The sequence below is a fragment of the Paenibacillus sp. Marseille-Q4541 genome, assembly GCF_018310695.1.
Classification (GTDB): Bacteria; Bacillota; Bacilli; order Paenibacillales; family Paenibacillaceae; genus Paenibacillus.
In genome coordinates this window covers 1-42,248 of sequence record NZ_JAGXCY010000038.1, presented here as the reverse complement: position 1 = coordinate 42,248, position 42,248 = coordinate 1, and the positions used below count along the sequence as shown (strand labels likewise).

36 protein-coding genes are annotated in these 42,248 nt (G+C 41.2%); 4 read left to right on the top strand and 32 right to left on the bottom strand.

Features of this window, described 5'->3' with window-relative positions; all coding sequences use genetic code 11:
- The first annotated feature begins 303 nt into the window (after positions 1 to 303).
- Genes KFT32_RS23395 through KFT32_RS23385 form a run of 3 tightly spaced genes read left to right on the top strand, consistent with a single transcriptional unit; the run spans position 304 to position 4,050 of the window.
- Positions 304 to 1,842, top strand: a complete 1,539-nt coding sequence (locus KFT32_RS23395; RefSeq protein WP_349304946.1) for a spore germination protein — start codon at positions 304 to 306, stop codon at positions 1,840 to 1,842.
- Positions 1,829 to 2,935, top strand: coding sequence for a GerAB/ArcD/ProY family transporter (locus tag KFT32_RS23390; RefSeq protein WP_211749848.1), 1,107 nt, complete (start codon positions 1,829 to 1,831; stop codon positions 2,933 to 2,935). The genes KFT32_RS23395 and KFT32_RS23390 overlap by 14 nt, the downstream gene beginning before the upstream one ends.
- Positions 2,932 to 4,050: a Ger(x)C family spore germination protein gene (locus tag KFT32_RS23385; protein WP_211749847.1), complete on the top strand. Its 1,119-nt coding sequence runs from the start codon at positions 2,932 to 2,934 to the stop codon at positions 4,048 to 4,050. Before KFT32_RS23390 ends, KFT32_RS23385 begins: the two co-directional genes overlap by 4 nt.
- Before the next feature lie 383 nt (positions 4,051 to 4,433).
- Here KFT32_RS23385 and deoB read toward each other — a convergent pair whose 3' ends face one another.
- The 11 genes from deoB to KFT32_RS23330 form a co-directional block, all read right to left on the bottom strand.
- Entirely contained in the window at positions 4,434 to 5,621 is a 1,188-nt protein-coding gene (deoB, locus tag KFT32_RS23380; RefSeq protein ID WP_211749846.1) for a phosphopentomutase, read from the bottom strand.
- A gap of 32 nt (positions 5,622 to 5,653) precedes the next feature.
- Positions 5,654 to 6,835, bottom strand: a complete 1,182-nt coding sequence (locus KFT32_RS23375; protein WP_211749845.1) for a NupC/NupG family nucleoside CNT transporter — start codon at positions 6,833 to 6,835, stop codon at positions 5,654 to 5,656.
- Positions 6,836 to 6,857: 22 nt separating this feature from the next.
- On the bottom strand, positions 6,858 to 8,153 hold the full coding sequence (locus tag KFT32_RS23370; protein WP_211749844.1) for a purine/pyrimidine permease: 1,296 nt from the start codon (positions 8,151 to 8,153) through the stop codon (positions 6,858 to 6,860).
- 33 nt (positions 8,154 to 8,186) lie between these two features.
- Positions 8,187 to 8,903, bottom strand: a complete 717-nt coding sequence (gene deoD, locus KFT32_RS23365) for a purine-nucleoside phosphorylase (protein WP_211749843.1) — start codon at positions 8,901 to 8,903, stop codon at positions 8,187 to 8,189.
- Between the two features lie 215 nt (positions 8,904 to 9,118).
- Positions 9,119 to 10,555: an AcpB/EbpR/MafR family transcriptional regulator gene (locus KFT32_RS23360; protein WP_211749842.1), complete on the bottom strand. Its 1,437-nt coding sequence runs from the start codon at positions 10,553 to 10,555 to the stop codon at positions 9,119 to 9,121.
- A 440-nt stretch (positions 10,556 to 10,995) separates the two neighbouring features.
- Positions 10,996 to 12,774, bottom strand: coding sequence for an aminopeptidase P family protein (locus KFT32_RS23355; protein WP_211749850.1), 1,779 nt, complete (start codon positions 12,772 to 12,774; stop codon positions 10,996 to 10,998).
- Complete coding sequence (gene eutH / locus KFT32_RS23350) at positions 12,758 to 13,891, bottom strand: ethanolamine utilization protein EutH (protein ID WP_211749841.1); 1,134 nt, start codon at positions 13,889 to 13,891, stop codon at positions 12,758 to 12,760. Before eutH ends, KFT32_RS23355 begins: the two co-directional genes overlap by 17 nt.
- 40 nt (positions 13,892 to 13,931) lie before the next feature.
- Positions 13,932 to 14,513: a helix-turn-helix domain-containing protein gene (locus tag KFT32_RS23345; protein ID WP_211749840.1), complete on the bottom strand. Its 582-nt coding sequence runs from the start codon at positions 14,511 to 14,513 to the stop codon at positions 13,932 to 13,934.
- Between the two features lie 271 nt (positions 14,514 to 14,784).
- Entirely contained in the window at positions 14,785 to 15,264 is a 480-nt protein-coding gene (rlmH, locus tag KFT32_RS23340) for a 23S rRNA (pseudouridine(1915)-N(3))-methyltransferase RlmH (protein WP_211749839.1), read from the bottom strand.
- A 171-nt stretch (positions 15,265 to 15,435) separates the two neighbouring features.
- Complete coding sequence (locus KFT32_RS23335) at positions 15,436 to 15,603, bottom strand: CxxH/CxxC protein (RefSeq protein WP_160035581.1); 168 nt, start codon at positions 15,601 to 15,603, stop codon at positions 15,436 to 15,438.
- 287 nt (positions 15,604 to 15,890) lie between these two features.
- Entirely contained in the window at positions 15,891 to 17,135 is a 1,245-nt protein-coding gene (locus KFT32_RS23330; RefSeq protein WP_211749838.1) for a S1C family serine protease, read from the bottom strand.
- A 477-nt stretch (positions 17,136 to 17,612) separates the two neighbouring features.
- Between KFT32_RS23330 and KFT32_RS23325 the strand changes: the two genes are divergently transcribed.
- Positions 17,613 to 17,819 (top strand): hypothetical protein, encoded by a 207-nt coding sequence (locus tag KFT32_RS23325; RefSeq protein ID WP_211749837.1) that lies wholly within the window; start codon positions 17,613 to 17,615, stop codon positions 17,817 to 17,819.
- Here KFT32_RS23325 and KFT32_RS23320 read toward each other — a convergent pair.
- From KFT32_RS23320 to KFT32_RS23220, 21 genes are all read right to left on the bottom strand, one after another.
- A complete protein-coding gene (locus tag KFT32_RS23320) occupies positions 17,788 to 18,594 on the bottom strand; it encodes an MBL fold metallo-hydrolase (protein ID WP_211749836.1) in 807 nt (268 codons plus the stop codon). The two genes, KFT32_RS23325 and KFT32_RS23320, sit on opposite strands and share 32 nt — an antisense overlap.
- Positions 18,595 to 18,600: 6 nt before the next feature.
- Positions 18,601 to 19,347, bottom strand: coding sequence for a two-component system regulatory protein YycI (yycI, locus tag KFT32_RS23315; RefSeq protein ID WP_211749835.1), 747 nt, complete (start codon positions 19,345 to 19,347; stop codon positions 18,601 to 18,603).
- 58 nt (positions 19,348 to 19,405) lie between these two features.
- Positions 19,406 to 20,689, bottom strand: a complete 1,284-nt coding sequence (locus KFT32_RS23310; protein ID WP_211749834.1) for a YycH family regulatory protein — start codon at positions 20,687 to 20,689, stop codon at positions 19,406 to 19,408.
- Positions 20,686 to 22,512, bottom strand: coding sequence for a cell wall metabolism sensor histidine kinase WalK (walK, locus tag KFT32_RS23305; RefSeq protein ID WP_211749833.1), 1,827 nt, complete (start codon positions 22,510 to 22,512; stop codon positions 20,686 to 20,688). The genes KFT32_RS23310 and walK overlap by 4 nt, the downstream gene beginning before the upstream one ends.
- A complete protein-coding gene (yycF, locus tag KFT32_RS23300; protein WP_211749832.1) occupies positions 22,513 to 23,238 on the bottom strand; it encodes a response regulator YycF in 726 nt (241 codons plus the stop codon). It abuts the gene before it with no gap.
- Between the two features lie 173 nt (positions 23,239 to 23,411).
- Positions 23,412 to 24,899: a M23 family metallopeptidase gene (locus KFT32_RS23295; RefSeq protein WP_211749831.1), complete on the bottom strand. Its 1,488-nt coding sequence runs from the start codon at positions 24,897 to 24,899 to the stop codon at positions 23,412 to 23,414.
- A 232-nt stretch (positions 24,900 to 25,131) separates the two neighbouring features.
- Positions 25,132 to 25,842, bottom strand: a complete 711-nt coding sequence (locus tag KFT32_RS23290) for a hypothetical protein (RefSeq protein WP_211749830.1) — start codon at positions 25,840 to 25,842, stop codon at positions 25,132 to 25,134.
- A 267-nt stretch (positions 25,843 to 26,109) separates the two neighbouring features.
- Positions 26,110 to 27,396 (bottom strand): adenylosuccinate synthase, encoded by a 1,287-nt coding sequence (locus KFT32_RS23285; protein ID WP_211749829.1) that lies wholly within the window; start codon positions 27,394 to 27,396, stop codon positions 26,110 to 26,112.
- A 408-nt stretch (positions 27,397 to 27,804) separates the two neighbouring features.
- Positions 27,805 to 29,166, bottom strand: coding sequence for a replicative DNA helicase (gene dnaB, locus KFT32_RS23280; protein WP_211749828.1), 1,362 nt, complete (start codon positions 29,164 to 29,166; stop codon positions 27,805 to 27,807).
- Position 29,167: 1 nt separating this feature from the next.
- A complete protein-coding gene (rplI, locus tag KFT32_RS23275) occupies positions 29,168 to 29,611 on the bottom strand; it encodes a 50S ribosomal protein L9 (RefSeq protein WP_211749827.1) in 444 nt (147 codons plus the stop codon).
- Positions 29,608 to 31,599, bottom strand: a complete 1,992-nt coding sequence (locus KFT32_RS23270; RefSeq protein ID WP_211749826.1) for a DHH family phosphoesterase — start codon at positions 31,597 to 31,599, stop codon at positions 29,608 to 29,610. Before KFT32_RS23270 ends, rplI begins: the two co-directional genes overlap by 4 nt.
- A gap of 11 nt (positions 31,600 to 31,610) precedes the next feature.
- A complete protein-coding gene (locus KFT32_RS23265; protein WP_349304945.1) occupies positions 31,611 to 32,540 on the bottom strand; it encodes a DUF2232 domain-containing protein in 930 nt (309 codons plus the stop codon).
- Positions 32,537 to 32,839 carry a MazG-like family protein gene (locus KFT32_RS23260; protein ID WP_211749849.1) on the bottom strand — a complete coding sequence of 101 codons (303 nt, stop codon included), beginning with the start codon at positions 32,837 to 32,839 and terminating at the stop codon, positions 32,537 to 32,539. The genes KFT32_RS23265 and KFT32_RS23260 overlap by 4 nt, the downstream gene beginning before the upstream one ends.
- Positions 32,840 to 32,954: 115 nt before the next feature.
- The gene (locus KFT32_RS23255; protein ID WP_211749824.1) at positions 32,955 to 33,386 is read right to left on the bottom strand and encodes a CBS domain-containing protein; all 432 of its coding nucleotides are present in this window, start codon (positions 33,384 to 33,386) and stop codon (positions 32,955 to 32,957) included.
- Between the two features lie 157 nt (positions 33,387 to 33,543).
- Positions 33,544 to 34,590: an LCP family protein gene (locus KFT32_RS23250; protein WP_211749823.1), complete on the bottom strand. Its 1,047-nt coding sequence runs from the start codon at positions 34,588 to 34,590 to the stop codon at positions 33,544 to 33,546.
- A gap of 346 nt (positions 34,591 to 34,936) precedes the next feature.
- Positions 34,937 to 35,872, bottom strand: coding sequence for a D-alanyl-D-alanine carboxypeptidase family protein (locus KFT32_RS23245; RefSeq protein ID WP_211749822.1), 936 nt, complete (start codon positions 35,870 to 35,872; stop codon positions 34,937 to 34,939).
- A 370-nt stretch (positions 35,873 to 36,242) separates the two neighbouring features.
- A complete protein-coding gene (locus KFT32_RS23240) occupies positions 36,243 to 37,208 on the bottom strand; it encodes an ABC transporter ATP-binding protein (protein WP_211749821.1) in 966 nt (321 codons plus the stop codon).
- Positions 37,205 to 38,182, bottom strand: coding sequence for an ABC transporter ATP-binding protein (locus KFT32_RS23235; protein WP_211749820.1), 978 nt, complete (start codon positions 38,180 to 38,182; stop codon positions 37,205 to 37,207). The genes KFT32_RS23240 and KFT32_RS23235 overlap by 4 nt, the downstream gene beginning before the upstream one ends.
- Before the next feature lie 11 nt (positions 38,183 to 38,193).
- On the bottom strand, positions 38,194 to 39,117 hold the full coding sequence (gene opp4C, locus KFT32_RS23230) for an oligopeptide ABC transporter permease (RefSeq protein WP_211749819.1): 924 nt from the start codon (positions 39,115 to 39,117) through the stop codon (positions 38,194 to 38,196).
- 12 nt (positions 39,118 to 39,129) lie between these two features.
- Positions 39,130 to 40,092 carry an ABC transporter permease gene (locus KFT32_RS23225; protein WP_211749818.1) on the bottom strand — a complete coding sequence of 321 codons (963 nt, stop codon included), beginning with the start codon at positions 40,090 to 40,092 and terminating at the stop codon, positions 39,130 to 39,132.
- A 75-nt stretch (positions 40,093 to 40,167) separates the two neighbouring features.
- A complete protein-coding gene (locus KFT32_RS23220; protein ID WP_211749817.1) occupies positions 40,168 to 41,925 on the bottom strand; it encodes an ABC transporter substrate-binding protein in 1,758 nt (585 codons plus the stop codon).
- Between the last annotated feature and the right edge of the window lie 323 nt (positions 41,926 to 42,248).

The following is a 42,248-nucleotide window of genomic DNA, read 5'->3' as shown; positions in this document are numbered from 1 at the left end:
GCTATAGTGTGATCCATAGCAATCATAGCCGCTTAATATAAAATTTTGAGTTGTAATGATTTACATACGATTTTTTCAATATTAATCATGGATATATATTTTGTCAATACCGTTCCATCCTTTCGAAGAATCAGATATAGGAATTTATAGATAAAACGATCCCATTAGGCACGGTAGTTGGTGACCGCTGCACAGCAAATTCCATACCTGGATCACAGGACAGCCATGGGTATAATTACCCTTAAATGTGTACATTTTAGTATAAGATAAATTCTACATACTAATGTTCTGGGATGTGTACATGTGAGATTCCATAAACTTAAATCTCTACGTATGAATAATCAAGATAATAAGAATAAAAGTATACAACAATCTAAATCCATCATTCCTCAAGTTTTCTCCTCTATTTCCGAGAATGTTACATATATCGAGCATTTTTTCCTTCAATCACAGGATTTAATAACTCACCGGTTTATGTTTAAGGAGAAAGAATGTATTCTTTTTTATTTCGAAACCCTTATTGATCAAGACAAACTTGAGCAAAAATTTTTCCGTCCCCTATCCAATAGCACAAACGAAAATAATATAGGCCTGTTCACCTTTGGGCACTTTCCTGATACAACCGACTTAGATCAGATTACCAGAAAATTAATGAACGGCTTTGCAGTGATCTATATCGAGGGAGAAAAGCACGCTTTTTTAATCGATTCAGCTGCAAGTTATGTAAGGAGCACGGATGAGCCTCAAAACGAAAAAATCGTGCGGGGGTCCCATCAGGGGTTTGTGGAAAGTTTAAACGTTAATTTAAACCTTATTCGGAACAAAATTGAGGATCAACACCTGTATATTCAATACATAACCATTGGACAAAAAACCAATACAAAAATTGCGATTGCATATATGAAAGGAATCGCCAATGAGGACGTGGTAAATGAAACGCTAAGAAGATTAGAAAGTATTTCTGTAGATATGCTCTTTAGTTCTGGAACTATAGAGGAATTCCTTGAAGACTCCCCTTCTTCTCCATTTCCTCAAATGTTGAATACGGAACGCCCTGATCGGGTTGGGGCCAATTTAATGGAGGGTAGGATAGCCATTCTTACAGAAGGAACTCCAACGGCACTCATTGTACCCGTTAACTTCTTCTCCTTCTATCAATCTCCTGATGATTATAGCCGATCTTATGCCGGGACTTTCATCCGAGCCATTCGACTATTCAGTTTCATAGTTGCCGTAACATTACCAGCTATCTATATTGCTGTGATCGGCTTTCATTTTGAAATATTACCGTATCAACTCGTCATTACCATTCAAGGATCCATTGAAAAGATTCCTTATCCTCCGTTAATTGAAGCCTTCATCATGGAATTAACCATTGAGTTGATCAGAGAAGCGGGGATCCGACTCCCTTCTGCAATCGGACCGACCATCAGCATTGTCGGAGGTCTGGTCATTGGAGATGCGATTGTAAAAGCAGGATTAGTATCAAATACGATGATTGTGGTCGTCGCAATGACTGCGATTGCCTCCTATGTCGTTCCATCGAACGAAATGAGTTCTTCTATTCGATTATTGAGGTTCCCGATGATGTTTGCAGCTGCAATCTTAGGCTTTGTAGGAATTGTACTGGGACTGATGACTTTATTAATCCATTTGTGTAAATTGGAATCCTTTGGGAGTCCCTATTTCGCACCTATTGCTCCTTTTCGTTGGAGCCATTTGAAGGATGCGATTGTAAGAGTACCCGTATGGCGGATGGCAAACAAATCTTCAGACTCTCGCCCTGAACACATGCAGCAACAATCTGCATCAAGGGAGTGGGAACAAAATGATAAAAAGTGAAAATAAGATTTCTCAATTCCAACTTTTCTTTATCATCATTCAATCTCAAATTGGCATTGGGGTCATATCTTTACCTTATGATGTGTTTAAGATCTCGAACATTGACGCTTGGATTTCAGTGCTTACTGCGGGTCTCTTTATACAGATTGGAATTTGTCTTATCTGGTTACTACATCGGCGATTTCCAGCTCAAACGATATTCGAGATGATGAGTGAAATTGTCGGTAAACCTGTGGCATTTTTATTAAAAATTGGTTATATTATTTATTTTTTCATAACTGCCCTTTTAATCATTTTGCAGTTTGGGCAGAAGGTCAATATTTGGATCCTCCCGCGCACACCGATCTGGTTAGTTCTTATTCTCCTGGTTGCCGTAAGTGTATATTGCGTAAAAGAAAATTTAAGAGTGATGGCTCGTTTTTTTGTTGTGGTGTCGGGCTTGTTGATTGTTTTATTAGCATTTACCCTGATCCTTTTAAAGGATCTTAACTATCTATTTGTTCTTCCGTTAGGAGAAAGCGGCCTACCTAAAATAATAGAAGGGGCGTCACATGCTTCATTTGCTTACCAAGGATTTGATCTATTGTTAGTCGTTCTCCCCTATTGCATGGGACAAAGTACAGGAAAATTGAAAGTTTCCTTAATGGCTAACGGATTCGTCACCCTCTTTTATACCTATATGACCTTTATCGTTCTCGCTTATTTCGGACCTTCGGCAATGAAGTACGTACCAGAACCTATATTGTACATTATGAAATTCAAGTACTTCAAAATTATTGATCGAGTGGATTTGATCTTTTTTTCAATTTGGGTTGTTTGCGTTGCAACTTCGTTTATGATGTACCTTTATTTGGCCTCCAATGGTTTAACCCAACTGTTTCGCAAAAAGAATCATTCCCATTTCGTTTTCTTCGCCGCAGCACTAATGTTTATTTGTGCAATAAGTCTGCCTACGAGCGAAAGAATCATTAGTCTATTTAATAAAGTCACTGGCCTAGCTGGTTATGTATTCATCTTCGTATTACCTTGTATCCTTTGGATTGTGTCCATTATACGGGGTAAAAAAAATATACCTGGAGATGCTCAGTCATGAAGATTTTGAAAATGCTCCTTCTAGCTTGTACGTGTCTCTTCCTTTTATGCGGATGCTGGGATCAAAACTTGCTGAAGGATATAAGAGTTGTGCTGGCAACAGGGGTCGATTTAACACCAGACGGTAAAGTAATAGGTACGAGTACCATTCCTCTCTTTGCATCAGGCGAGGCAGGATCGAGCGTAGAAGGCAGTCAAGTCATATCGGCGCAAGGTGACACTGTAAGGGATACCAGGAATGAACTTGATGATAAAATCTCAAGACGATTTGACAGCTCTAAATTAGTCGTTTTTTTGATGGGAGAAGCATACGCTAAGCAAGACATTTATGCGGGTCTTGACGTATTTTATAGAGATCCGAAGGGCTCGCTTGTAGAAAACATCGCAGTAGTTAAAGGAGAAGCTATTGACCTGCTCAATCTCCAACTAAAAGAGAAAATAAGTATGGGTGAATACCTGGACGGATTATTTGAGAGTGCTCAGGCAAGTACTTTCATCCCACGGCAAACAAGGCCCATGTTCTCTGATTTTTTTGATCCTGGGACCGATATCATATTACCCCTTATTGAACAAAAAGAAAAAGAGGCGCAAATTATTGGATTGGCTTTGTTTAATGGGCGCAAGTACACCGGTCAATATTTAAACCCTCAAGAATCAATGATCTATATGTTGATGGCTGACCGTAAGAGTAAAGAGGCGTGGATTAAAGTTAAAGTCCATGACAACCAAGCGGCTCAGATGGATAATTTCATTTATATCAATGTATTGAAATTAAAACGCGATTTAAAAATAAATGCAAAAAATTCCGATCATATTACCATTGACCTACTATTAAATTTAAAAGTTGAAGTCACGGAGTATGCGAAAGACCATTTAGATTCGACGAAAGTCCTTACTGGCCTGGAGGAGAAAATATCCGAGCAGCTTACCAAACAAGCAAATCATACGATAAAAAAAATGCAAGAAGCACACTCAGATAGCCTAAGTATCGGAAGACAGCTTATCGCCTTCCATCATGATACTTGGGAAAATATCGATTGGAAAGAAGAATACCCGAATGCTAACTTTAAGGCCAAGGTAAATGTTGAAGTCACCAAACATGGGGTTTTTAATTAAGGGTGATGAAAACCTTGAGTGGGACCGTTTCTATGCCATTTGGAATAAAGTATTCGGTCCCAACTCCTCCAATCACTACTACAATTACCCTACCCATTGTCCGCTTCTTCCCAAAAAATAAATAGTAGGGAAATACCCAAGAGCAAGGTTTGAGGTACACTGTGATTATCACGTATATCTATTTTTTTTGCTGTATACTCATTGCGATCACAAATAACTTTTAAAACCATTATTTTGCTGGGTAGCGAATTATAAAGTGAATCATTTGTAAAGGTATGCCTTCTACCCTATTAAAGTTTTCAAAGGTGTGGCAACACACAATAACCTCAACCTGTCCATAACGATATGGCGGGTTGAGGTTATCATGCTTATTCAAAGTAAGTTTATTTAAGTTCATGCAAGAGACTATGTCCAAATTTCGGCATTGTTACATTGAAGTTATCTGCAACCGTTGCTCCAATATCCGAAAATGTCTTACTTACGGGTAGCTCACTTTGCCCAGTGAAACTCTTGCTGTAGATGAGTAAAGGAACATATTCACGGGTATGATCTGTGCCCACATGAGTGGGATCATTACCATGGTCCGCTGTAATCATGAGAAGATCATCTTCACTTAGCTCCGCAAGAACTTCATTTAATCGATCATCAAATTGTTCTAGCGCTTTCCCATACCCGATTGGATCTCTACGATGTCCATAAAGTGCATCAAAGTCAACAAGATTCAAGAAACTAAGTCCTATAAAATCAGTATGAATGGTCTCCATGAGTTTATCCATGCCATCCATGTTAGACACTGTGCGCAAAGACGTAGTGACACCTTCGCCATCATAAATATCTGAGATCTTGCCAATCGCTAGTACATCCAGCCCAGCATCCTTGAGCTCATTCATCACGGTTCTTCCATACGGCTTCAAGGCATAATCATGACGATTCGATGTTCTCTTAAAATTTCCAGACTGTCCGAGGAATGGTCTGGCGATCACTCTTCCTAGCATATACTCCTCACTCAAAGTAATTTCTCTAGCAATTTCACAGATTTGATACAGCTCTTCTAAAGGAACAACCTCTTCATGAGCCGCAATCTGAATCACTGAATCTGCTGAAGTATAGACAATGAGCGCGCCAGTGTTCATATGCTCTTGTCCAAGTTCATCCAGAATAGCCGTACCACTAGCTGGCTTATTCCCAATAACCTTTCGTCCCGTTCTTTGTTCTAATTCGTTAATTAATTCAATTGGAAACCCTTCAGGGAACACCTTGAATGGAACATCGATCCGCAGGCCCATAATCTCCCAGTGTCCTGTCATTGTATCCTTCCCATTCGAAGCTTCTTGCATTTTGGTGAAATAAGCTAAAGGCTGCTCAACTTTGGGTACTCCGAGTATTTGATCAATATGACTTAACCCTAACTTTGATAAAACAGGAACATGTAACCCATTCATTCTTTCCGCAATATGCCGTAATGTATGTGATCCTGCATCACCAAACTTTTCAGCATCTGGAGCTTCACCAATGCCTACAGAATCCATAACGATGACGAAAATCCGCTTAAACCGAGGTGTTTGTTTCATGCTGATACTCCTTCTATAATAGTTGTACTCGACTAAAATACGATCCCGATAATGATGGCGGATAAAACGCTTACAAGTGTAGCGCCATATAGCAATTTCAATCCAAACCGAGCAACCACATTCCCTTGTTTTTCATTCAATCCTTTTACTGCACCCACAATTGTCCCAATGGACCCAAAGTTAGCAAATGAGATTAGAAACACCGAGACGATGGCTGTCGTACGCTCACTAAAACCGTCCTGGATCTTAATGAAGTCAAGCATAGCCACGAACTCATTCGCAACAAGTTTTGTCGCCATGATACTACCTGCATTAACAGCTTCACTCCACGGTACACCCATAACAAAGGCGATCGGTGCAAAGACATAACCTAATGCTTGTTGGAACGAGATACCGAATATTCCAGCGAAGACGCCGTTAATTAAAGCAATTAACCCGACGAAACCAACCAACATGACCCCAACGACGACGGCTACCTTAAAGCCATCCATAATATACTCGCCCAGCATTTCAAAAAACGTCTGTTTTTCTTGTTCCTGAACTTCAACAATATCCTCTTCTGGTTTAACCTCATATGGGTTAATAATGGATGCAATAATAAAGCCGCCAAACAGATTTAGTATTAATGCAGCCACAACATATCTAGGCTCCAGCATCGTCATATAGGAACCAACGATCGACATGGATACCGTCGACATTGCTGATGCACATAATGTATACAGACGCTGTTTAGACAATAATCCGAGTTGGTTTTTCACCGAAATAAACACTTCATTTTGTCCGACAATGGCAGCCGCAACCGCATTGTAGGATTCCAATTTCCCCATACCATTTACTTTACTTAGAACCAGACCAATGTACTTAATAATGAACGGCAAAATTTTGTAATACTGCAGAATCCCGATAAGCGCTGACATAAATACAATGGGCATCAATACATAGAGAAAGAATGTATGGGCCCCTTCATTTGCCATTCCACCAAAAATAAAGTCAATACCTTCATTTGCATATCCCAGCAATGTCGCGAAACTATTGGCAAAGCCCTTAATTAAGAATTCCCCTATACCCGTCTTTAGTAGAAGTAATCCTAAAACAATCTGGACCACAATCATGACAATGATTGGTCGGTATTTAATCTTTTTCTTATCGTTACTTGCAAGCCATGCCAGTATTAGAACAATAATCAGACCAGCAACAGAGATGAGATAATGCATCTTTACCCCTCCAAATTTTTGTTTATTGTTTTAGCTTACTCCGCTGTTTCTCTCTCCACATGAATCCCTGTTCCAGAATAATCGCGAGCAGACTTCCGCATATTAACCCATTATTTAAAATGGCGATCACGATCGGAGATAAATGGATTGTGGCTGATGAAGGGATAAACATTAAACCCACACCCACTAGCAGGGAAACTCCACTAACGATAAAAGTTCGCTCTTCATGAATGACCTTTCTCAATTCCCTCAAGGATATTCCGACCATCTTCACAAAAATAACGAATGTAACAGCATAGCCTATTGGAGCTGGAATGCCGGATATGACATTCATAATTGGCGGAAACAAGGATATAACGATCACTAAGCTGCACCCTATTAAAAACGATCTGCGCTCTCTCATACCTGTCTGTTCAACATATCCCGCTGCTCCCGAAATAGGTACCGAGCCAATCGCCCCTAAAGAGCCGCCAATAAAATGTGTAATCCCGGAAATAAATCCAGCACGCAAATAACGGCGATGATCCGTAGATTGCTTTTGTTTCATCACGGTCTCCATCAACCGGATAGATGCAATCGCATTGGTTATTAACAACAGTGTTAGTAACAACGCCGTAGTAATGGTCCCACCATCAAATCGCGGCCACCCGAATGGAAACATATCCGGTAGATTAACTAGGTTTTCTGCCTGTGAAAAAACCGGTGTATTACAAAAGATGATAAATAATAGCCAACCTAATACTATACTGATGATCACCGAGAATTGGCGAAGTAAAGCAAAGCGGCAGTTCCCTAACCAAAAGGTAATGCAAACCACAATCACGCTAAGCAAGAACACTTTAACATCTAACGTCGTATGGGTAGATGTAATTCCCATCATCCCTTTCATAAAGGAACCGCTTAATTGAAAGATCAATAACAGTAAATATATAAAAGTGATGGTTGGAGTAAATAAACGGGCGATTTTGTCCATTAGCTTAAAGACTGAAATTAGGATAAATAAGACACCGCTAATGATCATTCCTCCACCTAAAGCTTGCAGGGCATCAATGTTAGAAGAATATAATACACCCACTAAACTCGCATAAATGGTAAAAATGCTCCACCATAACCCTGCCGGACCTTCATGAATAGGAAGTTTATGACCCATCAGGCCTTGTAAAAATCCCGCGATTCCCAAAGTAATAATTGTACTCTGGATGAGCCCAGCAGTCTCAATGGGTGTTAAGTTATATAAATCTGCAATAGCAATTGGTGCAGCAATTGCGCCTGCGATCATAAAAATCATCCACTGCAATCCGGACAGAATTACTCTCATTTCTTTCTCACTCTCTTTTCCTAACCCTTTAACCTATAAACTAGTGTCATCAATAACTGTATTAAGAGCTATTTCTACCATTTCATAAAAGGACTGTTCACTCTCTTGATGAGTTAAGTGTTTCTGTGTTAATAATTGACTGCCCACCGTCAAAATAGACAATGCTTTTACACCATATTTTGCGGCTAAAGTATAGAGAGCTGTGCTTTCCATTTCTACCGCTAATACACCAAAGTCCATAAACTTGTGAAGTCGATCCAAGGTTTCACGGTAAAATTCATCAGAATTATAAATGTTGCCAACAAAGACTTTTGCTTGTTTACTTTGTGCTTGTTGATATGCTTTCATTAGCAATGAGAAATCCGCCGTAGGCGCATAGTTGCAGCCATGGAAAATCTTCTCTGTCATATTGCTGTCTGAAGACACAGCTTGGGCTAGTACAATATCGCGGATATTTACTTCTTCTTGCATCGCACCACATGTACCAATCCGAATCAATTTCTTCACTTCATAATCGGTTATAAGTTCCGTTGCATATATGCTCATCGATGGATTACCCATCCCTGTCCCCTGAACCGACACCGGTACACCTTTGTATAACCCAGTGTATCCATACATACCTCTTACTTCGTTATAACAATAGGCTTCATCTAAAAAATTCTCTGCTACAAATTTTGCACGCAAAGGATCTCCTGGAAGCAAAACACGATCTGCTATTTCTCCTTTTTTTGCGCCTAAATGCCTGCTCATATGTTTTCCTCCAATAATTATGAATAGTAAACTCCGATTTACCGAAATCGCTTTCATTTACCCACGGGAAGATAAATGCTCATAGCATTCTCCAAACGAATTTTCTTAAGGAAGATCAGCTTTACATCGTTCAGAAACTACCTTGAGCATAAGGTTTTTTATCATCACAAACTAGACCAAAATCTTACGTAGGGTACGGAAAATAATTGATCAAATTATAGGAGCAATTCTTTTCGGATATTATCTAAATCTCTTTGAGATGGGATCGTAGAAATAGTAACAACAGGCACTGTCTTTAATGAAACTGGGAAATTACTAATGACGAAATCGATATGATGCTCCTGCACCATTTCGTCGGTTAGCCCTTTCATAATGGAAGTATTAACGATCAACTGATCCCCGATTTCCTTTTTAATCAAATCCGCTATGTAATGGCGAATCGAAAATTCCTCACCAATCACTAGGAAGGCGGTTTTCCTTTTATAACGTAAGCTTGAACGAACAATTAAGGTTAGTTTTGTTAAATGAAAATCATTATATAGGACAGAAGGGTAAGCTTCATTCCACGTTTTCATACAGTCTTGCAATTCTTGATAAATCTGCTGGCACTCTTTTTGAACATATGTCGATAAATTGCTTTTTGAAATCATCAACCATTCAGGAATTGCATTATCCATTAAAAGCTTGTCAAAGAAATCATATACCTCCAATATGAATCGTTCTCCCATATCCAGGTTCGGATATACCTTTGCCAATAATGTAAAAAGCAGATTACCCATTGGATACTCTTCTTTATCCTTATGCAATTCGACTTCATTCATCGGAGTCATTTCCGATCCTTCGTAATAATGATACTGACTTAGACTCACACGTGATTGCATAAAAAATATTTCGCTTTTTGGAAAATCAATAGAGAGCTTTTCTTCTAGACTCTTCGCAAGAGTTTTCACCGGCAAATAAAACATCCCTTTTTCCCAGGGATATCTATTCTCGTCGACTTTTACGCATTTCCCTCTCGTAACTCTATCTACTACAATCGCCAACAAAAAGGCTAATTTCCTTTTGGAATTAATAAAATAAACAATATTTTTTTCATTCTCTATATTTGTGATTAACTGATCAACATAAGCAAAGTTGATATTTGCAAAGGGCCATCCTGTAAACTCATAGGCATCACAATATAACTTCCAATAAAAATATCGTATACTCATTTCGTTCCCCTTGATCTTAGGGGTGGAATAAGTAATACGTAGCTTATACGGTTTCAGATCATTATTATTTAAATGTACAATCAGCTTCTTCAAAGACGAGGTGCTCATAAACAGTTCTCCAGCAAGCTCCTCCACAGAGAACCGTCCGTCAGTAGTAAACAATAGATTCATTAGCCGATAAAAGCTGGTTTGTCTGAACATGGCTGAAATTAATTCACTAATCGTCTTGCCTCTTCCATCACGTCGAAGAAATACTCCCTTTCCTCTAGATACCTCAATGGTGATATCAGGTGGCAGCTGCTTGCTTATCTCTTCAACCATCTTACGTATTGTTTTATCTGAGATCCCTAGACTTTTCTCAACTTCAGCTAAGGTAAACCATCTTTGTTCCGTATCAAGCAGTGTTAATAGTTGACTAGCTAATGTATATCCCTTATCCATTTTCCCACCCTATTTCAATTAAATTTGAATGTTATAGGATAAAAAAGGACAATTCCTCTTTCCCTTTTTGACATTCTTTTTCCGTGATTCCAACAAGCCTATAACGAAAAATCGATTCCCCCAGAAGGAAGAATCGGCTTTTTGATCTGTATGAATACTATCTATGATAAGCCCCACCCAACCCGGTTGCACTTATTCTATATCAAATAAGGATTTTCACCAAAAAATTTCGCCCTATTTATAATACGGTTCACCGTATCATAAGTAGAGCGAAATTTTTTTATGGTATAAATTACCACAAAGCTTACCTTTACGTCAACGTTAATTTTAAGAACTGAGGGAAAAAACATGCGACAAGAAGATGCTCCAAGCTGAAGCCTTAACAGAAAAAGCAGCTGTCACAGAGGACACTCTGTAATGGCTGCTTTCTCAATATCTATTTATATTTTCCTAGTTTCTTCCCTTAGCCATCTACTCTCTTCTTCATTTAAATAAGGCGCTAGCTTCATATATACCTCTTGATGATAATTGTTTAACCATTGCTTCTCACTCTCTGTTAACATATCTTTATTGATACCGGCTAAATCAATTGGGCAATACGTAATTGTTTCAAACTTCATAAATTGACCAAACTCTGTTTTCTCATCTTCAACTACTAACATCATATTTTCAATTCTAATTCCATATTTACCTTCAAGGTATATTCCCGGTTCATTCGTAATAATCATACCTTTTTCTAATGTAACATTATTATTATTATTCCTTATGGTTTGTGGTCCTTCATGAACATTCAGGAAAAAACCTACCCCATGTCCTGTCCCGCATTTATAGTCTATACCATACTGCCATATGGGTTGCCTTGCCAAAACATCTAAGTTAGAGCCTGTAGCTCCGTATAAATATTTTACTGAGCTTAATGCAATAAATCCTTTTAACACCAAAGTAAAATCTCTTTTTTGTTCATCGGTAAGTTTTCCTAAAACAATCGTTCGTGTAATATCTGTTGTTCCATCATAATACTGTCCGCCTGAATCAATTAAAAAAAGACCTTCATTCTTAAGTGTAAATTGCGTTTCTTTATTGGCTTTATAATGCATCATCGCAGCATGTTCTCTATAACCTGCTATCGTATCAAAGCTAGGTCCAACATATCCTTCCTGGGCCCTTCTGAAATCTTCTAATCTTTCTTCTGCAGTAATCTCTGTAATTTCTTCTTTGTCTACAACGTTTTTTAGCCATTTTATAAATTTCACCATGGCTAAACCATCTTTTATTTCACACCATTTTACATTTTTTATCTCAACTTCATTTTTAATAGCTTTTAAATTAGTCGTGATGTCAGGACTTTCGATTTTCTTTGTATTACTGTTAATGGCATTATATAATCTGCTATTTGTTTTATTCGTATCTAAAATTATGGCATCTCCGCTTGAAAGATTTTCAAGGAATGTTTGTATTTCATGATTTGCTTTTAACTCGATTCCTTCAGCTTCGAGTTCTAATTTAACCAAAGGGGAAACCTTGCAAGAATCAATAAATAAATAACATTTATGTTCTGCTACAATTACATTAGCTATTACAACTGGATTGTTAGGCACATCGGCTCCTCTTATATTCAAAAGCCATGCAATGTCATCAAGGGAAGTTAAAATATAATAATTTGCTCCTATATTTTTCATTTCTTTTCTTACTTCATTTAATTTTTCTACTCGTGATTTGCCTGCATATTTTATGTCATGAGTAAAAATTGCTCCTTTAGGAATCTCCGGTCTATCTTCCCACAGATCACCAATTAAATCTTGATTCATTTTTAATACAATTCTCTTTGCTTTTAGATCTTTTTCCATCTTTTTAACCATATTAATTGAAAAAACATTTCCATCAAAGCCTAGGGCGCTTCCTTCATTAAGAACATCTGATAGCCATTCTGAATAAAATGGCACCCCTGGATCCATCATTCTAAATAATCTGATTCCTGAGCCCTCAAGCTGCTTTTCGGCTTGAATATAGTATCTACCATCTGTCCATAACCCAGCATCCTCTAATGTAATAACTACAGTACCTGCAGACCCTGTGAATCCTGATATCCATTGTCTACATTTCCAATGTTCTGCTACATATTCACTCTGATGTGCATCAAAACTGGGAATGATATATGCATCCATTTGGTTTTCTTTCATTAGCTGTCTTAACTTTTCGACCCTATCCCTGATATTCATAACTACATTCATTACTAATACCTCCATTTTCCTGAAGATTTAATTTTTTATTTTCACGATCATATAGCCATGCAGCTAGTACTATACTCATTATTCCGGCCGTAAGCTTTGATATGATAAACGCTCCTAACATTTCTGGGGCTACTCCTGACACAAATCCAAATTGACCTCCAAATACAAATGCACCACTTACTCCAAAGGCAGTACATACCACTTTTCCTTTAGGATTCATTCCCTTAAATGTTGCAAATATCAACAGATTGCTAGCCAAACCTCCTAGAATGCCTGCTACTGACACTGAATTTATTCCAAATTTCTGCCCTATTTCTTTAAAACTTTTTTTAAAAATTCGATTGATAAGTGCTAGCATAGGATATGCTCCGCCTAAAACAAATGCGATCTTGGCTACTATTACAGTAGATTCAGATAGTGGTGCTAACCCTGAGACGAGCCTTACACCAAATATCACATCTATACCTTGTAAAAGTAATCCAAGCGTGCTCAAAGTCATAATAAGCTTTCCAAATACATTAAAAACTTTAATAAAAACATGAGGAGCTTTTAATAAGCCTGCTCCTAAGATAATAGCAAAAACAAATATAGGGACGAGATTCCATACTAATACATTGATATTTATTTTTTGCCATAAGCCTGCTGCAAGGCATCCTATTGGTATAGTAATAATCCCAACCAACACACCCTTAGAAAAATATTTTTCATCCTCTTTAGAAAGCATCCCTAACGCGACAGGTATTGAAAAACTAATGGTGGCTCCTAATGTAGATGCGATGATAATTCCTGAGAATGCCCCCATTTCCTTTGTCAATGCTAGCTCATTAGCCATTTGATAGCCCCCCATATCTACAGCTAAAAATGCTGCAGGTACGATAGAAGGATCTAGATGAAAAACTTTAAAGATGGGAATAATCTCAGCGGATAAAAAATTTGTAAATATAGGGACTAAAGAAATTATTCCTATCATGCCAAGCCCTAAAGCTCCCATGGTCTTTATGCCTTCCTCAAATTTCTCCCCTAGTTTCAAAAGATTTCCGGTAATATAATCAATCGCTCCGATTACAAAAAAAGAACCGATTAGATATAATATAAATTTATCCATTGTTATGATCACTTTCTTTTTACTTTATATAATGTCTATACTAATCAGCATCTGTAGTATAAACCCCACTATTGTAGATATAATTAGGTGTATTAACAGCTATAAGCTTGACCTTTTTGTTCGTATAATTAGCCCAATTGTGATCAATATTTGAGTCCATATGAACACTGTCACCAGGATATACTTCATGCCTCTGACCATTTATGTAAACTGTTAATATACCCTCTATAACATAAATGAACTCTTCTCCCTTATGCTTATAGGGTAATATTTCTTCATCCTTCTTTTGAGGAAGAATTTCTATAAGCCTTGGAAAAAGTTGTTTATTTTCTAAATTTGTACTTAAACTATACTTAATAAAACCACCTTCTACTGAATCCATTAATTCTTGTTCATAACTTCTTAAAACCATATCTTCCCTTTTAAGTGGATAATCAAAAAAGTGTGTTAAATGAACTTCCAAAATATTCGCTAGTTTTTCAAGTGAATCAACTGCTATGGTAGTAAGCCCCCTTTCTAATTGAGACAGAAATCCAACAGATAGTTCGCTTTTTTCACTTAACTCTTTCAAAGTAATTCCTTTTTCAGTCCTCAATTTCTTTATTTCCATTCCTATATTCATCACTACACCCCGAATTTTCATTGTCGTGAATAATATAATATATATTAGAGCGACAAACAATATACTATGAAATAATTTTATGAATATGAAATTCATTCAATTAACGTAATCCTCTATTCTCTCAAGAATAGTCCGTAGAATTGCCTACAATCTGGCACAAAAAAAGACGCTTGATCTATTAGATCCATACGCCTAGAATTGCCTACAATTTGATCAACCAACCTCATCGTTGTAACGATAACGTTCTAAGTTGTTCTATTTTTAACCTCACTCACTTATGATACGGCTCCCCGCGGTTAATCTTCACCGCACGGTACACCTGCTCCACCAGCACCAGACGCATAAGCTGATGCGGGAGTGTCATTCGCCCGAAGCTCAGGCGCTGCTGTGAACGGCGAAGAACCGCATCCGACAGCCCATTGCTGCCGCCGATGACAAACACGATATGGCTCGTTCCATAAGTACCGAGCTTATCAATCTCAGCCGCCAAATCCTCTGAGCTCCAGAGCTGACCATCCAGCGCAAGTGCAATCACATGTGCATCCGGTTTGATATGCCCTAAGATCTTCTCGCCCTCACGCTCTTTTACGGCCTTGATCTCAGCGTCGCTCATGTTCTCTGGAGCCTTTTCATCTGGTACCTCAATGACTTGAAACTTAATATAGGGTGCAAGCCGTTTTGCATACTCCTGAATGCCCTGCACCAAATATTTCTCTTTTAATTTCCCTACACTAATAATTTGAATAAACACGATTATTCTCCCTCCTATATATAAAACGGTAACGCTGCCGTCTCTATACGTACTTCACACTTTTAGACCACTTATCTGATTTAAAAAAAGCTTTTATACAGACAAAAAGAGCGCAAACCACACGCTCTCCCCCTGTTTACTATTCAGCTATATCCTGCGAAGTGAAACCTCTTAAACCACCAGGAACTCCGCGTTGTTATCACATTCTGAGCACTTTACCGGCGGGTCCCAGTCAGAGAATTCCGTTTCCTTCAAATCCACAATATCCGGTGCATCCTCGAATTCATCAACAAACTGGTCAATGGCATGCTCCACATGATCTTTACATACGGTGTACATTCACTCAAGCATCCTTTCTGTCTTTACCCTGTGTTACGGTTGTGTCCTCATACTTTAGAGACGAACGTCTCCTCGCATATGGACATGCTCCTTCTCTTGTTCTACCACACCTGCGCACGAAAAGAAACCCTTTGCCCCGTTTCTTCCGTGACAATCGGCTAGAACATGCCTTTTTCTTCGATCTTCCTTACTTCTGCCTGATGCTATCCTTCCCAAATATGTAGGAGCTACATGCATCATGGCAAATAAAAAACGGCTTCTCCCGCTGGGAAAGGCCGTTTTTCTATCTATTCTTCTGGTTTATCTGTGAGCTTGGTAGCCACCTCGGTCAGCTTCCCATCCCGATAAAACTTTACTTTTAGTTCATCACCGATCTTCTTCTTCTCATACAGATGCTTACGCAGATCAAGTGTAGACCGAATTTTCTTGCCATCAAACTCCACAATGACGTCGTTCATCTTAAGCCCGGCTTCTTCTGCTGGACCCGACGCCTCCAGTACGATGACACCCTCCTCAACCGATTCAGGCAACTTCATCTCTTCCCGCTGTTCCTTATCAAGCGGAGCATAAGGACTAGTTAAATCTACGGTGTATACACCCAGGTAAGGACGTGATACCTTTCCGTCTAGCATGAGGTCATCTACAATCGTCATAACATCATGCGTTGGAATCGCAAACCCAAGGCCTTCCACGCCCATATCCGCAATCTTCATAGTGTTAATACCGACGAGCTTACCGTTCATATCAATGAGGGCTCCGCCACTGTTCCCTTCATTAATAGCAGCATCCGTCTGAATTACGTTCTGCTCCCAGTCATATACCCCATCCTGATTAATGGAGACCGGGATTCGCCGATCGATATAGCTAACGATTCCCGATGTCATAGTACCACCAAGACCTAGAGGGTTACCGATGGCAAGTACCGCCTGCCCTCTGCGTAGCTTCGTGGAATCTCCCAGCTCTACCGCCGTAGATATTCCTTTGCTATCAATGGACAGCACAGCAATATCACTGATGCGGTCTTTCCCGATCAGTTCCGCTTCTCTAGAAGTGCCATCTACCGTCACTGCTTCCAAATTTCCGCCAGTATCGACAACGTGATGATTAGTCATGATATATGCCTTTTTGCCTTCAATTTTAAAAATAACGCCCGATCCAAGGGCAGAATCTTCATTTTTTGAACCTTCCACATCCTTATGACTCACAATGCTTACTACGGCCGGACGAACTTTATCCCCTGCCTGTATAACTTGCTCATAAGGATCTCCTTGTTCACTTCCATAAGAAGTCTGGCCAGCAAAAGCCATCTGCGTTTCCCCCGGATATACAATCCAAGCGAATAGCGCTACAGATACAACGGCACTAATCACGGAGCTGATGACAGCAACCTGAATCATAGATAAAGAGGAGGATTCTGAATTTTTCACGGTTCTCGGCCATAATCTTTTGCGGCTTACTCTTACCCGTTTTGCAAGATTCCCGGTCCGTTTCGATACTTTGGTGGAATAAAATTCATCATCAAACAATCCCATTGGATCCTCTCCCCTTCGTATCACTTGCATCAAGACCGTTCACTGCCTTAATACGTGCTTTCTTCATGTTTATGTTAATGAATATTATTCGAATAAATGTCAGTCGTACTAAATAAGATGTTCTCTACTATATAGAACTCATATGAACCGAAAAAGTTTCGAAAAAAGGGAAGGAAATACTTCCCTACTTCATTTATCACCACAATTTTAACCCTTCAAGCGCAAGATCGTAAAATTATGGAAATTGGCTTTGTTTGATACAAGTACCGTTACATTCTGTCTTTATCATGGCATGTTATCCCCCGATCTGAAAGATCCAAGGACAGCTTTTTTAGCATAGCATGCCCCCTACTTATCAAGAAACAGGGAAAAACAGGAATGTTTTTGCCCATGTCTGACTACAATACAATTAAGAGCTTGCTAGATTCGCTGGAAGTTTCATATTATAGTCCATTTATATTACAAGGGGGCATCACAATGAATCGTGTATATTCAGCTATGGAAGAGGTTGGCCTTGCTGCTAAACTGGCGGATCTCAAGGAAGAGCACTACCGTAACACCCTCGCGCTCAGCACCATTATTGAACTCTTGATTGAGAAAAATATACTTACTCGCGAAGAGGTAGAAAAAAAAGCTGCCGAACTCGACAGCTTTATGGAGAGCTCACCTTATCCCATGGTGTAGGCCGGTCATAATACGTATCACATAGCTGGAATTCGCTATCCTTATAAAAACATCCACGATCCTCCATCGCACCGCGTACCGTAAGTTTAGCGAGTTCCATCAAATTGTGGTCACGACTTAAATGAGCCAAATATACCCGCTTGGTAATCCCGTTCAGCAGCTCACTAAGTGCTGCCCCTGCCGCTTCATTGGATAAGTGACCTAGGTCACCCATAATCCGCCGCTTCGTATTCCATGGATAGCGTCCCATCCGCAGCATATCAATATCATGATTAGCTTCTAGTACCATGACATCCGCATCGGAGATGGCAAGTCTCACCTTGTCACTCATATACCCAAGATCGGTCGCCACACTCAGTTTTTCTTTACCATCATAGAAAGAGTACCCCACGGGCTCCGCCGCATCATGAGAAATGCCGAACGACTCAACACGCAATGATTTGAATTCCTTCACCTCACCGCTTTCCATGAATCGAATGTTCTCCTCGGCTATTTTACCAATCGATTTCTGCATAGCTTTCCACGTATTCGTGTTCGCATAGATAGGTAAGTTGTATTTCCGCGCAACGGCGCCAAGGCCCCGAATATGGTCTGAATGTTCATGTGTAACTAAAATCCCGTCAAGTTGTGAACCCAGCATGTCCCGCTCTAGCATTAATTCATCGATTCGTTTTGCACTGAGTCCTGCATCTATTAATAAAGCCGTATCATCATTACGAACAACAGTTGCGTTCCCTGTCGAACCACTCGACAACACGGTAAAACGTATCCCCATAACTCATTACTCCTCCGGTTTTTCTGTCTTCGGACTGATTACCTCTCCGCTGATACCCTGTACATAATATTTCTGCCCACCTTCGAGCACAAATCTCCACGCAGGGGCTGCCACCTGGCTGTCCGAGTTAAACTCCTCACCGTAATATCCAAGCGTGATATTTTGTACGACGGCGTCATTCGGCAAAAAGAGCTCGACCAGCGTGCCAAGGGCCTTGGAAGCCGGAAGCACTTGCTGTTCTTCTTCAAATGTTGACATTTCAATCGGCGATTGCCGGTATCCCGTAATTTTCTGATCCGAATAATATAACTCTAGATTTACATGAAATAATGGCCAGCGCTGTTCCGCAAGTGGATGCAAAATAAACCGATCTGAGTCATCCGGATTCGCAAGCGGATCGAGTTCATACTGCTCAATGTCTGGAATCGTATCTTTCAGCGCAGCTACCATTTCTTTTTCAGAAAAAACAAGCTTACTATCAATCGGCTCTTCAAGCTCCACTATACCTGCTGCTTTATCTCCATTGAGATAACGATAAGTCAGCTTTGGCATTACAGGTGTGTCACTCGGAATAGGCGCAAGAATTTGAATTCCCTTCTCTTCCATTAGTCGCTGTGTACTGTCTCCAAGAGAAGTAAAATCAAGACTTGAGCCGGCCGATTCCCGTGCATCGATCCACAACTGATAACCAAGCACCAAGTTCAATAGCAGAAAAGCATAGATTAATACATTCTTGGCACGGCCCCAATCCATCTTTTCACCTCATTTCATTATAGACCACCTGCAGTGCCAGTCCAAGGGTTACCCACTTTTACTTTGCTGGAACCATTTTCACCTGACCAGACCCAAGCGTAATAGCCCATACGGGGAGAAGCTTCATCCCAGACTCAGTCGGTACAGGTAAGTAAGCAGGAAATAAGTTAATCACAGTAGCATTTCCAGCCACTTCCTTAATCTGCTGTTCAAGTTCCTCTCCAAAAGGAAGCTGCGTCATCTGCTTTTCCACCTCTTCGCCCTCCATTAAATAGAGTAGAGAACGTTCATAGGTCGCAACTGATTCCTTCTGCACATCAAGATGCATATGTTCAAACCCATACTCCGGCAGATCAAGAATCCGGTAACTATCGTAATACGGAAGCAAATTGATTTGTGTACTTTGATTATCCGCATCCATTGTAAGGCGATAGGTTCCGTTAAACCCACCGTATTGATTAACAAAATCAACAGCGGCAAGCACATCCTTCGTGCGATCTACCTCACTCGTTTGTACAGCAGCCGGGTCGTTGTAACTAATCCAGCGTTGATTATATTTCACCTGCAAGCTCCGCTTACTGTCTGTATATATCTCGGAACCATCCTTCTCTTGGATGTTCCGTGTCATACTCGGATCAAAGAAAAGACTTCGCTGCATCTGATCCACGGTATACTGTCCCGTAGGAAGTTCCACTTGAAGCATTTCGAGTGCTTCCTCGGGAATGTAATATCCTGCATCTGTCAGGCGATATGGGGTCCAGCCTGTCCCAAAATCAACATGCTGCTTCACATCCTGCACCGTCAGGTCTACATCCTCTGCCTCATATACGACATCTCCCCGTGAACTAAAGAACAGCGCATGCGCCTTAGGATCCTTGCCACTCGTATAGATCCAAACCTTACTGATTGTTTCTGCTTGGAAAAGAGAGTCCGCATCTAACTGCATGATACGCTGCAGCAAAGATACGGGAATGCCCCCTTCAAATGATAGTTCGATTCCTGGGTGTGTCTTCTTCAACTCTTCCCAGTTAGCCGAGTCTACACTTTGCCTTTCAAAATTACCGAAATTACGGCCTTGAAGACGTGAATAAATCAGCTGATAGAACGTAGATTCCGGGTAAAAAAGAGTATGCTTATCCTTGCCCATATGAATAATCATCTGATCAGGAAATATCAAATTTTCCACTCGCTGTTCCTGACCCATATTCTCGGTCTTGATGTAATTAGACTCACTGTTCACTACAGAGTAGCTTCCTGGAAGACGGTAGATCAGGAAGTAACTCTGAACAAGACTTGCTGTAATAAGCAGTACAAGTACAGTAGTTTTTAACGATTCCTTCATGAATAACTCCCCCCTTCCTGTCCAAGAGGCAGTGTGAAGGTAACCCTTGTACCTTTTCCAAGTTCTGATTCGAGTTGAATATCTCCGCCATGTGCTCTTACGATTTCCCTGGCAATGGATAGACCCAGGCCAGTTCCGCCCATACTGCGGGATCTTCCCTTTTCAACACGGTAGAATCGTTCAAAAATTCGTTCGATGTCCTTTTTAGGGATGCCAAGCCCTGTATCCTCAACGGATATGGCCACTCCTTTTTCTACTAGGGTAGCAGACAAGGTAACACTCCCTCCCTCATGGGAGTATTTAAGGGCATTAGAGACGAGATTATCAAGCAGCTGATCGATCTGATCACGATCAATGGGTACCTCAGGCACCCCCCGCTCTACAATGACAGCAGTACTCATCTGTTTCTGCTGCATTTGGAAGGAGAAGCGATCTGCCACCTCATCCAGTACATCATGAATAGGCGTAAGCTGCTTACGCAGCGGTGCTTCTTTGGAATCAAGCCGTGACAAATGAAGTAGATCCGTAACGAGTCTAATCATTCGCTCCGTTTCATTTTGGATAACCCCAACGAAGCGGCTTCCCAATTCAGGGTCATCAATAGCCCCATCGTCCAGTGCTTCTGCATAACTTTTGATGGTAGTTAACGGAGTTCTCAGCTCGTGAGACACATTGGCTACAAACTCCCGCCTCGAAGCTTCTAGCTCCTCCTGTTCGGTCACATCCTGAAGCACAATGATAGCTCCCGTTCCCCCATCATCCCTCCGATGAACAGGTGTAAAAGTAACACGAATCACGAGCGACCCATCCTGACCTGGAGGGTGAATCTGCAAGAGCGTAGAGGCCGTAATCCCGCTTAGCATCGTCTCAGCCTCCTCCACATCAAGCCCCAGCAGAACGGCAAAATGCCGTCCCGTCATCGCTGATTCCTCGGCCCCAAGCATAAGGCTAGCCCGTTTGTTTACAAGAATAATTCGTCCAAGCTCGTCTGTAGCCACCACTCCATCACTCATGTTGGCAAGAATGGAGGACAACTTCTCTTTCTCCTCTTCATTCTCGGACAGTGCGGTTCTTAGGCGGCTTGTCATATAATTGAATGCATTACTAAGCTGTCCAATTTCATCGGTTCCAAGAACCGGCATTTTCGTGCGGAAATTGCCTTCCGCTACTGCATTTGCTTTCCGTGTAAGTTCTTTAATGGGAGCTGTAATCGTATGCGACAGAATAACGCCCAGCACAGCCGTCAGACCTAGCGCAATAAGTACACCCGATATAAAAATATTGTTGATCCGCTCCATTGTGGTATACAGTTCGTTCATAGATGCTGCGATATAGACTGCGCCGACAATTTTACCTCCAGCGGAGACAGGCTTTGCTACCACTTTTTTGCGGACATTATCTTCATCAATCACGTTTTCCTCATTATCACGGATGCCTTGCAGTGCTCGGCTGACCACTGTTTGTGTGTTTTTACGGCCTATGTAATTGTTATGCGAACTAAGGGTTGTCGTCAGTACACGCCCGCTCGCATCGAGCACCTGTATTTCCGCTCCACTAATATTAAAGAGGTTATTAACCAAAGTACCGAGACTCTCCGTACGATCTTCACCCGTATCACCGTCTCCAGTTACCAGCGTCTCTGCCACCAGTACAGACAACATCTCCGCACGTGCATGCAAATCCTCTGTAAAATTGCTCGTCAGCGATGTTTTCATCGCACTAACAAAATAAACTCCAATTAGCTGCATCGCTACTAAAATGAGTAGCACATACACGATAATCAGCTTGGCCTGTACGGTACGAAAAAAAGAGGTCCACTTCATTTACAAAACTCCGCTCTTTGAGCCTCGAATCAAATAACCCAGTCCTCTGCGTGTCACAATGGTTTCCGGCTTGCTTGGATTTTCTTCAATTTTCTCTCTCAGGCGCCTGATGGTCACATCGACTGTTCGAACATCTCCAAAGTACTCAAACCCCCATACAGCTTGCAGCAAATGCTCTCTTGTCATCACCTTTCCCGAATTTTTGGCCATATAATATAGCAGCTCATATTCCCGGTGAGTCAAATCAAGCGGTACTCCGCCTTTATATGCGGTATACATATCGGTGTCAAAATAAAGATCATGTAACTTCAGTCCAAGTTGTTCTTCCGATGGCGATGATGTCCCTGATTGAATCTGTGGCTTCTGTTGTCTCCGCATCTGGGCTTTCACCCGAGCCAGCAATTCTCTTGTACTAAACGGTTTGGTGACATAATCATCTGCCCCTAATTCAAGGCCTAATACTTTGTCAATCTCCGAATCCTTGGCGGTTAGCATAATGATCCGGGTCTCCAGTTGTGCCCTTACTTCCCTGCATACATCCATTCCGTCTTTGCCAGGGAGCATCAAATCCAGCAGGATCAAGTCCGGCTGCTCGGATAACGCAAGTTCAACCGCCTGTACTCCGTCAAAGGCACAAGTGACCTGATATCCCTCTTTCTCGAGGTTGAATTTAAGGATATCTGCGATTGGTTGTTCATCATCCACTACGAGAATCTTTCCTTGCATACAATCGCTCCGCTCCAACGTTTATTTTGTGAAAAGACCTTGGTCTTCATCTGTTTTTCCTTGATACGTTCTATTTTAACATACCTAAACCGGCATATTCACTAGGTGAAAAGGGCTTCTTTGCTACACAAAAAAAGCATGATCTGCCTCTATACAGACCATGCTTTCCTATTTTACGGAAGATATTTCATTGGATTCAGCGCGACACTATCTTTTTTAATTTCAAAATGAAGGTGGGTTCCTGTAGAGCGGCCGGTATTTCCCATTACACCAATACTTTCACCCTTCTCTACAATCTGACCTTCCTTCACATTGATGCTATTAAGGTGGCCATACAGCGTTTCGTATCCATTACCATGATTAATAATAATGACATTCCCATAACCGCTTTGCTGACCTGCAAAAGTGACGACTCCTTCATCTGAGGCCTTAATGGCTCGCTCTCCAACAAGGTCAATTCCTTTATGCTGTCTGCCCCAGCGCTGTCCAAAACTGCTGCTCATAATTGCATCCGTAACCGGCCAGGAAAAAACACCGCTACCTTCTCCAGTGACCTTCGTTCCCTGAAGCACAACTTCCGTTACAGAGGCTTCCAGCACCTCTTGTCCAAGCCATTCTTCCTTGACCACATCTCCATTTTCTTTCGTTATGCGGTAGCTGACTTGTTTACGTCCTGTTTGCCCAGGGCGGACCACTTTCGTCACACCCGACTTCAGCTCATCGCTCTTGCGAATCTCCACCTGCGGCTCTGTAATTACTTCTTCCACCACATTCTCTACCGTTGTTACCGTAAGTGCTGGCTTAAGTGCAAACAAAATTAATTTCTGTCCAACCTGGATGTTGTCATCTTCAAGTCCTGGATTCAAGGAGCGTATCTCTGCTAACGTCATCTCGTAGGTTTCAGATAGCGAAGACAGCGTATCCCCTTCCTTTACCTGATAGCTAATCTTCTCTTCCTTACCCTCGGTAAGAAGTTGTATTGCTTCCTCATCCGTCAATATCTTATTGGGGTCAGCCTTGACCTCTTCTATAGCAACTTCTTCCTTAAGACTTACAGATGCCAAGGTAACCTGTTCTTCTTTCGGCTCAGCGGATTTCTCATCTGATGAGGCAAAAGCAGCAACCGTTTTAAGTTTCAATGGAGCATTTGGCGTCTCTGCTTTTTCGTCGGTTGTAATATAATTATTTTTCACGCGCTGGAGTATTTGATCGGCGGTTTTTTGGTCCTTCACAATACCAATCACTTTGCCTCCCACTTTCAGCTCGGCACCTTCTGCAAATGCAGTAATCATCCCGTCAAGCTTGTCTAGTGTTGCTTCCGTGGTAATGGTCGGTTCATCGCCCCGCACTTTCTCGAGGGAAATTGCCTCTGTATTGAGCTGCATGTTCACTTCTGGATATTTCTCCGCATATTCGTCTTTTTTGCGGTCATAGAGATTGAATAGCTCTTCCTGACTGCTTATAGAGCCGATTAGCTCATCCTTTACGTATACGTTGTAATAAGAAGTCGCGCTAGCATTGAGGAACTGCTGGGACGCAAAGCCTACAGATACCGCCATAAATAAGCCTGCTGCCGTAAGCAGAAGCCATTTGCGGGGTTTCGTGAATAACTTCTTTGATGCGGAATCGGTTGTATTCGTGCTGTCTTTCGAACTGCTCATGATTCTCTCCTTTATCCTTACACGCTTATCGTTACCGGTGTATTATTTGTTAACTATGCCATACTTATGAGTCATTTCATTCAATTTCATAGCTTAACTTCATATTTGTGTAAAAGTGTCAAAATTTTAACCTTTTAGTTACTCGTATACTCTACCACAGGAATTCGTCTTCTAGCAACTCGGGAAAACATACCAAAAACCCGCGACAAGCGCGGGTTTCCTGAACTTTCCTTTATTGCTCTGGCGTCAAAATTGCCATCAGCTGTTTGTATTCATCTTCGGTAAGATATTTGGCTATCACCTGTTCCATATCCTGCAGTTCCTGTTCTGTAATCCCATCTTCCATCGTATTTGAGATCATCTGCATTTCATCTGTTGGGATTTTGTTCATCAACAGATCGAATACTTCGGTCTTCTCTTTATTCGGAATTGTATCCTTATAGTCAGCCATCTCATCAGGAGACATGATGACAGAATCATCTGTAACCACTCCGCCTTCATTGCTGTCTGCCGTTGTATCATCCACCGTGCTCGTGCTTCCATTATTTGTAGAGGAGGTGTCGCTCCCCTGATCTTTATCATCTTTGGTTCCGGTATTTGCCGGATCTTCTTTCGAAATTCCGCTGGCATCTGATTCTGAAGCATCTTTATTTTTACTAGTATCAGTAGAAGGACTGCCCTTCTGGCCTGTTGAAGTTGATGTGCTGTCCCCAGCTGTCTCAGTCTCTTTTCCTGCACTTCCGCCTGTCTTGCCTGCATTCATCCCTAAAGCCCCTTGAAAAATGGAAGACAAGCCTGTTGGCTGTCCTTCCCATGCAATATTAAAACTGGCTAGCAGGGAATTTACATAAGATTGCACAATAAGTCCTGTTGTCAGCAGAGTAAGTGTACTTACCAGCATTACCGTTAATAGCAATTGTCCACACCATTTGAACCACTTCATTGTTGGATGCCTCCTACGAATTGATCCACTTCCCTTTATCCTCTCCTCGAGAAAGATAGAGTTCATCGAAGTGTATAAGATCAGTATTGACGCATCTGGCTGAATTCTATCCTTCTTTTTTATTTTTAATAGAGAGAAATGCCTATAACACAAAAAAGCCCCCATCCCCCTATACCACAAGGGTAAGGGAAGACAAGGGCTTCGATGAAGACAATCCGCTTGCCTTACTTAGGCATAACGGATTGTCTTGAGTATATTCGTTCTATATTAAACGTAGATCGGCAGAACTTGATTTGTTTGCTCACGGTTACGACCTACAGAGAAGATCGCAATTGGGATTCCTGTCAGTTCGGACACACGTTGCACGTAATTACGTGTCGTTTCTGGAAGGTCTTCCAGCTTCTTAGCTGAGGTAATATCCTCGCTCCAACCTGGCATCTCTTCATATACCGCTTCACATTCAGCCAGCATTTTCAGGCTTGCTGGATAATGAGTAATGAATTCTCCGCGGTATTTGTATCCCACGCAGATTTTCACGGTGTCTAGACCCGTAAGTACATCCAGGGAATTCAGGGATAAACCTGTAATTCCGCTGACGCGGCGTGCATGGCGTACGACAACACTGTCAAACCAGCCTACACGACGTGCGCGTCCAGTAACGGTACCATACTCATGACCTTTTTCACGGATATAATCGCCAACTTCATTGTTGAGTTCAGTTGGGAAAGGTCCATCTCCAACACGTGTTGTGTAGGATTTTGCTACACCAATTACTTCATTGATCTTGGATGGTCCAACGCCGGAACCGATACATACCCCACCAGCAGATGGGTTAGAAGAGGTTACATACGGGTAAGTACCTTGGTCGATATCAAGCATTACACCTTGTGCACCTTCGAACAATACCTTTTGATCCTCATCAATTGCATTGTTAAGGACAACAGACGTATCTGTTACATATGGACGTACAAATTCTGCATACTCTAGGTATTGCTTCAGAATTTCTTCTACATCAAGCGGCTCAGCGCCGTATACTTGCTCAATTACTTGGTTCTTTTCCTTCACCATATGACGAAGCTTCAGTTCGAACTCCTCTGCATCCATCAGATCAGCAATTCGGATTCCGTTACGTGCCACTTTGTCCATGTAAGCAGGACCAATCCCTTTACGCGTCGTACCGATCTTGTTCGGTCCTTTACGATCTTCTTCAAGTGCATCCAGTACCATGTGATATGGCATAATGACATGCGCACGATCACTAATAACGAGATTTTTCGTGGAGAAGCCGTTATCGTGAATATAAGTAATCTCTTGAATAAGAGCCTCCGGGTTTACAACCATACCGTTCCCGATGACACATTTTTTATCTTCATAGAAAACGCCGGATGGAATCAAGCTTAGCTTATATTTCTTATCGTCAATCAGGATCGTATGACCTGCATTATTACCTCCCTGGTAGCGAGCCACTACATCGGCACTTTCCGCCAGATAATCCGTAATTTTGCCTTTGCCTTCGTCTCCCCATTGTGTTCCCACAACGACTACTGTTGACATATTCATTCCCCCGTAAGTGTAATTACATGCATTTTATTATGTTCATGTTGTCATTTTGTCTTTAATATCTGCGCAGTTTACGTCATTCATACAAAACGAAATAGCTTAGACCTTCATTTAATCTGGCCCGCCACTTACTACAGCAAAAAAAGCCCTACCTCATTCGTACATATCTTGTAGACATGACTGCATCTGTAAGGTTTGCCACTCAAAGCAGCAATTCAAGTTTACCAGTCCCCTATAGCAAAGTCAAATTTAAAAGCGAACAATTATTTACTACATATATCGATTGTTCGGAAATAGATGAAGTTACTACCAAAAAAGATCCACTGTCAAGTGCTGAATGGCACATAGCAGTGGATCTCTTATTTTCAATATACGAAAGAATGAATCATAAGTTCAGGATCATTATCCAGCAAAAGCATCGGAATGGACTCGTTCGTAATTGACGAACTTGTTGAAGTTCTTTAAGAATACAAGCTCGACCGTTCCTACTGGACCATTACGCTGTTTTGCAATAATGATTTCGATAATATTCTTTTTCTCCGTTTCCTGATTGTAGTAATCATCACGGTATAAGAAAGCGACAATATCGGCATCTTGCTCGATGGAACCCGATTCCCGAAGGTCACTCATCATTGGACGTTTGTCCTGCCGTTGCTCAACGCCACGGCTAAGCTGAGAGAGGGCAATGACAGGAACGTCGAGCTCACGAGCAATTTGCTTCAGTGTACGAGAGATTTCAGATACTTCCTGCTGACGGTTCTCGCCGCTCTTACCGCGGCCCTGAATGAGCTGGAGGTAATCGATCACAATCATACCTAGTCCTTTTTCTTTTTTCAGACGGCGACATTTAGCCCGAATATCGGCTACCGTGATCCCCGGAGTATCATCAATGTAGATTTCTGCTTCAGACAAAGCAGCAATCCCCATCGTCAGCTTGGACCAATCCTCGTCACCCTTAAACTCCCCGTTACGCATAACATTCGCATCAAGATTTGCTTCCGCACAAATCATACGTTGTACCAGCTGAGCCGCTGACATCTCCAAACTAAAGATGGCTACTGTCTCACTCGCTCTTACTGCTACATTCTGTGCAATGTTAAGGGCAAACGCGGTTTTCCCTACAGAAGGACGGGCAGCTACGATGATGAGGTCATTCCGCTGAAATCCGCTCGTCATTTTGTCCAAATCCACAAAGCCGGATGGAATTCCCGTCGTATTCCCTTTATTTTGATAAAGGGTCTCTACTTTATCAAACACTTCCATGAGCACATCTCTGATAGCGATAAATCCACTACTGGAACGGCGATTAGAAATCTCAAGGATTTTTCGCTCAGCATCACTAAGCATTCCTGATACATCTTCTCCGCCAGCATAACCTTCACTCACAATCGTTGTAGCGGTGCGAATGAGTCTGCGGAGCATCGATTTTTCTTCAATAATCTGTGCGTAATAATCCACATTAGCGGCCGTTGGAACAGCTTGAGCAAGTTTAGCGAGGTAACTGACTCCGCCAATATCCTCAAGTTGCCCTTTATCCTGCATAAGCGATGTGAGGGTAATAAGGTCAATCGGCTGGTTATCTTCACTAAGCTGAATCATGGATTCATAGATTAATTGATGCGGCTTGTCATAGAAATCTTCCGTTGATACCCGCTCCATAGCGGTAATCAAAGCCTCTGCTTGTAATAAAATAGCACCTAAAACGGCCTGCTCTGCTTCAAGGTTTTGCGGTGGAACCCGGTCGAAATAAATCTCGCCGCCCATCTTATTCCTCCGTCACTTGGACCTTGAGCGTAGCTTTAACTTCTGGATGGAGTTTAACACTCATCTGTGTAACCCCCAGATTGCGAATCGGTTCATCTAGCTCGATTTTCCGTTTATCGATCTTATGTCCTCGTGCTGCGAGTGCTTCTGCAATCTGCTTGCTTGTAATCGCACCAAACAATTTGCCACCCTCGCCAGCTTTTGCTTTCAATTCCACCGTTAAAGATTCTAGCTTCTTACCAAGTGCTATTGCTTCATCTTTCTCTTCCTGTTTGCGTTTCTCTTCAGCCGCATTCTGGTTTTCCAAGGTCTTCATGTTTCCATCAGTTGCAGAGCGTGCAAGACCTCTTGGAAGCAAAAAGTTTGCTGCGTATCCTTCAGACACCTCTTTAACTTGACCTTTTTTCCCTTGACCTTTTACATCTTTTATAAAAATGACTTTCATTCGAACAACCCCTCTTCCTTCTCGATTTCAGCCAATACTTCTAACAAACGTGCTTCTGCTTCCCCAATTGGCATGTCTAGCTGAACAGCTGCATTCGTTAAATGCCCACCGCCCCCAAGCCGTTCCATAACGACTTGAACATTCATTTTACCAAGAGAACGGGCACTGATGCCAATTACACCATCAGGACGTTCACTAACAACAAATGAAGCAACGACATCGGTCATATTAAGCAATGAATCTGCGACCTGTGCAATTAACAGTTGCGGAATAATTTGTCCTTCTTCCGTCACTGCAACAGCAATATGCCCATGTATCATTTTAGCATGTTTTATGATTTCTGCTTTCGCAATATATTCCTGAAGATCCTCTTTGAGCAAACGTTGCACCAGAATGGAATCTGCACCATTCCGCCTCAAGTAGCCGGCTGCTTCGAACGTTCTTGATCCCGTATGCATGGCAAAATGTTTGGTATCGACCGTGATTCCGGCCAAAAGCGCAGTTGCTTCAAGAGGTGTAAGCTGCAATTTATCATGAATATATTGCAGTAGTTCGGTGACGAGTTCTGCTGCTGAGGAGGCATAAGGCTCCAAATAGATCAGCACTGCGTCATTGATAAATTCTTCGCCTCTACGGTGATGATCAACAACCACCACACGAGAAGCAGCCTGCACAAGTTTAGGTTCGATTGTCATCGATGCCTTGTGAGTATCCACCACGACAAGCAAACTGTGCTCGGTCATCATCTGCTGTGCTTCTTCCGGTGTAATAAAGGAGGCACACATTCTATCGTCCTTATACACCTGTTCCATTAATCGTTCAATGGATGGATTCGATGCATCCAGCACAATGTAAGACTCCACATGATATAGATTAGCAGCTTTCCATATGCCAATGGAAGCGCCGATCGCATCCATATCTGGTATTTTGTGCCCCATAATAAAGACTTGATCGCTTTCTTGCATGAGATCACGCAGCGCATGAGCGATGACTCTTGCTCTGACACGCGTTCTCTTCTCCACGGCGTTCGTCTTACCGCCATAAAAAGAAAGACGCTGACCTGCTTTGACCGCTGCTTGATCCCCACCACGTCCCAATGCCATATCAAGACTGGACTGAGCAAGTTCTCCAAGTTCACGTATACTGTCCGAACCGTAAGCAAGACCTATACTGAGCGTCATCGGTACCTTTAAGTCAGCCGTCATCTCGCGAATATCATCTAGAATGACAAATCGGCTCATCTCCAAATCCTGCAAAGAATTGTGATTCAGTATCATCAGATAACGTTCCGAAGATAACCGTCTCAAATAGATATTAAAATCTTTTGCCCAAGATGTAATTTCGCTTGCTGCCCGAGCAGTTAAAGCCGTTCGCTGCTGGTCATCCATCCCTTGTGAAGCTTCATCCAGATTGTCCAGCATGATAATGCCAAGCGCTATCTTTTCTTTCTCGTATTTATCCCGGAGAGTTGCAAGCTCCGTTGATTCATATATATAGATCAGTCTCTCTTCAGGAAAATGTCTTAGGTCATATACTTGTTCATTCATTCGATACTCGAACTGAATATCCTGGTGATGTTCCTTATGATGGTCTTTCTTATCTTTCACTTTAAAAGGGAGCTGTGGAAAAAGTGTCATCAAATCATTGCCGATCAGCGTTTTCTCCCCAAACATACGGGAGACAAAACGGTTATTCCACTCAATGGACCGATCTTCACTATAAAGTACAATACCTAGCGGCAAACTGCTGACGACTTCTCCTTCGACCCTTTTAATGCGGAGATTAAGACCTCCAATATATTGATTCAGTTCTCTTCTAAAATCAAGCTCGGCTTTCACCATCACAAAACCAAGAATCGCCACGAGTACAAGACAAACAAGACCGAGAGGCCAATTATATGCAACAAGAAATGCATCCAGAATAAGCAATAAGGCAAACGCCCATACGGTCTGGTATCCGTGCCAGCGTTTTAACAGAAATTTAGGCATTAAAATTCATCCTATCGTTTTGGTCTCGAAATGGCTTCACGAAGCGGGAAAGCAAGGTCAATAATTCCGATAATCCGCATAGGTCCGATCAGAACCGTCGCAACTGCAAGCAGGTAAGGCATTATAGGATGCCATTTTTTTGCATGTGCGGCATAGAAGAAGAAACCGACGGCTTGAATCATGAAACAAAAATTAATTAGCGGAACGAAATTAAGTGCAATCATCGTCATAAAGCTAGAATCTGAGCCAGCCGCAACCAATTGTAGAATAACACCTATAAAGTAATACCAAATCAAAGATTTTGGCAATCTCCATTCCCGTAAAGGCTTCAGCCTAGGTACACGTACACCTAATCGGCTTAACGTAGGACGAGCGATGGCATGCGTTATAGACGCCATAATAAACGAAGTAACAATCAGGGCAAACGGAATCATTTGCACTGTAGTGGTTTTGATCATTTCTGCCATTTTTTCATCCATCACAAGACCGTTGGTGAGCGCATTGTTACCGCCAGCCTCTGTCACGGGAGTGAGCGTGAAAGATACTACATCATGAATATAAGATTGAAAATCAAATTGGAAAATGGTTGTACTAATGAGGAGCAGCAATAAAAACTCGGCAAGAATCGTACCTGTACCCGCCATAAGCGTATTCAATGCTGGTTTTTGCTTTTTGTAGAAATGTCCCATCACAATCGCTGGTATCAAAAAAAAGATGGATAACAACAAATAAACAGGCTCTACAATAAAAGCAATCAGAGCCACAGGAACAATGTGCCAGCAGAAAGCTTTTAAACTTAGTGAGCTATACAGAATTACTCCAGGCAAAATAATTAAAAATACACTAACTGCTGTCAGCGGCGGAGTCAGTAAAGATAATAAAAGAAGGAGATAAATTAAACTCCATACTGCTGTTGACCAGCGAAATTTCAATGGTTTCACCTCTTACGCATATGATCTTCGAGAGCGGAAATATCTTGATACCAGTCTTCCAGCTGGTGACCTTCCTGCCTGTGCTTTTTCAACTTATCGATGAGCAGATCATCCATATCTTTAAATGAGATCCCGAGTCTTCGTCCCAGGATGTAACTGCTCATGATGAGACTGGCAAGACTATCGCTAATTCGCGCTGTACTTCCTTCCCAAAGCGCTTTAAACAAACGTGACACTTGATCCAGCATTTCAGTTTTTAGCCATTCAATTACTTTCGCGCGTTTAGCTACATCAAGTTCTTTTGGCATGCTCATGATCGTCACACTCCTGTGAAAAGCTTTATTCTCCATTATAGCATAAAAGGGAATATCCATAAAAAGGACTCCCCGGAAGGGCCAGTATCAGATTGTATCTCCCCTTATCTTACCCTGAATTCGTGTTTAAGGATTCCTTCGAAACCATATTTTCGCAATACTCAATAATTTGGCTGCGGCGAACAATGCCGATAAACCGATCCATATCATCCACCACGGGGACAAAATTCTGTGCTTTTGCAAGATTAATTAAGTCGCCCATATTGGCATCAATGGACACTGGTTTTATATCTACTCGAAGGGGGACGTCTTTGAGATAATATTTTGAAGCGTTTTCAAATGTTATCTCTCCCTTAGAATTCTTCATATGCCACAAGAGATCGCCCTCTGTAACGGTACCTTTATATTTTCCATCCTTCGTCAAAATGGGGACCGCGGTAAACCGGTGATACTCCATACGTTCGAGCGTTTGTCGTAGCGTTGCATCCGAGGTAACAGTAGCGACCTCCTGTTTGGGCAGCAAGAAAAAAGCAATATTCATAACTGAACACTTCCTCCTTATGTTAAGGCAATAGTCAAGTATGTGTATCTCTTACATTTTACGGATAAACTTTTACCTAATACCATTATATTCTTATAAGACAACAAAATCAGCACCAGACTAAAGATTAATCGTCCAGTGCTGATCTTCCGCACATCTATTCTGTAACTTTACTCGTTATATCATCAGTGTTAGGCTTCATCAGAGTTGCTGATGTCGTATTCGGATCAAGCCAGTTATTGATAAGCTCCTTAGCATAATCAAGATATTCTTCATCTACTTCATCGTAGAATATTCCATTTTTCCTTACCCCTTCACCCATCACAGTGAAACTAGAGATTTCTGGTTTGCTTTGGGTGAGTACTTGTTTAGCCAAATCAATAATAAAAGATGGCTGCATATCAGTTTGGAAATTATCTCCCATGATATCAAACAGTTTCGGGATGTTTGAGATTTGGTTGATATTTAGCATTTTATTGGCTACTGAATTCAGAAAAATCTGCTGACGTTTTGTTCGATTGAAATCACTGTCTTCGCGATAACGAATATAGTACAACGCTTCTTGACCACTATACACCGGTTTGCCACCTTCAATGGTAAACTGTATGTGTTCTGGATTCTTGTTCACAATATCCTCTTCAATAGGTAACTCTACCCCGCCAATTGCATCAACAACCTGTTGAATAGCAGTAAAGTTTACCGTTGCATAATAGTTAACATCCTTCTCAAGGAAATTTTCTACTGTATTAATGGACATTTCTTCTTCCCCAAAGGCAAAGGCGTGTGTCAGCTTATCGTAATCATCTTCGCCATCTTTATCTGCATCATGTCCTACAATTTGTACATACGTATCACGCGGAATGGATACTAGCAGTACCTTGGATTCCTTCGGTCGAACCACAGAGTAGATAACGGTGTCGGAACGACCTCGCGTCTTCTCATAAGGTCTTGCATCAGTACCTAGCAACAGTACAGAAAACGGTTTTTCTTGATATACAACGGGTTCTGCGTTTGCTTCACCGTTTGGTTTATATGATCTTTCAAGCTGATCTTCAATTGTACCTGATAAGAACAAATCAAATGCTGCAATAGCAATTTGTTGTCTAAAAGGGTAGGCAATAGCGACCAATACGACAAGGGTAAGAAAAGTGATCAATAAACCTTTTCTTTTATTGCGATGCTTTTTTCTTGATCTTGATCTCATTAGTTCATTCCTTCTCTTAGTATGGAGTTATAAAATCCGAAATGCTAATCATTTAAAATTAGGCAAGCCAAGTCACAGGTGAACAGCATAATCGCAGGAATAAACCCTACAAAATGACTATGCTTTATTTTATAATGACCTATTATTTTATATCATGCAACTTGTACATTTTGCTATATTACCATAATAGTCTGTATGAAGGCACCCTGCAAATTGTCATATATCAATGAATTTTGTAACCATTTCGTTTCAAACTCCATGAAATGTATAAGGAAGAAAAGCTAATAGATAAATAACAGTGGGTATGAAATTAGTTATATATAATATAGGAGTACTACTGTCTTTATTAGATTGAAGGTCTTTGAATCACTTGATACCAGGTAGATGCCCAGGCTTGTCCCCAATCTTTTGCACTGTAGGAATGTGCGAAGCCGTAGTCGAATAACTGTTTCGCCTCATCAAAACGCTGTTCCTGTGTTTCTGCACCCATTACAATAGCAATTAACCTCTGTCCGTTCTTTTCCACCGTACCAGACAAGCAATATCCTGCAGCCTTCGTATATCCTGTCTTCAGTCCGTCTGCCCCGCTATAAGCGTATGGGCCTTTTACATTGTCCAGCATCCAGTTCGTATTGCTCATATAGAGTCCTTTGTTTCTAAGCTCCACCTGTGGCAAACTGGAGAGTGCTAAAATTTCAGGATACTGTTTAATCAGGTGGGCCGATAACTTCCCAACATCTTTTGCAGTCATGTAATTTTCAGAGGGGCCACCCGACAAAGACGAAGAACCGGTCGCATTGTTATACTTCGTATGTACAGATAATCCAAGTTCTTTTGCTTTAAGGTTCATTTCTTCTACAAACCGTTCCTCTGATCCAAAAGCGTGCTCTGCAAGTGCAACCGTTGCGTCATTAGCTGAATAAACAGCGATCACACGGAACAACTCATTCACCGTGAACTGATCTTTCTCATTTAGAGATAAATTCACACCTTCTGATTCGGTAGCATGTTTACTAACCCGTACGATGTCATTCCAAGAAATATGTCCTGCTTCAATCTCATCGAGAATAATGAGTTGAGCCATGATTTTAGACAAACTTGCAGCGGGTAAAGGAGTATCTGCATTAGAGCTGATTAATACTTCTCCTGAAGAGGAATCAATCAACAGGGCAGCACTAGAATGAATAGATGGCTTACCTACTAAACTTTCTGGCCTGATGGCTATAAATAATACCGCGATTAGAATGACCAGCGTACTGCTTCGCAGGATCCATTTCTTCATCTCTTTTCTCCCCCATTCTTCAAGTTTATGGAAAATGTATAATCTCTCTATAATATGACCTGAGTCATATACTACGTATTTATACTAAGGTCCTACTACTCTATTAAACCAATCTATATATATAGACGTATGAAATGGCATTTTTGTCTGCATTTTTTTAAAACTTTTTTCAAAAAAGTCATTCCAATTGATGGATATTTCCTTTGCATCCACATATAACAAAAAAAACACAGCTTCCTTACACTCCCATAGTGTAAAAGAAAGCTGTGTCCTAGATGTGTCCAAACAAGTGAAAATTGGTTTAAACTCACAAATACCGTACGTGTGTGAAGGACCCCAATCCTTGCTCAAAAGAGCATCTTCAGATTACTTACGCGTAATGACAAGCCACATAGTGATCTAAACCAACATTACGGTACTCCGGTATCTCTTGCTTACAGAGATCTGAAGCGAGAGGACAACGAGTATGAAACTTGCAACCTGAAGGAGGATTAGCTGGGCTAGGAATATCCCCTTTAAGTACAATTCGATCCCTTTTCAGAGTTGGATCTGGAACAGGAACGGCAGACAATAATGCCTTAGTATATGGATGAAGTGGATTACGGAACAATTCATCCTTGCTTGCCATTTCCACCATAGAACCGAGGTACATAACACCAATTCGTGTACATAGATGCTCTACCACACTGAGATCATGAGAGATAAACAGATAAGTAAGCTGCTTCTCTGCCTGTAAATCACTAAGCAAGTTAATGATCTGTGCCTGAATTGATACATCAAGTGCAGAAACCGGCTCATCTGCCACAATAAAGTCAGGGTTTAGAATCAGTGCGCGTGCAATTCCAATCCGCTGACGCTGACCACCTGAGAATTCATGGGGAAAGCGATCATAATGATAAGCAGAGAGTCCGCAAATACGCAAGGTTTCTTCTACCGTAGCTCGTACCATCTTTCTAGGAATTAACTTATGATCAAGCAGTGCTTCACCAATCGCATCGCCTACTTTAATCCGAGGATTCAGTGAACTGAACGGATCCTGAAATACAATTTGCATTTCAGGCCTAATAGAGCGAAGTTTTTCTTTAGAAAGAGAATGAAGATCCTGTCCTTTAAAAATAACTTTGCCTGATGTTTTATCATTCAGACGGAGAATGGTACGACCGATTGTGCTTTTGCCGCAACCGGACTCTCCTACAAGTCCGAAGGATTCTCCTTTATAAATGGAGAAAGATACGTCATCTACTGCTTTTACATCACCGACACGACGCTGGAATATGCCGCCTGTAATCGGAAAGTATTTTTTCAAATTCTGTACTTCAATCAGCGCTTCTGTCATCGTACCATTGCCTCCTCCTCATACAGCCAGCATGCGACTTTATGTCCTTCTTCATTTTTACGCAGTGGAGGCTCTTTCTCACGGCATATGCTCATGCAAGATTCACAGCGGTCATGAAAATGGCAGTTCTGCCCGAGTTCAACCGGGTTAGGTACTTGGCCCGGAATAGAATACAACCGTTCCTGTCTCTGATTAATGATTGGCTTCGCCTTAAGGAGTCCTTTCGTGTAAGGGTGCTTCGGTGCTTTGAACAATTCAAATACCGATGCTTCCTCAATCACTTTCCCGGCATACATGACCACCACATAATCAGCCATCTCAGCCACGACACCAAGATCATGGGTAATGAGCATAATGGAGGTATTAAATTTATCTTTAATATCACGCATCAAATCAAGAATTTGTGCTTGGATCGTCACATCGAGTGCAGTGGTTGGCTCATCAGCGATAAGTAGCTTCGGATTACAGCTCAAAGCAATTGCAATCATAATCCGCTGACGCATACCGCCACTAAGTTCGTGCGGGAATGAGTCTACAATTTTTTCTGGACGAGGAATACCAACCAGACTAATAAGCTCGATAGCTCTTTGGCGAGCCTTCTTTTTATCAAGTAGCTGGTGAAGCATAATGGGTTCGCTAATCTGCTCTCCAATGGTAAGTACCGGGTTCAAAGAAGACATCGGTTCCTGAAAAATGATAGAGATGTCATTGCCTCGAATAAGACCCATATCCCTTTTGCTCAACTTTAAAATATCTTTGCCTTCGAACAGAATTTCTCCGCCCGCAGGAGGAACATCTAATAAACGCATCAGTGACATTGCTGTTACGCTTTTCCCACAACCAGATTCTCCAACGACGCATACAGTTTCGCCTTCGCGAATAGTAAAGCTTACGTCGTCAACAGCCTTCACGACCCCTGCGGATGTATGAAAATGCGTTTTTAAGTTACGGAATTCCACTAAGTCTTTTGCCATATTCGCATCTCCTACTTTTTCATTTTAGGATCGAGCGCATCGCGTAGCCCGTCACCAATCAAGTTAATTGCCACTACGGTAATCAGAATACACATGCCTGGTGGAATCCAGATCCAAGGTCTCTTACGGAATTCAATGAGTCCGTTAGCTTCAGAGATCATATTTCCCCAGGATGGAGTTGGAGGTACAACACCAAGACCTAAATAACTAAGTGCGGACTCCGACAAAATAGCGCCTGCCACTCCAAGCGTTGCCGAAACAATAATAATCGGAACTGTATTAGGTAGTAGATGTTTGAAAATTTTGCGACGGTCACGAAGACCTAACGCTTCTGTAGCTTGCATAAATTCCTGCTCACGTAGTGTAAGAATCTGGCCACGTACCAAGCGAGCAAGATATGGCCATGAAAGAATCCCCATAATAAGCATTAGAAAGTAAATTCGGTCTGCGGGGTTTACCTTCAGATCAGAAAGAACGGCCCCTAAAATAATGAGAAGTGGCAAGGACGGCAAAGACATAAAAATTTCGCAAACTCGCATGATAATCGTATCCACAAAATTTCTATAAAATCCAGCCAGTGCCCCCATTATAGAACCTACAATAACTGTAATTGTTGTAGCGACAATACCTACCAAAATAGATACACGCCCTGCTAACATCACACGAAGCAGAATATCCCTTCCAAGCTTGTCTGTACCTAACCAGTGCTCCGCATATGGAGCTTTATTCTTATCACTGACCTTATAATCATTTAGATCATAAGGTGAAATCATTGGACCAAACACACAAATAACAATCATTAGTACTAGAATAAAAAGTCCACCTACAGCTAGCCGATTACGAGTGAAGCGGCGCATGGCTACGCGCCATGGCGAATCTGGCTGCTTAACTGGAGCTTGAACATTCGTATTTAATGGTGCAGCCTCAATTGACAATGAAATCTCCTCCTACTTTAAACGTATTCTAGGATCAGCAACTCCATAGAGAACATCGGATAGCAAAGTTCCGAGTAATGTAAGAACCGCTAAGAATATTGTGAATCCAAGCATAAACGGATAGTCCCTCATCGTAATGGACTCCAGATATACTTGTCCTACACCGGGCCAAACAAAAATCTTCTCTAAAATAATTGCTCCTCCAAATAATCCTGGAAGTTCAAGACCCATTAACGTAATCGCAGGAAGCATTGCATTTCGAAGTGCATGCTTGAAAATTACCGTTCTTTCCTTCAGACCTTTTGCACGAGCAGTGCGAATGTAATCTTGGCGTATCACCTCTAGCATACTGGTTCTGAAATAACGAGTCAGTGATCCTGTACTGAGCATAGTTAGTACAAGCACAGGCATAAACATATGATTAGCCACATCTAAAATAAAATCCCAGGTAGAGCCTGACTGGCCGGCAGTTGTCATCCCCCCTACAGGGAATATCTTCAAGTCTACAGCTAGGTACTTAATCAATACGAGTCCTAAGAAAAATGATGGTAGCGACATACATAAGAATACTAAGAGAGTGACAATCTTATCAAAGAAAGAATACTGGAATTTTGCAGATAGAACTCCTGTAAAAACAGCGATAATCCAACTTAACATCAGACTAAAAAATGCAATAATAAACGAATTCCATACATAATCTCCAATTACATCTGTAACTGGCCTTTTATGTTGAAGCGAGTCACCCATATTACCGGTAATCATATTCCCTACCCATATGAAGTACCTTTCAACGACACCTTTGTCGAGACCATATATCTCTCGTAATTGCTGAGCTTTTTCCGCAGTCATATTCGGATTTTGCTGAGCTGTAATATAGTCTCCTGGAATGAGTGCTGTAATTGCAAAAACAATTATAGTGATACCGATCATAGTCGGGATCATCTGCAGCAGCCTCCGGATAATGTACTGCTTCATAATATTCCTCCCGGATTATAAGTGGATAAGCTCAGCTCTTTAATGAGCTGAGCTTATCATAATCATGCAGTTAAATTATTGTGCGAGTTCCGCTTGATAAAGAGAATATGTGAAGTCTTTATAAGGAGTAATCTCAAGTCCAGTTACACGACCATTAACAGCCCAAGCATCTCTTCTTTGGTACATCAAGATATCAGCAATGTCTTTGTTAAGTTCTTGATATGCTTGAGCGTAAATTGCTTTACGTTTCTCTACATCAAGTTCTTTTTTACCTTCTGCCATCAGCTTGTCATAAGCTTCGTTAGAGTATTTCACACGGTTTTGTGCTCCGCCCGTAATATATACTGTTCCATCTGGATCTGGAGTAAGCCCCCATGCCATGAAGAACATATCGAAATCGCCTTTATCTGTTTTATCAAGGATTGCATTGAAATCAAGTTTCTCTGCATTCAATTTAATACCAAGATCTTTGTAGTTAGCAGTCATAATTGGCAAGATTGCATCTACTACTGGATTATCAGCAGTACCAGAGAAATCGATTGTCAGTTTCTCCCCGTCTTTTTCACGAGTACCGTCTGCTCCTACTGTCCATCCAGCTTCATCGAGAAGAGATTTTGCTTTTTCTATATCAAAATCATACTTTTCAATGTTTTCATCTGTATATGCCCATGATTGTTTAGACTGAGGAATATTAATTACATCCGCAAATTTACCATATACAGCTTCCACGATTTCAGCACGGTTCAAACCATATACCAATGCTTGACGAACTTTAGAATCTTTAAATTTAGCTTTCTCATGGTTCATACCTATATATCCATAACCGTTGGTAGGGAAGATATTAATGTTCAAGAAACCATAAGCTTGAAGTTCTTCAACGTTATCTTCATTTACAGTTACCATGTCCATATCGATCTCGCCAGTGTTAAGCATAGCAAGTTTCGTTTCATCTGTAGTAGATTTGTAAATTACATTTTTGATTTTCGGTGCACCTGCAAAGTACTTTTCATTTGCTTCAAATACAACTTGTTGTCCTGGTTGGAAAGATTTCATAACATACTGACCAGAACCTAGTGGCTTGTCATTCAAAGCTTTTACAGATTCTACGTTACCTTGTTTGTAGTCTTTACCATAGTAAGCTTCTGGAAGGAAGGAAATTCCACCCAAAAAGTCTTTAGTAAGAGCCGTAACTTCGGTAACTTCTACTTCTACAGTGTTATCATCTACGATCGTCACGCCGGAGATTTCTTTGGCTTTACCGTCGTAGTAGTCTTGACCGCCTTTAATTTTGTAAGACAGTGCATCGGAAGGTCCATCATAGCTCTTGTCATGAAGAACTTTTAGAGAAAAGTAGTAATCATTCACTGTTACTGGAGTTCCGTCAGTGTAAGTTACACCTGGCTTTAGTTTGAAAGTATATTTCAAACCATCTTCGCTAACATCAATGCTCTCTGCCAGATGTGGAGAATATGTACCGTCACCATTAATAGTTTGGAAACCATCAAAAAGGATAACGTTAACCATATCGTCATAAGCAGAATCTTGGAATAGTGGGTTAAATACGCCCTTAGGAGATGTTACCCCTACAATCAAAGTGTCTTTACGATTTGTTGCAGTTGGTGGATTTAAAGACATATCCGTCGCTTCAAACAAACCATCATTCTGTGTTGCATCTTCTGCAGGTTCTTCAGCAGGTGTTTCTGGTGTCTCTGCTGGTGTTTCTGTTGGTGTTTCCCCCGGAGTTGGTTCAGCTGTGTTGCCGCCAGAACATGCTGCTAGTACAGTTACCAGCATGAGCATGATCACTAGCATTAGCGAAAATCTCTTTCTCATGAAAATCCTCCTCGTAAAATTCTATAATGCTTATAAATTATCAGGATAAAATATATGAAAATTATCCATGAATAATTACAGAGGTTATGAAGACTGATCATGATGCATATTACACAAAGGTAAAAAAGGAAAGAAATATAGATAATGCAGTGAGTTGGTTGGGCTTATGTTGCCTTTTACATGAACCTAATATATGTAGGATATTCTTGGTGTGAGGTTTAAATCCGTAGAAATGGTAGTAAGAGAAGATAGTACTAGAGATTCATACTTTTAGACCATTGGTCAATAAATGTAAGATCACCCTATTTATTGATTTTTCAATA

Coding starts and splice junctions, on each gene's coding strand:
- KFT32_RS23390 (WP_211749848.1), top strand. CDS start 1,829: ATGATAAAAAGTGAAAATAAGATTTCTCAATTCCAACTTTTCTTTATC.
- KFT32_RS23385 (WP_211749847.1), top strand. CDS start 2,932: ATGAAGATTTTGAAAATGCTCCTTCTAGCTTGTACGTGTCTCTTCCTT.
- deoB (WP_211749846.1), bottom strand. CDS start 5,621: ATGAAACAAACACCTCGGTTTAAGCGGATTTTCGTCATCGTTATGGAT.
- KFT32_RS23375 (WP_211749845.1), bottom strand. CDS start 6,835: ATGCATTATCTCATCTCTGTTGCTGGTCTGATTATTGTTCTAATACTG.
- KFT32_RS23370 (WP_211749844.1), bottom strand. CDS start 8,153: ATGAGAGTAATTCTGTCCGGATTGCAGTGGATGATTTTTATGATCGCA.
- deoD (WP_211749843.1), bottom strand. CDS start 8,903: ATGAGCAGGCATTTAGGCGCAAAAAAAGGAGAAATAGCAGATCGTGTT.
- KFT32_RS23360 (WP_211749842.1), bottom strand. CDS start 10,555: ATGGATAAGGGATATACATTAGCTAGTCAACTATTAACACTGCTTGAT.
- KFT32_RS23355 (WP_211749850.1), bottom strand. CDS start 12,774: ATGAATATCAGGGATAGGGTCGAAAAGTTAAGACAGCTAATGAAAGAA.
- eutH (WP_211749841.1), bottom strand. CDS start 13,891: ATGGATAAATTTATATTATATCTAATCGGTTCTTTTTTTGTAATCGGA.
- KFT32_RS23345 (WP_211749840.1), bottom strand. CDS start 14,513: ATGAATATAGGAATGGAAATAAAGAAATTGAGGACTGAAAAAGGAATT.
- KFT32_RS23335 (WP_160035581.1), bottom strand. CDS start 15,603: ATGTACACCGTATGTAAAGATCATGTGGAGCATGCCATTGACCAGTTT.
- KFT32_RS23330 (WP_211749838.1), bottom strand. CDS start 17,135: ATGGGATTGTTTGATGATGAATTTTATTCCACCAAAGTATCGAAACGG.
- KFT32_RS23325 (WP_211749837.1), top strand. CDS start 17,613: ATGAATCGTGTATATTCAGCTATGGAAGAGGTTGGCCTTGCTGCTAAA.
- KFT32_RS23320 (WP_211749836.1), bottom strand. CDS start 18,594: ATGGGGATACGTTTTACCGTGTTGTCGAGTGGTTCGACAGGGAACGCA.
- yycI (WP_211749835.1), bottom strand. CDS start 19,347: ATGGATTGGGGCCGTGCCAAGAATGTATTAATCTATGCTTTTCTGCTA.
- KFT32_RS23310 (WP_211749834.1), bottom strand. CDS start 20,689: ATGAAGGAATCGTTAAAAACTACTGTACTTGTACTGCTTATTACAGCA.
- walK (WP_211749833.1), bottom strand. CDS start 22,512: ATGAAGTGGACCTCTTTTTTTCGTACCGTACAGGCCAAGCTGATTATC.
- yycF (WP_211749832.1), bottom strand. CDS start 23,238: ATGCAAGGAAAGATTCTCGTAGTGGATGATGAACAACCAATCGCAGAT.
- KFT32_RS23295 (WP_211749831.1), bottom strand. CDS start 24,899: ATGAGCAGTTCGAAAGACAGCACGAATACAACCGATTCCGCATCAAAG.
- KFT32_RS23290 (WP_211749830.1), bottom strand. CDS start 25,842: ATGAAGTGGTTCAAATGGTGTGGACAATTGCTATTAACGGTAATGCTG.
- KFT32_RS23285 (WP_211749829.1), bottom strand. CDS start 27,396: ATGTCAACAGTAGTCGTTGTGGGAACACAATGGGGAGACGAAGGCAAA.
- dnaB (WP_211749828.1), bottom strand. CDS start 29,166: ATGGGCGGCGAGATTTATTTCGACCGGGTTCCACCGCAAAACCTTGAA.
- rplI (WP_211749827.1), bottom strand. CDS start 29,611: ATGAAAGTCATTTTTATAAAAGATGTAAAAGGTCAAGGGAAAAAAGGT.
- KFT32_RS23270 (WP_211749826.1), bottom strand. CDS start 31,599: ATGCCTAAATTTCTGTTAAAACGCTGGCACGGATACCAGACCGTATGG.
- KFT32_RS23260 (WP_211749849.1), bottom strand. CDS start 32,839: ATGCCAAAAGAACTTGATGTAGCTAAACGCGCGAAAGTAATTGAATGG.
- KFT32_RS23255 (WP_211749824.1), bottom strand. CDS start 33,386: ATGAATATTGCTTTTTTCTTGCTGCCCAAACAGGAGGTCGCTACTGTT.
- KFT32_RS23250 (WP_211749823.1), bottom strand. CDS start 34,590: ATGAGATCAAGATCAAGAAAAAAGCATCGCAATAAAAGAAAAGGTTTA.
- KFT32_RS23245 (WP_211749822.1), bottom strand. CDS start 35,872: ATGAAGAAATGGATCCTGCGAAGCAGTACGCTGGTCATTCTAATCGCG.
- KFT32_RS23240 (WP_211749821.1), bottom strand. CDS start 37,208: ATGACAGAAGCGCTGATTGAAGTACAGAATTTGAAAAAATACTTTCCG.
- KFT32_RS23235 (WP_211749820.1), bottom strand. CDS start 38,182: ATGGCAAAAGACTTAGTGGAATTCCGTAACTTAAAAACGCATTTTCAT.
- KFT32_RS23225 (WP_211749818.1), bottom strand. CDS start 40,092: ATGAAGCAGTACATTATCCGGAGGCTGCTGCAGATGATCCCGACTATG.
- KFT32_RS23220 (WP_211749817.1), bottom strand. CDS start 41,925: ATGAGAAAGAGATTTTCGCTAATGCTAGTGATCATGCTCATGCTGGTA.